Below are 53,071 nucleotides of genomic sequence, written 5' to 3' on the forward strand. Positions count from 1 at the left end.
GTCGTCAACTCGTGTTTGGTCCCTGACCCCCCGCGCGGCGCCGCCCACCCCGGGCCGCGGGTCGGCCGGGCCGCCCCCCCCGCCCCCCCCGCCACCCCGCCGCAACCAACCCGGCCCGCGCGGCCCCACCGTCAGGGCACCCGGCCCCGCGCCGGACGGGCACCCCTAGCCCGCACAGATCACCGGCCCGCACCGCGCCGGGGTCCAATCCACCACCCCACACCCGCTCGCGGCATCGCGTCTGTTCCGCATGCCCGCACACCACAACACCGCACATAGGCACACATCTGAAAGGGAATCTGTCATGGCTCACGAAATCGAAGTCTTCGCCAACGGTTCGGCCGGATTCGCCGCCGCCGGAAAGCCCGGCTGGCACGGGCTCGGCTACACCGCGCCCGGCCCGATGACCGCCGAGGAACTGCTGTCCCACGCCCAGCTCGCCGGGTGGAACGTCCGCAAGCTGCCGGTCGGTCAGGTGACCGACCCCGTCACCGGCCACACCGTCACCACCGACGAGGACTTCCTGGTCGTGCGCACCAACCCGGTCACCCGCCAGCCCGAACGCCTCGGCCGGGTCGGACGCGACTACCAGGTCCTCCAAAACGAAGACGTCACCGGATTCCTCCAGACCCTCGTCGACGAGTCGGGAGCGATCTTCGACACCGGCGGCTCCCTGAACAACGGACGGCGCGTATTCATCACCATGCGCCTTCCCGAACCCCTCATGGTCGGCGGGTTCGACCAGATCGACCTCTACCTCGCCGCGTTCTCCCGGCACGACGGATGGGGTTCGTTCACCACGGTCGCCACCCCGGTACGCGTGGTGTGCGCGAACACCGAACGCGCGGCGCTGGCCAACCACGCCTCCAGGTTCACCGTCCGGCATACCGGCAACGTCGCCGGGCGCATCGCCGAAGCGCGTGAGGCGCTGAAACTCACGTGGAAGCACGGTCAGGCGTTCGCGGCTGAGGCCGAGAAGCTGCTCGCCGTCCCGATGGACCGCAACGAATTCCGCCAGTTCGCGACCCGCCTGCACCCGCTACCGGCGGACGCCAAGGACCTGACCAAGCGCAACCACGACCTGACCATGCGGGAGCTGGAGTACCTGTTCAACGACGCGCCCACCCAGGAGCCGATTCGTAACACGCGGTGGGCGGCCTACAACGCGGTGACCGAACGGCTGGACCACAAGTCCCCGGTGTTCGGCAGCCGCGATGTCGCCACCGTCCGCGCCGAGCGCGCCCTGCTGGATGACCACGACAACGCCAAACTCAAAGCCAGAGCCTTCCGGCTACTCGCCACCGCCTAACGCGCCCCGCTGTCCGGTACGGCCCCGATGGAGGCCGTACCGGACACCGCCGCCGGGCGGCACAGCGTCACGCGGGCGTACGGCCCGCCACACGCCCCGGCCCGGCCCTACCGGACCCCGGCACCTACCCCGGCCCGGTGCCCCCGCCGTAGCGGCGCGGGCACGGCACGGGCCCCACCCCCGGCACGGCCCCACCCCCGGATACCGCGCCAGCGCCCCGGCCCATGCCGGGGCCGGACGCCCCGCCCACCACGCCCCACCACCTGACAGTGAAGGAGATCATCATCATGGGTCGACTCGAAGAGCGCGCCAGTCAGCACGTCCACGACGCCCGCCACGCGCTGGGCGAAGCTCTCGACCGTGTCTGCTCCCTCGATGACGAGGGGAACCTGGACGACGCCACCCTGGCCCGCATCGCCCACCTCTACCACCGGATGAGCTGGTGGCAGCAGGTCACCGACCTCACCCACGGCATCGAGGACACCGTGGACGGCGGGACCGCGATTCTGACCGTGCGGCAACACGCCCGGGAGTTCCTGATCAGCGCCCGCCCATCTCGCGGCGGCCTGTTCGCCCAGGCCATGGCCGAATCCCGCCGCAACGCCGCCCAAGGCTTCCTCGCCGCAACCCAGAGAATCGCCGACGCCCTCACCCCACCACCCGCACCACCCGCACCGGCCACACCGGCCGCCCACCCCGATGACACCTACGGCGGACACGCCGGGCCCCTGCCCGACCCATGGACCACGCCCCCCGTCTTCTAACCCCAGCCGGGATACGGCCATGACCTCACATCCCGTCCGCCCGGCAGCGCGGGGACCGCCCCGCGCCGCCGCCCGGACAGCCCCACCCACATACCCCTCACCCCTCGCTCGTCCATGTCACCAACCGTCCATGTCACCAACGAAAGGACCACCTCCATGAACGACCTCTACGGGCCCGGCCCCCTTCCCCCGTACGGCACAACCGCCAGCGCCGCGACCGGCTCGAACCTCACCAACGCCGAACCGGTCGAGGAGGCGGGGTGCTCGATCGATGAGCTCACCACTGAGAAGATCACCGAAGCCCGGCACGCCTACTACACGGCAGCGGCCGAAGCCGTCGCCGCCCTGCAGAACGGCGAGTTCCTCTCCGCCGAGCAGGTATTCGCCGCCGCCTACGCCCAGACCACCCGCGCCTGGTGGGACGTCGTCGACGGACAGATCACCCTCAAGCGGCTGGCCTGCGACCACGCGTTGCGACGCGTGCGCACCATGGCCCGCCACTTCCTGACCAACGAAGCCCCCGCCAGACGACCGGGAACCCTCTTCGACCACGCCCTCGCCCACGCCGCCCGCATGGCCGCCCGCGACTTCCTCAACGACAGCGGCGAACTCCTCACCCACCACCTCGCCGAGTCCGGCGACGCAACCGACCATCCCGGGCCGGACATGCCGGTGGACCCCCGCCACCCCAGCGACCCGCACGCGCACCCCGGACCCGTTCCGGCGCAGCACTCCACGCCGGACACGCCGTGAACGCCCAACCGACCCCGTCAACGTCGCCCGGCGCTGACGTCACCACCCCACGAAAGGACACCCCTGTGAGCGACCACCCGCAGCACCCCGACACCCCGAAACCCCCACCCGACAGCGAAGCCGCCGCCGCCATCCTCACCACCGCGCCCGCGCCGGGCGAGACGCTGTCGATGGAGGCCATCATCGAGCAGGCCCGCACCACGCGGCGGCGCAGCAGCGAGGACATCGCCCGCAGGCTCGGCCGGGGGGAACACCTTTCCGCCGAGCAGTTCCACGACACCCTGCGCGCCCAGACCCTCGCCACCTGGTGGCTGCTGGTCGACCGGCACATCCGGCACGCGGGACGCAGCCAGGGCCTGACCCAGAAGCAGACACTGGCCAAATTCGCGGCCTGGATCAGCTCCTACCTCGACCACGACGACCCCACACCGGATGTCGCCATGGTCGTAGGCGTCCTCGGACCGGAGGTCGAGCACGAATTCTCCATCATTCACCTCAACCGGGCCATGGCCCTGATCCGGCGAGACGCGGCCCGGACCTTCATCGCTCAAGCCGAGGCACTCGCGCCGGCCTCCGCGGAGCAAAGTCCTGCTGCTTCATCCGGTGAAGAGGGGATGGCATGAGCGGCAACATCGCCAGCGGTGAGCTTGCCACCGCCGCCTCGCACCAGCCGGGCATGACGGCCTCCGCATCTGGACGCGCCGACGGGGTGGAGTTCTTCCAGATGATGGCCTGGCGATGGGACATCACCAAAGCCAAGAAGCTCACCCAGGGCCGCGCGCCGCAGGGCCGGATCGAACCCCGGGAATGGGCAGGCATGCTCCAACTGATCTCCATCAACCACGAGCACGCCGCCCAGACGGATCTGTCCGAGCCGCTGATCGTGGCCACCGTGCCGAACGGCGGCATGCTGATCATCGACGGCTGGCACCGCCTGTACAAGGCGCTGACCACCGAAGCACCCGAGCTGTCGGCCATCGTGCTGACGGCCGAGGAAGAACTCGCCTGCCGGATGCACGGAGGCGACAAGGGCCAGGGCTACCTGAGGTAGCGCCTGAGCCGGTAGCGCAAGGGGTATGCCCCGCCCAGCACAGTAACAGTGCGCTGGCCGGGGCATACCTCCTGCACCACCGGCTCACACAGGCGAGCCCGGCGGCTTGGGCGTCGCCCGGGTTTGACGCCTACCCGCCCTGACCATGGCGCCCTTCTCCATGATGGCCTCAATAGATGGGTTTGTTCCGAGACCGAGCACGCTGACGAATGAGCGAGGCGGTTCCGGCGCAGGTGCAGGCTTGATCCTCTTAACGACAGGGCCGCCGCCGTCTGGAGCATGAGGGTCGCGGTGGTGAACGGCGTGACCGATGAGGTGGAACGTGGACTCGATGGGGATCATGTAGTCGCGCAAGCTGGCCTCGTCCTCAATGGACAGGGTGGCGTCTTGGGGCCGGTTGCGGTTGTGCAGGTCGACGTTTTCGGCACTGTCGAGGCAGTAGTAGATCTCGCCTTCCAACCATCCGGCCTCGGCACTGTTCAGCTTCTCGTCATCGTTGGACTCATAACGGATGACCAGCACCCGATACCAGTGGTCACGTACTTTGAGCTGCTGCAGGACGCGGTTTCGGAGTCCGGGGTTGGTGGCTTTGCCGACGTAGGCTCCCCACCGGCCCTCGGCATCGGGGCGGTCGAGCAGGATGTAGGCACCGGGCACGTTCCAGCTTGGGTCCAGGCTCTTGACCTGGTGGCGATAGAGCAGAAGCATGCCGGCCACCTTGTGCTTGGCCCGAATCTTGATCGGCTCATCGGGGTACTCGGAGAGGGTGACGACGAGCGGGAACGCGGCAAGCCGTACAGCGGACACGGGGGGCATGGGGAGCTCCTTCACTTGGATCTACTGGAGATGTCCCGGCCAGTATCGGTCACATCGCTCTGCGTGACCACAAGTTTCGAGAAACAGGAAAAGGCCCTTCACCTGCGGATTTATGTCTGCACCTACGGACTTTCGTCGATGCGGCACCGGGCTCATGGCGTCACCCGCCGCCGTGACGGTGTCGGGCGGGTAGGCATCATGGGCCGGGCGGCTGTGGGCCCGGTGCGGCCCTACGGGGGCCCGGTACGGCGTCCCCCGCCCCCATGGCCCCGCCCCCGGCCACGGTTGCCGTCCTGCCGCCACGGGGGCTGTGGGCGGGTTAGCGCGGGTCGGTCCGGCCGGTGGGTGCGTGGGCGGCCGGGCGTGAGAAGCCGATCAAGTCATGGCGTTGGTAGGTGTCGATTTTGACGACGGTTCGCTTGTTGGGGGCGTGGATCATCTGGCCGCCTCCGATGACGAGGCCGACGTGTCCGGGCCCGTCGGGTTCCATGCGGAAGAAGGCGAGGTCGCCGGGCTGCTCCTGCCCCCGTGAGATGGGCGGGCCGTGCCGCCATTGGTCGGCGGCGACGCGCGGGATGGAGATTCCGGCGGCTTGGAAGGCGCGCATGGTGAGTCCGGAGCAGTCGAAGGCGTTCGGTCCTTCGGCTCCCCACACATACGGTTTGCCGAGCTGAGCGTGGGCGTAGGCGATGACGGCGGCGACCTGCTCGCCCGGGATGACGGTCACACACGTTCCCGCCAGCGCGTCGACCACGCGCTGGGCGAGCGGCTCCCACTGGGCGTAGGCGTTGGGATATCCGGAACGCTGAACGGCTTGCGCGGCCTGGGTGAGCGGGAGCCGCTCCCACCGCTTCACCTTGACCAGATGGTCATAGAAGGTGCCCGTGGCGTAACGCGGATCGAGGATCTGCTCGCGCGTTCCCCAGCCCTGGGAAGGACGCTGCTGGAACAGCCCGAGGCTGTCGAGGTGCCCGTAGGCCAGGTTCCGCAGCTTGGACTCCTGCAAAGCGGTCGCAACGGCGATCACCGCCGCCCGCGCGGGCAGACCGCGCTCCATCGCGACCTGGACAATCAGCGCCGCATGGGCCTGCTGCTCACCGTCCAAGGTCAGCGTGGCGGCGGCGACGCCGGTGGGTGCCGGGGATGCCGCGACCGGTCCACCCTCCCTGCTGGTCATCGGTGCATCGGGTGTGATCGCGCAGGCCACACCGCCGGGCGTGCCCGAGCCGGTCAGGATGCTCGTAGCGGCTGCGAGAAACGCCAAGACGATGAGCAGCAGGAGGGCGGCGCCGGCCGCGGCGGTCTTCACCTCTCACTCCCCTCTTGGCCGAAGATGCGGTCGAGGAAGGCGTTCTCGTCCTGGCTGGTGTCAGGCGGGTCGGGGATGGTGCCGAGGGTCAGGTGGGGCCATCCCTGGTCGAGGTTGGCCAGCCGCATGCGCGGCTGCCCGGCCTCGGCGAAGGCGGGCAGCCAGATGGGTCCGGCCGGGCTGTCGCCGTTGTGGGTGTGGACGGCGGTGGCGACCGGGATCTCATCGTCGTTGAGGTGGGTGGCGAGGAGTTTGCGCAGGTTGGTTTCGCGGGTGCGGTTGGGCAGCCAGAACAGCACGGGCGTGGAGAAGCGGGTGGCGTCGGCGAGGTCGCGGTAGTGGTCGACTTTGGCGGCGACGCGTTTGAGGGGTTCGGTGCCGGTGTCGTGCTCGAGGAAGAAGTCAATCTGGCGGCTGCTCTCGGTCCAGCAGCCGTAGGCGTCGGGGCGAGCCAAGTCGCCCCACCGTCTGCCGCACTCCATTTCTGACAACCATGCCTTCAATGCGGCGGTGGGGGTGTGGCGGGCGTGGGCGTGCAGGCGGGAGAAGAAGTCGTTGACGCCGACTTGATGATGGAGCCGAGAGGAGGCGGAGACCTTGGTGTCGGGGTCGTAGCCGAGCTCTTTCACGGTGACCTCGCGGCGGGCGGCCAGAACGTGCGCTCCGGCCTTGCCCAGCGCCCAGTGGATCGGGGCCGAGCCTGCACCGTATCCGGCCCAGGGCCGAAAGCGGACGACGGCGTTGAGCGCGAGCAGGGTGGACATGCGGGCCCGGGTGGCTTGCACGATGCCGAAGAACATGCGCTGGATCTGGTGCGTGGTCAGGACCTGGTGCCGGTGCAGGTGGTCGAGAATCTGGAAGTCGCGTTCGGTCAGGCGGGCGGCGAGCGCGGGCAGGGCGGCAGGGTCGAGGCGGGGCTGGGACGCCGGGAGGGGCTGGATGGTGAGCCGGGCCAGCTTGCGGGCCGCCTTGCGGGCGGTGGGCGGATGGGTCGGCGTGCAAGAGCATGAGCAGCCGCAGGGCTTGTTGGGCATGGCGAACCTCCGTGTGCGGGCAGGGCGAGGACAACGGTCGATCAGGAAGGGCCGGATTCGAGAACGGCCGCGTTCGGGAATGGCCGCGTTCGGGGATGGCCGGGTTCAGGAAGGGCTGGGGTCTGAGGTGGCGGCCGGGCCGGTATCGGAGGAGGTTTGGCCGGACGCGTCGAGGGCGGTTCTTTCCGCTGTGTGGCCTGATCTCCTGGCCGCTGCCTGGTGGGTGAAGCGCTGGCGGGAGGCGTGCCGGATCTCCGCCTCACGCCCTTCGACGGCGGCGGGCAGGGGCCGGGTGCGCAGGGTGAATGCTGTCGTTTGCTGGCCGTCCACGATCAGGCGGGCGGCGGCTTGGTAGGCGCCCAGGTGGGTGAGGTCGTGCGGGGTGAGCAGCGGGGCGGTGTGGTGTTTGAGCTCGCCGGCGTCTTTGGGTGAGGCGTTGAAGTACACCTTGTTGCGGGCGTCCGCGGAGAGTGCTTCGCGCAGGTCGGCGGGGAGCTGGTCGAGGTGCTGGTGGGCCAGCACCAGAGAGAGCCGGTAACCACGCGCCTCGGCCAGCACATCGTTGATGTGACCAGGCAGGTTCAAGAAGTTATGACACTCATCGATCACCAGGGAGGCGTCCGGCCGGTCGACCTCGGCAAGGTTCGAGCGGCGGGTGGTGGCCTGCCAGGTGTGGGCCAGCAGGATGGAGCCGAACAGCCGGGCCGCGTCATCGCCGAGGATGCCCTTCGGCAAGCGCGCGAGCACCAAGCCGCCCCGGTCGAGTAGCTGGCCGATGGGGACGGTGGTGTCCGGGCTGGCCAGCGCCTGCCGCACGAACGGCCGCAGCAGCACGGCGCGCAGCTTGTTCATGACCGGGCCGATGACGGTGGCCTGCCCGGCCGGGGTGAGGGCTTCGTAGGAGTCCCAGAACCCGGCCAGCAGCTCATCACGTAGCTCGGCCGTGGTCCGGGTACGGAACGCCGAGTCGGTCAGCAACCTCGGCACATCCGCCAAGGTCGCCTTACGACCCAGGACCGAGGTGAGCGTGAGACAGGTGGAACGCAGCAGATCGTCCACGCGTGGTCCCCAGGCTGTGGAGAAGCACCGGTGGAAGATGGTCACCACGGAGTCGACCGCGAAGGCCGGGTCGTGCCCCGCGAGGATGTTGATCGACGGTGGCGGAGCCGGGTCCTGCGGATCGAACACCACCGTCCTGCCGACGGCCCGCGCTGGGAGCCGGTTGAGAATGTCGGTGATCAGGTCGCCCTTCGGGTCGATGACCAGGGCGCCTCGCCCTGCGGCTGCGTCGGCCAGGACCATGTTCGCGAGCAGGGTGGATTTGCCGACGCCGGTGCCGCCGAGCACGTGGGTGTGATGCCGCCCGTCCCGCACCGGGAGCGCTATGGGCCGTTGGGGGCCGCTGTCGGCGTCGCCCAGGACGCGGGCCGTGCCGCCCGTCGCGTTGCGCGGTACGGCCGGTGACGGGGCGACGGGGCGGGCCCCGGCGCGAGTGACGCCGGGGGCATCGATGTCCCACGGCAGGTGCGCGAGCGCGGCCAGCTCGGCGACGGACAGCAGGTAGCCGCGGTCGAGACGCCGCGAGCTGATCACGCGGGCGGGCCGGAAGAGGCGGGCTCGGCGCAGGTACTGGTGGCTGCCGGTGAACAAGGCGAAGACGCCGGCCAGAGTGTGGGCTTGACCTCGCAGCCACCCACGAACCAGATCACCAGAGCCCGAACCCGAGTCCGACTCCGCGTGGTCTGGCCGGAGACTCACGGCCGGTGGGGTGGAGGTGGGCTGGCGGCTGGTGGAGACGGCGTAGCGGATGGCCACCTCATAGCGCGGCTGACCGGCCTTCGCGAGGATCACCCGCACCTGTTCCGCGCGTTCGGGGAAGTCACGGGCCAGCTCGCCGGTCCGGTGGTGGTCATGCGAGTCGGCAGGCATGGGGAGGATGGCGTCGAAGAGGCGGCCGATGTGGTTGCGGCTGCCGCCGCCGCGTAGGTGGGCGGCGGCGCGGTAAGCGTGGCGGAGACGGCGGCCGGTGGTGGGGCGGGCGAGGATCTGCACGACCGCGTGTTCGCCTTCGCGCAGGCCGCTCATGGCTTCGAGCAGGGAGCGGGCGGGGTCGTGGTCGTGGTCGGTGGTGAGCGGGAAGTGCTCGGGCCCGGCCAGCACCAGGCGTCCGCCCGCGACCTGCGCGCCTTCGGGCAGGGGTGAGGTGGCGGGCGAGGTGGTGGTGGTTGCGCCGGGCCAGGCGGCTTGGATGGTTTTCTCCACGATGCCGGGCGGGATGGTGCCGGGTACCCAGAGGCGGATGCGGACTCCGGCGTCGCTGCCGTGGTACTCCCACACCAGGTGCGGCTGCCCGGTGAAGAACCGCGCCCACGCGGGCCGCAGCAGCCCGACGAGTTGCCGCCACAAGACGAGGGCGCCTTCGGGGTCGCTGCGCGGCGGGGAGGAGATCTCGATCAGCCGGGCCTGGGGGGTCATGTCGGCGTGGTGGGCCCAGCCGAGCAGGCAGCGCACCGCACGGACCGCCGTCCAGGTGACGGCCCAGGCGGCGGCCAGGTAGGGGCCGTAGGCGAGGGCGAACTCCGGAAGCCGGGCGGGTAGCTCGGCCAGGAAGTCGAGAGCCTTCCGGACGTCGTGCTCATCGATCCCGCACAGCAGACACGGGTTCTCGGGGTCGGTGCTGATCGAGTGGTTCAAAGCGGGTCGCCTTCCTCATCGTCGTGGTTGTTGGTGTTGGTGTTGGTCTTTGCGGTGAAGGTGGTCGGCATAGGCGGTGGCGCAGGTGGTTGGTTGACCTCGGCGTGCTGGTCGAGTTCGGCCAGGTGGGCGGGGTCGGTGGTGACCAGGGCCGCCTCGGCGGGTGAGGCGATGATGTGGAAGGCGGCTCGGCTCGCCGGCCCGGCCACCAGGAGCGCCTCGCCTCGCTCCGCGGTGAGCAGGAACTGGCGCTCGCCGTCGGTCAGGTCGAAGGCGTCCCCGACCGCACCGATAGCTTGCGGCGCCTGGCGAAGGAGAATCTGATTGGCCGCGTTGGCGACGATCGCCTGCCCCAACTCGCTACCGAGCAGGTCGGCGGCGTCCTGAGTGATGACCGCGAGCCCGGCCCAGTGCTTACGGGCCGCCTTCGCCATCCGAAACAGAAACTTCGCCCCTTCGGGCTCCTTCATCAGCAGCCACGCCTCATCCACCACGACCAGGCGTTTGCGCCGGTCGCGCGGATTGGCCACCCGCCGCCAGATGGCATCCAGCGCGAGCAGGGTGCCGACCGCTTTCATCTCTTCCGGCAGATCACGCAGGGAGAAGACGGTCAGGTGCCCGGCGGGTTGGGTGGTGGTGGGTCCGTCGAAGAGGGCGCGGTAGGAGCCGGAGACGTAGGGGGCGAGCTGCGCGGCCAGCTCGGCTCCCGCTGACCCGCCGCCTTCCCCGCTTTGAGTTTCGGTCAGGGTGGTGACCAGATCGGCGAGCAGGGGTGCGGGCCGGGTCCAGGTGGCCGGGTCGCGGGTGATTCCGGCGGCTTGGTAGGTGGCCAGGATCGCTGAGTCCAGCGTTGCCCGCGTCTGGGCGGTGGGCTGGCTGCCGAGCATGGTGGCGATCAGGGTCTGCAGGAACATCGCCCGCCGCGACAGCACGTCATCGCGGGGGCCGTGGCTGGCGGGCAGGTCGAACGGGTTCCATCGAACTCCGGCCGCGCCGAGGTGCAGGCAGGTGCCGCCGACCGCTCGCGCGAGGCGGGCGTACTCGTCTTCGGGGTCGACGACCGCGACCTCGACACCTTGGTAGAGCAGGCGCAGGGTTTCGAGTTTGGTGAAGTAGCTCTTGCCAGCGCCGCTTCTGGCGAGGACGACGGAGTTGTGGTTGTCCTGGCCGTAGCGATCCCACAGCACGACGCCGGAGCCGGTCGCGCTCAACCCATACAGCACGCTCGTCTGGCCGATCTCGGTGGCGAGGTCGGGCGAGGTGAACGGGAAGCTCGCCGCGAGCGCTGTCGTATCGAAAGTGCGCGTCATGCCCAGGGAGTCGACGCCGAGCGGCAGCGTGGTGGTCCATCCCTGCAAGGCGCGGAACGTTGCCGGTTGCGCATCCAGCAGGAGTGAGGAGGTGAGCGCGCGGACGCGGTCGACCTCGGCGGATAGTTCCGGCTCGTTGGGGGCGTGGACGGTGAGGTAGAGGCCGACCTTGAACAGGCGGCCGTGGCCTCGGGCGAGGCTGTCGGCCAGGTCGGTGGCGTCATCGGCGGCGGCCTCGGCAGCAAAATCCTGGAGGCGGCCGTGCTGGGCGTCGGTGCGGCTGGCTGATTCCAGGCGGGCGAGCTGGCGGCGCAGCCGCATCGCGGCGACCTGCTGCGGAATCGGTTCGATGTGCAGGGACACATCGAGATGGCCGGGGTAGGTGAGCAGCGGTTCCAGCCACCCTGCGCCGACCTCGCGCGGGTAGCCGGTCACCGCGAACGACGCGCAGACGGCGCTAGGCAGAGTGAGGGTCCGCACGCCCACACCGACAGCGGCGGGGTGGGTCAAGGCGCTCGGCTCCGGGGCGTGGGTACGGCGGCGCAGCTTCATATGGTGCTCCTGACCGAGGCGGAGGTGATGAGCTCGTCTGGCAGTGCCTGGCCGGCGGCATGGCGGGCGCCGGGGTCGAGGCACTCGGTGAGCGCCTGGGCGGCCTCGTCGGCGTCCAGCACGCGGGTGGTCACACCGAGCGAGGCCAGCGCGCGTTCGGCTTCAGCGGCTCGCCGCAAGACGACCGCGGCCGAGGCGTCGCGCCGTACCGAGCGCCGCCCCCGGCTGCTGGCGGAGTGGTCACGAAGCACGACGAGCACCTGCCTCTGCAGCAGTTCACGCGAGGTGTTCAGGTCGGCCAGGTAGGCGGCGTGCTCACGGGCGGCCTGGGCCAGCGCCGGGTGCGGCAGGGCCTCGGCTCGGGCGTCGATGGTCTCGGCCAGGTCGGTCAGATCCGCTGGCCGGGCTCGAGCCAGCAGCTGCACGGGGGCTTCCAGCGAGTTCAGCCATCGGCCGAACCCGCCGACGAGCGCGGCTTGCTCGCCGGTGGTGCGCAGGTGGAAGGACAGGGTGCCGGTCTCCACCAGCACGGCTACACCGCCATCTGCCAGTTCGAGCGCCCCGTCCGTACGGATCGCCCGCACCGGGAGCCGGAGCGGGGCGGGCAGCTTGCCGCGCAGGCGGCACCACCTCGGCGGTTGGGTCACTCCGTCCGGCGCGGCCACCAGCTTCTTGCTGGCCTGGCCGTGCAGCAGTGCGGCCAGCGCGAACCGATCGAGGCTCAGCCCGTCCCGCCGTCCGAGGGCGATGGCGATGCCGAGAGCGACGAGCGGAAGCAGGATCGCCGCCAGGATGACCACGGGCAGAAGCTCATGGAGCAGGTAGTAGACGGCGGCGGCGATCCCACCGGTCAGGGCGACGATGAGGAGTTGGCGGATGGTGAGTCCGTAGGCGATCTTGTCGGGTTGGTTGATGTCGGCCGGGATACGAGCCAGCAGCGGCGGCGGCTCAACCTCGGGCTTCATGACTTCCCTCCTCGTGGCTGGCGTTGGGTGCGCGGGATGCGGCGGGGCGGCGGATCAAGCCGCAGACGCAGCTGGCCGGGACGAGGCGCGCGGGTGGGCATGCCGGGCAGCCGGTCTTGCACCCACGGCGGCCGGGGCCGAATCCACGGGCCTGCCGGTGGCGTACGCGGCGGCGCGGTGCCGGGCGGTGTCGGTGGGCGCGGGACACGGGTGACGGGGAACGGCAGCGCAAGCTGGGTGCCCTGCCGGGCTCTCCGGGCCAATGCGGCGGCGGCTTCCGGTGTCGGCGGGGCTGGGCTATGGGCTGGCAGGTTGAGCGGGAGTTCAAGCTGCTGCCAGGCAGCCTTGCGGTTGGACATGGCGGCTCCCGTCGATGAGTTGGGTCCGGGTCGCTTGGGCTTGTTCGGGCCGCCCGGCTTGGGGCCAGCGCCGCCACGGCCCTTGCCTCGGCCTGGTCCGCCGTGCCGGTGCGTGGCTGTCTTGGCCCCTTTGCCGGCGGCGGCTGCGCGACGGCCTTGGCCGAGGGCGCGGGCGGCTCCGAGGGTCTTGTAGATGATCACGGCCTTGATCAGCCGTTTCAGCAGCTGAGGCTGGGCCTGCTGCCAGATGGTGCGAGCCACCCAACCGGGGATCTTGATCAGCACGAACAAGACACCGATCAAGATCAGAATGTCCAGGGCCCGGTTCGCGGTGGGCCGCAGCATCGCCCCGATCGCATCCCCGGTACTCGGGTTCGCGGGGGCGAGCGGATAAGCGGCAGCTGAATCTGTGAGCAGCAGTTTGAACGCGAGGATCAGGCCGATGGCTTGCAGGATCTGGATGGCCAGCAGCCCGCCGACGCACCGCCACCACAGCTTCGCGACGCCCTCGGTCTGCGGCAGCGCATGACACAGCAACGCCAAAGGTGCGGCGATGATGAGGAACAGCAGCAGGGTGATGCGGATGATGCCGATGAAGGCCAGCACGAACCCCATCACCACCGCGACCGCGATCAGCAGCACCAGAAACAGCACGATGCCTTTCGGGTCTTTGATCAGGCCGTCGACCTTGGCCGCGATGAAGTTCCCCGCCCGCGCGGGGTCCACACCGTCACCGAGCAGCGCGGCGACCATCGCGTTGGCCAGCTCGATGGCGTGCTGGCAGATCGTCAGCGAGGCGTTCACGGTGATGACGGCGATCACCAGGCGCGGGATGACCTCGCCGGGTGTGGTGGACAGGCCCGAGCTGCCGTAGGCCATCACGATCACCCCGGCCGCCAGCACCATCAACACCAGCAACGCGTTCGCGATCAACCGGACGTGGCCGTTCAGCTCCCGGACCCGCTCCAGCATCAGCGGCGGCGGCGCGGCCAGCAGGGCGCTGCCGGCCAGGACGAAGGCAGGTTTGATGGCGTCGGTGACCAGGCTGGTGAACCAGCCGTTCATCGCCTGGTTGAGCTTGCACCCGGCATCCATCCACCCGCACTCGGCCACCCCGCCCGGTGCCGACGGCGAGGTGGTGGATGGTGGGGCGGGTGGAATCCAGGTCACCTGCGACGGCTTCGGGCTGGCGCTCGTTGTGGGTGATGGCGTGGGTGTGGGGTCGGCGCTGGCCGGTGCAGGCGTCGCTATGGAGCTTGCAATGGCCGTCATCGTGAGCAGCGCCCAGACGAGAAACGCGCGGTGCAGCCAGCTTGCCCGGATGCGCGGTCGTCGCCTCTGATGGAGGCGGTTCACTCCGCGCCCACGATGCCTTTGAGAATGGTCACCAGGAGCGGGGCCAGGGCGGCGATCCCATACCCGAGCCCGGCGTAACGCAGGCCCTTCTTGGCGGACTCGACCTCGCCGGGGTCGCCACCGGCCAGGATGTAGCGAACTCCGGCCACGGTCAGGAACAGGGTGGCGAGGGCGACGAGGAGACCGACGATGACGTTGCGCAGGTTGTCGATCACCGTGTTCAGCGAGTCCGGCGGCGCGGCCAGCACCCGGCCGGGCGCGTAGACGGTGGCGGCGGTAGCGGTCGTGGTGGCGTGGGCGAGGGCGTAGCTGAGCAATGCCCCCAGGGCGATCGTGACGAGGACAAACAAAGCGGCCAGGGCGATCTTGAGGCTGTGGGCTTGTGAGGTGGTGGTGCGGCGTGGGCGGGTCATGGGCTGTCCCCCGGAAGTTCTGGTGCTGGTCGAGCTGGCGGGTGGTGCGATGGCGGAGGCGGCGCGGAGGGGGCCGGGCCCGGCGGCGGGGCCGGGTGGGCGTCCTCCTTCGAGGGCGTGGAGTGGTGGGCTGGGCCGGGTGACAGGGACCGGCGACCAGGTAGGTCCCGCTGCCGGGCTCGGCGCCCCTTAAATCCGCGCTGCCTTCACTTGTCCAAAGACCTGGTCGAAGAGCCGAGATCGGACAGGGCGGCCAGCGGACTTTGCGCGCTCTTTGCTGGCGGGTCCCCGCTGGCGCGCGGTCCGATCGCTACAGGCGGCGGGCGAGAATCGCCTGGTAGAGGGCGTTCTCGGCCCGCTGACGGCGCTTGAGGACGGTGCAGTAGAGCAGGCCGCGGCGACGGCAATATGCGGAGAGCGGGATGCCCTCCAGCCGGGTAAGCCCGATCAGCTCCGCCGACGCCTGGGTGATAACCCCTTCGGCGGCTGCCTGGGCGAGCAGCAGGTCGGGGTGGCCGGCCGGGTAGGAGAGCGCCTGCTGCCCGTTCTCGGCATGGTCGAGCAGGTCGGGGTCGTCCAGCAGGCGCGGCGGCTCGACCGCGGATGCCCGCAGGACGGCGTACTGGGTCAGCCGGGACAGCCGCAGCAGCGGGTGCGACCAGGCCAGGTTGACCCGGATGAGGGCTTCCATGAAGGCGGTCAGGATCTCGGCTTCGAGGTCTTCCTGGTCCATGCGGGCGAGCCGGTCCGGATGGTCGGTGTGCTCGGTAGGGAGCTTGGTGGTGAGGGCGGTGACCAGGCGGCCCAGCATCGGGCGGGCCAGCGCGACGGCGGCCACCATCCACGCACCCCGGTGGGCGCGGGCCTGGGTGATGAGGTGGCGCCAGACGTGGTCGCGGGTGGTGCGCGTGCAGGACCGGCGCAGCAGAAGCTGCCGCAGCTCATCCAGCGGGATCAGCCGAGCCGGAAGCCCCTCACCGAGGGCGGCCCCGTCAACCGACAGCGGCTCGGGGCCGCGCATGAGCAGGTCGAAGGCGTGCCCGGCCACATCCAGCGGCAGCGAACTCGCGAGGGATGCGGGTGTGGTGGCCGAGGCCGTCAAGGTCGCGGCGGTGGTGGTGGTGGCCGGGGTGGTGTCCGTGGAGAGGCGGACCGAGGTGTGGAACATGGGCGACGCTCCCGATGCGGAGAGGCGGTTGAGACGTCGCCATCCGGTCAGAGCGCCCGTACAAGAAACCCACAGAAAATGATCAGACATCGGGCACGGCAAAGACCACACCAGCATTCACTGATGCTCCGGAACCATGTATGACCTGCGAAAACGTAGAATCTGGCCGTGTGGGCCCATCGGGCGGCGGGTTGCGGCCTGCCGTGGAACTGGGCGCGGAAACCTGTGCTGACCTGCGAGAACAAGGCTCGTCCGAGATTCTCGGGTCAAGCTTGCATCAAAGGGGTAGACGCCCTGAACTGGGGGCGGCTCGCTTCACGCGCGGTCGACGATCACCTGCGGCACCGTCATCGCGCTCGACGGCCGTCGGACAGGCGTTCAGAGGCCCTGGCCGGGCTCGTCATCCGGCCGGCCGGGGAAGGTGAGGCCGGCTGGTGCACGGGCGGCTTTAGGGACCTCGGCCAGCTCACCCAGCTCCGCGACCGCGTCCGGGGCGAGCAGAAGCTGGCCGTAGAAGCCGCCGTACTCCGGCTTCAGATTGGCGGCCATCATCGCCTTCACCTGAACGACCAGCTTGACCAAACGGCGCTCGGCCAGCTCATCCATACGGCTCGGCAACCCGTCCACCTTCCACAGCCTCATCCGTGCAGAGGCTTGTTCTCTGACCTGTCGCAGTGAAGGTTGAGCGTTCCCACCGAAGGTTGAGGGCACAGCCGCGCAAGCACGATGGGTGAAGCCGCATGGCGGCCCTCGCATCGCACGCAGTGGAGGACGAATGGCAATTGAGGCAGTAGTGAAGGTCATTTGATGGCATCTTGGAGGCATGAGGCCTACCTCTGTCTTAGTGCCCCGGCGACTGGCTCACCTGGCCACTGATTCCAGGGGCTATCCCGTGATCGCGACAGTGGAACGTGATGCCGATGAAGCAGTGCACTTCGGCAGTGTCAATGAGAAACGCAAGCTGGCCCTTGCTACGTTCGACTGGTGTGCAGTGTGCGGCCTGCCGTTCGGCGAGGAACTGCGCTGGCAGGTCATCTCCTTTGCGGAAGCCGGCGGCGGAGATCTAGATGATGGTGTTGTGTGCGGTGAGGCACCTGTGCACGAGATCTGCGCCGTCTATTCGGCGCAAGTCTGCCCGCATCTGAGTTCTCCTCGTCATCGGCTCGGTGACGAATGGCGTCGTGGTACGCGGCGACAGCAGGTCATCAGAATGGCGGGCTTCCGCAAGACCGAGGGTCTCGTGGCCGCCAGATCAGGGTTGCAGAACAGCGCCTTCGTCCTCCACTTCGTCCAGAGCGGCTATGGAGCAGAGTTCTCGTACGAGACGCCGGACGAGCTCACCGACCGCTATGAGAAGCTGCTCGCCGTCGAAAACGTTCCCCCGGTTCATGGCGCGGAGGCCGAGCTGATTGCCATGTTCAACCAGGTCGATGACAAGGGCGGAAGTGTGGCCCTCGCCGCGTTGGTGGCGGGCGCGGCATTTCTGCCCAATGTAGCCCGCGTGCAGGGGATGAGCCGACTCACCGGCTATCGCAGGACGGCCCTCCAGTGCATGGATCTTAGCTCCATTGACCCTGGTAAATGGGTGAGTGGAGGCTCCCTTAACGCCGTCAGTCGTTGGCTGCTGGAGCAGCCGCATCTGCCTCCCCTCCTGGAGAGATGGCGAATGCTGGGGCGACGCAAGGCACGATCGAATGGGATCGCCACCGGAAACGATGGTGCGGCTGGCCCTGGACGGGAGGTGGCGAAGAACGCCCCATGCCCGTGTGGCTCTGGTCGCAAAGCACGACGTTGCCACCCAGCCGGGATCGCTAACGCGTGACTTTTCGGGCCAGTAACGCGAACGCGCGGAAATACCCTCAAAGCCTCAGTCTCAAGTCAACTTCGGTCCTCGTGTCACACACAGCACCGGCTGAACCTGCACTGACCGGTCCCATCACACTTCGATGAGAAGACCGCCGCCCACCTGCCTTTGGTGACAACGCCCAACATTCGCTGCAACGGAACATTCTCAGCGTCTGCCGCCCCCGCCAGGCGTTGCCCGGAACTTGTACGAAAACGCTGTGACCTGCGAAAACAGTGTCAGCAGTGGGGTGGGGCTGGCTGCCGGGCCGCGATGAGGTGAGGCGCTGGCCCGGCGCGAACGGCGGCCGGGGGCAGGACGCCCCCGAACGGGCCGGACCCCCTCCAGCGTCCGACCCGTTTGCCGCACCAGTATGGGCGTAGTCGAGCGGACACGTTGGGTGAATAGCGTAGGTGAGGTGCGGTAATGCGCCCGACCGGATGCCGGGATGGCCTCGATGATCTGGCAGATACCACCGCCTCCCGACAGGCTGTCCACAGCCTGTGCATTACCGAGGAAGGAGCCTTCCTGCGGGGAGCATGGTGAGCGTGACACGGACCGGCATGACGCGATCTTTGCTTGACGGCCCGTCCCAACTCGACCCTGGCGGCAGGTATTTGGATAAGTGACAGGGATCAGTGACCCGGTGCTCGGGCCACACCCACATGACCAAGCCCATCAACCACCGCATCACCCTCGACTACGACTTCCACAACGAGTACGGCGCACCCGCCGTACTGACCGCTGATCCGCGCGGACACCTCACGGTGAACCGTGAGGTGTCGGACCCGGCGCGGGGGCATCTGCCGCTGACGGTGTGGCTGGCCGCCGCCGACTGCGAAACGGACGCCGCCTGCCAGGCGGGCTGCTGCCACCCGGTCAGCGGCCCGCTGGCCCGCCACCTCATCGCTGCCTGCACCCGCATAGGCGAGAGAGTCATCCACCTGACCGCCAGCGACCACCAGGTGGCCTCGGCCGCGCTGACGGCTGGCCGCCTGCCGGTCGCCATCTACACCTACGCGCGCCAGGCGGGCGTCACCTGGACGCGGCTGGCCCGCCTGCACCCGGACTACGACCTGCACAGGGTCGACGCACGCATCACCAACGCGCCGGGCGCGGACACCCCACCGCTGCTGGCCGACCTGACCGGCAGCGCCGGGCTGGTGGTGTCGGAGCAACTGTGCAACCAGCCCAGCCCCGAGTACCCATGTTCGGCCGAAGACGCCCTGCTCTACGACATCTCCACGGCTGCCGGGCTGGTCAAGCCGGGCGGGCACCTGGCCGTGATCACCGGCCACCACCGCGCCGACGGCGCGCCCGACCCGCTGCCGCAGATCATCACCCAGGCACACGCGGCTGGGCTGGTGTATCTGCAGCACATCATCGCCCTGCGCCGGCCCGCCTCCAGCAGCCGTCGCTTCTGCGAACGCGGCAAGTTGGACACCTGGCAGGAACGGCCGGAGCGCTCCGGGTCGACGGCGAGCGCACCCGCGCACAGCGACGTGCTGCTCTTCCGCAAACTGACCATGCCTTCGAGCTCACGTGCGCACGCAGCGACCTCCGTGGCGAAGGCCGGAGGTGCTCACTGATGACCGAGCAGACGCACGCCACGATGACGGAGTCCGTGTGGGCGACCGGTCAGCAGCCCTCGCGGGTGCAGCGGCGGGGCCGGTATCTGCCGGAGTCGATGCGGCATCCGGGCAAGATGCTGCCGTCCATCGCGGCCCGCGTGATCGGCACCTATACCGCTCCGGGGGACCTGGTGGTCGATCCCATGTGCGGGATCGGCACCACCCTGGTCGAAGCCGCACACCTCGGCAGGCACGCCGCGGGTGTGGAGTATGAGGAGAAATGGGCGCGCCTGGCGGTCGCCAACCTCGCCCACGCCCGCAAACAGGGCGCGGAAGGGTTCGGGCGGGTGGTGGCCGGAGACGCCCGCAACATCGCCCACCTGCTGCCCGACCTGGCCAGGCAGGCAGCCTTGGTGCTGACCTCGCCGCCATACGGCACCTACACCCACGGCCACATCCGCTCCACCCGCGACACCGGCCAACCGGGCGTGCGCAAGTGGAACCAGCACTACTCGGCCGATCGCGGCAACCTCGCCCACCAGCAACTCCCGGCGCTGCTGCATGGGTTCGGCCGCATTCTGGCCGGGTGCGCGAGTCTGCTGCGGCCCGGCGGGGTGGTGGCGGTCACCGTGCGGCCGTACCGGGTGCGGGGTGAGCTGGTCGACCTGCCCGGCCACGTCCACCAGCTCGCCGAGGAAGCGGGGCTGGAGTTCGCCGACCGGATCGCCTGCCTGCTGTGCGGGCTCGGCGACGGCGTCCTGCTGAACCGAGCGAGCTTCTTTCAGCTCCACGAGGCCCGCAAAGCATGGGCGCGCGGCATACCGATCCACGCAGTCGCGCACGAGGACCTGCTCATCTACCGCACGAGAGCAACGCCTCATCCGGGGCTGGCCGCGCCCGACCCCCACCTCCCAGAGGGCCACGAGCTGGAGTAGCGCCCCATGGGCCCCTGTTCCCGGCCCGGATGCGGGCCGCGAACAGGGATTCGAGCCCTGACCTGCGGACTTCGCTTGACACGGGCCAACAAGGTGGGCGTCGATACCGCCGCCACCAACCCCGACCCCGCACCGAACCCCGGCACGCCGGGGGCTGTGACCGGCCCGTCGCCAACGGGACGGCCACACCCCGGCCCGGTGACGGGGCGGGGGTGGGTTGGTGACGTAGCGCCCACCACAGCCCGCCCGGCCGCACCGGGCCGCGCATCCCGCGCGGCCCGACCTGCCCCTATTCATCCACGCGCATGGAGGTGATGCATGACCGGCACAACCCCGAACCAGCCCCTCGACGCCGAGACAGCCGGACGCCCGGAAGTGGTGAGCCTGCTGGCGGCCGGGCGGCTGCTCGGCATGGGCCGCACCAAGACATACCGCCTAGCCAAGGCAGGCGCGTTCCCGTGCCGGGTGCTGCGCATCGGCGGCCGATACGCCGTACCGGTGCGCGGGCTGCGGGCGCTCCTCGACCAGCCAGAAGAACACGGCGGCGATGGCCGCCAGACACGAGAGGAAGGATGATCACGATGGCGAATGACCCGTGCACGACGAAGGCGGTAGGTAGGGAGGTGTCCGTCGCCAAGGGCACCACGCACAAGATCTGCGCCTGCATCGATCCCGACACCGGCAAGAACATCGGCAAGACATGTCCGAAGCTGCGCACCACGCACGCCAACGGCGGGAAACGGTGGAGCTCGACGCACGGCACCTGGGCCTACCAGCTCGAACTCCCCGCGCACGCCGACGGCAAGCGCCGCACCCCGCTGCGGCGGCGCGGCTTCCTCACCTTGGAGGACGCGGAGGCGGAGCTGGATCACGCCCGCGGCCTGCTCGCCCTGGACCCCGACCCGGCCGTACGCAGGCAGGTCACCGCACTGATGCTGTCGGTGCTCAAGACCACCATGCAGCTTCCCGACACCGAAGAAGTACGGCGCAAGGTCCGCACCCATCAAGATCTGAACCGGCACATCACCGTCGGCGAATGGCTGGAGGAGTTCCTCAAGCGCAAGCGAGCCATCGAGCCCACCACCCGGCGCTCGTATGAGTCGCACATCCGGCTGTATCTGATCCCGTACCTGGGTGACATCCGGCTGGACCGGCTCCGCGTGTCGGACGTCGCGGGCATGTTCGACGCGATCGAGGAGTTCAACGACATCATCGCCACCGAACGCACCAGCGGAGACCCGGCCCGTGTGCGGGCGGTGCGGTATCGGCGTCCGGTGGGCCCGAGCACGATGCACCGCATCCGGGCGACGCTCCGGCACGCGTTGAACATCGCCATTCGGCAGGACCGGTTGCTGGACTTCAACCCCGCCGCCGTCGTCGAACTCGCTACCGCCTCCCGGCCCAAGCCGCTGGTCTGGACTGAGGAGCGGGTCGCCCAGTGGCGCCTCGACCACGCCACCCACCTGGGCCTGCTCAAGCGGGCCCGCGAAGCCAAGGGAGGCAAGGAGGGTAAGCGGGTCGACCCGGTAGTCGCCTACATCGGTGCGCCGCGTCCCTCGCCGGTGATGGTGTGGACCCCGCAGCAGACCCAGCAGTTCCTCGCCCACGCCCGCAGGGATCGCCTGTTCGCCCTGTACCGGCTGTATGCGATCAACGGCCTGCGCCGGGGTGAAGGCGTAGGTATCCGCAAGCCGGATGTCGATTACAAGGCGTCGCGGATCGGGATTCACTGGCAGATCACTCAGCTCGGCTGGGACGCGATCCAGGGCACCCCGAAGACCGATGCCAGCGATCGGGAGATCGCCGTCGACGCCGAGTCGATGACCTGGTTGAAGGAGCATCAACGGCGGCAGGCGCGGGAGCGGCTGGCCGCGGGGGCGGAGTGGGTGGAGTCCGGGTTCGTCTTCACCGACGAGATCGGCCGGCCTCTGCATCCGCAGTATGTGACGGATCGCTTCTACGCGATCTGTTACCAGGCCGGACTGCCACCGATCAGGTTGCATGACCTGCGCCATCTGGCGGCCACAGCGATGCTCGCGGCCGGGGCGGATGCCGTCCTGGTGCAAAAGGCGCTCGGGCACCGCACGGCGTCGTTCACCCGCGACACCTACATCAGCGTCTACCCCGAAGCCGCTGCTGCAGCGGCCGAGGCGACGGCCGCGTTCTTGACCGGAACACCCGCACCCGCACCCCGGCCACTACCACCCATTCGCCGGGGCACCCGTGCCGGAGCGAAGGGTACGGTATCCGGTGAAGCCGGTGGGACGGTGATCCACCTGCCCACCAGCTAGAGAGCCGCGATCAGGTGGCAGAAGGGGGAGGTAGGTCAGCCGCACGCTGACCTACCTCCCCTTTCCCGTTCTCTCCTTTCCCCCGCAGCGGGAACGGAGAGGGCTTCGGGACGGGATGAGCGGCCGATAGGGGGAGGGTGACTCCCCGCCTTGCGCTACGTCCCGAAGGCCCCGGGAGGGTCCGGCAGCAGGGCGCGAGGGAGGTAGCGCCACCGCTGCCGGACGTTCAAGGGTTTGAGGGGGTGGCGGCTCCAGTGCCGTGTCGTGGACCCCGGATGCCACGCACGTGTGACGCTGCTGGAGCCGCCCGCGATGGTCTGGTGAGTCAGCGGCTGCACCAGACCATCAGCGTTGGCCGACCGGGCTTCAAGGACGGTCAGCCAAGGGGTGTGGCTGCTCTCCGCACAGCGGAGGCCCGAGCAGCCACCTCCCCTCCCCCTTGACGGGCACGGTCGCCTGCGCGCAACCGTTCCCGCCAGAGGGGGCCTGGGTCCGGTAGCGGCACCCGCGATGACTGGGAGCGTGCCACTACCGGACGATCATGAAGATCTCGGGGGTGGGCGGCCCCCTTCTACGCCTCACGGCCTGTGCAGCCGCGCTCCGCACCAGCGCAAAACAGGGGCCGCCCACCGGTTGGCCGGGCGGAGGGAACCACCCGGCCTATCCCGGAGGGTGGCTGACCGGACCTCCTCGGCTATCCGGCCAGCCACCCCAAGGGGTGACCGCGTCCGCGGTTGCCTGAGGCGCTCGCGGTCACCCGATTCTCGGGAATACGGCCAGGCGGGCCTACGCATCCGCCCGCTGGCTGCTGTCCCGAGAAGCCTTCGGAAATCTCGCTGGTTCACTTTCGGTTGACGAGGGGCGGCCCCTCCCATCGCGGCGTCGGCGTTCGCGATGGTTCCCTCAGCAGACAAGGGACCGCCCCTCAGGCGACGATCGACGCGAGCGGGGGACCCGCGTGTGATCGCCGCACAAGTGGGTGGCAGACTGCCGGACGCAGTCAGCCACCACAGGTGACCACGCGCTGCACATCACACGGTCACCTCGGACTCGGACAGGACGCCGGTCACGGTCGCCCACCACCCGGCACCCATCCGAGAAGCCACTACGGGTTGCCGTCACCCGCCCCGGCCCCGGCCGGGATGTCACCGCCAGAGACACCCCGATCGGAGCGGTGCGAGTGAGGGCGCTGCCATCCACGGCCCCGCCGAACGGGCGGTGATCGTGGTGACAGGGCCGATCGCCGCCGACCCCCCGGCCGCTGACAGCCACGACAGGGCCGCGACACGGGGCCCACAGCACCCGGCCCCGGTCGGCGTGGTCCCGTGCCGGTCAGACGGTGTCCGGGGCCGCCACCGCCAGCACCCGACCCACACGATCGGCCGCCCGGTCCGGGTAGGCCACCTCAACGATCGGCTTCGCCCACGACCACCAGAACAACCACTCACCCTCCCGCGGCACAGCCGACACGACCTCGGCCAGCGTGGTGGCCTCCGGGTTGATCACCCGCAGACGCGGCAACCGCCCCGCATCGGTCAGCACCCGCGCGAGTAAACCCCGCGCCTGCAACACCCGCTGCAGATCGGTCAGATAGACGGCGGCCTGGGCAGCAGTCGCCGAAGGAACGGGATCGGACATGGTCGACTCCGAAGACGGTCGAGGGGGAAGGGGTTGGCAGGCGCGTACGGCGGCTGTAGCGGGGCGCGGGGATGACGGCTTCAGGCGGACGGCTGGTTCTGCCTGCGACGCCGCCACACGACGTAGCCAGCCCACACCACCACCCCGACGACCCAGGCCACGATGAGGACGAGCACCGCCAGCGCCACCGGCCGGACTACCCCGGCGGGAGCTATCACGGAGAAGATCGCGAAAGCGGCGGTGAAGGCCAGCAGCAGCCCATTGATCAGATGGCGTCGGTGCATGACAATTCCGTTCACGAAACGAATGAGGGAAGACGCGGAAGGGAAGAAGGGCGGGGTCAGGGGCCGAACAGCGAACGGCCGTTGAGCGCCTTGCGGCGCAGCCGCCAGCGGCGCCCGAGCACGACCCCCGCGAACAGGCTCGGCCCGCCGATGAGCACCACCACCGTTACCGGCATGGGGATGCTGCCGGGCGCGGCGGTGATCCAGCCGAGGAACGCGGCCGTGACCAGTACCGGGATGAGCATGAGCAGGTGATGACGGCGCACGACGGTTCTCCGCCCTTTCTCGATCGGCCAGCACGAGTCTGAAGGTGATGTGAGGTCTGGCCGGCTACACCGGGGCGAGAAACAACTCCTCGATCTGGGCCGGGGTCGGGTTGAGGTCGAGATGGCACCACACCACGCGCCCACCGGTGACCGGCAGCCGGAAGCTGCCCCACCGGTTACGCGACAGCGCCTGCACAATCGCCAACCCCCGACCGCGCTCGGCGTTCAGGCTCGGCACCTGCAGCGGGATGGCCGATGGCTTGGAGCAGGACGAGCCGGGATCGGTGACGCCCAGCCGCAGGCAGTCGGCACCTTGACACAGCTTGAGCGTGATCGAGCCTTGACTGCCGTCACCCTCGCCGTTCCCGCTGCTGTTCCCGGTGCGGCTGGTGTCGGCGTACCGGACAGCGTTGGTGACCAGTTCCGAGGCGGCCAGCACCGTGATCTCCGTGACGGGATGCGCGCGCCCCAGCCATGCGCTGACAGCTTCCCGGGCCAGATACGGGGCCCGGTCGCTGCGCGCCAGGTGCAGGATGCCGACCGGCTGAAGTAGTTGGGTGGGTGGAAAGGAGTAGATCGCCATCATCGCCTCGCTAACTCTCGAACATCAGCTGTGTCCTCCTCGGTTGATCGGCCAGCACCCCGAGCTGGCCGAGCCGTACCAGATGTCGCGCCGCGGATGACGGAGGCTCGGCTAGCTCCCAGTTCCGCACGAGGCGACACGGCCCCGAACCGCTGGCCCGAAGAATCCAGGAGATGTCCTGACTCCCGGACCGGATTCCGGCCACCCACCGCGTCTTGGTCACGCCGGGTGACGGTCACCAATGGAACCCGCTGCCGGACGTCCTGCGGAAGAGCGTCACCTGGGCGTTGACCGCGCCCAGGTGACGCCCGGTAGGCGGGTAGGGCGTTTGCAGGGCGTTTCCCGGTCAGGCTGGAGACGGGGGTTGGAGGCGGCGCATGCTGTGTGGTCCCCTAAATGCTGAGGGAGCGTGGCGTGGTGACCCACCAACCAGAACAGCAAAACCCTTCCCCCGAGGGCGGGCCAGTCAAGCCGTCCCGCCCCGGCCTGATCCGGGCACGGCTGCAGCGCGGCCTGACCCAGGAACGGGCCGCCGAACAGATCGGCGTCTCCCTCAGCACCTGGGCCCGCTGGGAACGCGGCACCCAGAACGTCCGGCCGTACTACCGCACGGTGGTGGCCGAACAGTGGGGCGCCGAGCAGGGTGAGGTCGATGCCTGGTTCCAGGTCACCGCATGTCCCTCCCTCACGCCATGCGCCGACATGGCCATGGCCCAGGCGGGATTGGCCGAGCCCATGCTTCACGCACCCAGCGTGGAGACAGCCAGGCAGTTGTGGAGGTTTGAAATGGACCCATCACGCAGACACCTGCTCGTCGCGCTGCCCTTCGTCCCGGCAGCGCTGGGAGAATGGCTACTGGCCTGGCAATTCGACCAAGCCCCAGCCACCGCCCAACACGCAACAGGAAAGAGCATCACGGTCGGCATGGCCGACGTGCAACGCGTGCGCGAAGCACACCACGCCTTCGTACGCATGGATCACCAATTCGGGGCCGGGCTCGTACGTCCCGCCGTCACCGACTTCATGAACACCACCTTGGCCCCGCTGCTGCAGGGCTCAGCTTCAGAACAGGTACGTGCCGAACTGCTGAGCGCAGCGGCGGTCATCACCCAGACGGCCGGATGGATGGCCTTCGACCTCGGCCACCAAGGCCAAGCCCAAGCCCACTTCGGGCAAGCCTTGAACCTGGCCAAACAGGCCGGCGACAACCTCACCGCCGCCTGGATCCTGGCCACCATGGCCCAGCAGGCATGCGAACTGGGCCACGGCCGATGGGCGATCAGGCTGGCCAGCGCCGCCGTCGACGCCGGGGTACGAGCCGACGCGCCAGCCCGAGCCCAAGCCCGGCTGAACCTGCGACTGGCCTTTGCCCACTCCGCCCGCCCCGCCGAAACAACCGCAGCCACTTCAGACGCCAAACGACTGGTTGCCGCACACCTCAGCCAGGCCGAGCATCACTTCAGCAAGGGCACCACCGACCGCGACCCCGTCTGGGTCGCCCACTTCGGCGAAGCGGAACTAGCCGGAGAAGGGGGACGCTGCTGGCGCGGCGCAGATGAATTCCAGCGTGGTGTGACCCGCCAGCAGGAAGCCATCGCCGCCTTCGGCACCCGATACCCACGCTCCATCCTGCTCACGCAGATCAGCGTCGCCGAAGGCTACCTCGGCATGAGCGAAATCGAGGCAGCCCTGGAACACGCCCGCGCCGCCGTCACCTCCGCCAAAGACCTCACCTCCACCCGCGCCACCGCCCACCTGCACGACTTCGCCACCCGCCTGCAGCCCTACGGCGACAACCGCCACGTGCAGGACTTCACCGACTACCTGCGCACCGAACTGGCCAGCTAACCCACCTACCGCCGCTTGATCCAGACGGAGCCCTCACACTGCCGGAACCCGTTGCGGGTGACGCAGAGCTTGAAGACATCGATGCGGGAGATGAATGTGCGGTCGCTGCCGCACCCGAACCGGGCCCCATTGTCGTCGGCCACGGTGTAGATGCCGAGCATCGAAGTAGCGTACTCGGCCTCAACCTTGTAGCTGTCGTCCGCCAGGTCGCACACGGTGATGTGGTTGCGATCGGCCGAAACGCGGACGCTGCCCTCGGAGGTCCGGCTACTCCAGCCAGAGCCAGGGGCGGCAGCCGCCGCCGGGGCGGCGAACAGGGCCAAGACCGTACATCCCACAAGAGTAAAGCGAACGATCATGCGCAGATCCCGTTCCGCAGAGGAGGTCAGAACGGCAGCCACTATGAAAGCCGCCCTGCCCGACCCCAAGCGGCTTTGCCGTTCCTTGGACGGGCCTGCGGTCAAGCCGGGCACAAGCTGCCCGCCACCCCTTCCGCGACGCCCTTCCTTTGCCCTTCTGGCGGGTCGGGCTTGACCTGCCAGGTTTCGAGGCGGCTCGCAAGGCCAGTCAGCGCGACCGGCCCACCGCGCCTCGTTCCGCGCGCCCGCTGCCACCCAAGGGAACAGATGGGTGCAGAACGGGGCAACTGCGACGACGATGCTCCGCCTGACCGGAGGCGGTTTTACACGCGGTTGGGCGGGCCTGGGATCAAGTTGGACATATGTCGCCCCCGACCCCGTCTGTCATGACCTTCTCTTGCGCTTCCGGCGGGTCTGGCTTGACCTGAGGGGGTCCGGGGGACGCACGCACGCCTACCGTGGGTTCGCCCGCGTGCCGGACCCGTGCCGAAGAGCACTGTGCGAGCACTGACTCGGCCATTTTCGGCCGCCAGAAGAAGATCCAGAATCGAGAAACCCCAGGTCAGATGCGGTTTTTGAGGGTAGGGCGCCCGGGGCTCGAACCCGGAACCTACGGATTAAAAGTCCGCAGCTCTGCCAATTGAGCTAACGCCCCTTGCAACATGCAGCGTACCGAGGTTACCCGTCAGTACGCGACCGGCTTCCCGCCGGTCACGATAACGTACGCGGCCCGCACCGGCCCACGAACGTCCGGTGCGGGGCAGGCAGGTCAGCGGTAGGCGGACAGGCCGGTCAGGGCTTCGCCCAGGACCAGGGTGTGGATTTCCTGCGTCCCCTCGTACGTCAGGACGCTTTCGAGGTTGTTCATGTGGCGGATCACCGGGTATTCGAGGGTGATGCCGTTTCCGCCCAGGATCGAGCGGGCCTGGCGGGCGATGTCCAGGGCGGCGCGGACGTTGGCCAGTTTGCCGAAGCTGACCTGGCGGGGGTTCAGGTTGCCGGCGTCTTTCAGGGCTCCCAGGTGGAAGGCGGTCAGGGAGGCCTGGGCGGTGCCGACGTACATCCAGGCGAGCTTTTCCTGGGTCAGCTGGAACGCGCCGATCGGCTTGCCGAACTGGACTCGGGTCTTGGAGTAGTCGACGGCGGATTCCAGGCAGGCGCGGGCGGCGCCCACGACGCCCCAGAGGATGCCGAAGCGGGCTTCGGACAGGCAGGACAGGGGGCCCTTCAGGCCGGAGACTTCGGGGAGGACGGCGCTCGACGGCAGGCGGACATCGTCGAAGTAGAGGGACGAGGTCACCGATGCCCTCAGGGACAATTTCTTGTGGATCTCAGGGGCGGAGAAGCCGGGCGTGTCGGTCGGGACGACGAAACCCCTGATGCCCTCGTCGGTCTGCGCCCACACCACCGCCACGTCCGCGATCGACCCGTTGGTGATCCACATCTTGGCGCCGTTGAGTATCCAGTCGGAGCCGTCGCGCTTGGCGAAGGTGCGCATGTTGGAGGGGTCGGAGCCGTGGTCGGGCTCGGTCAGGCCGAAGCAGCCGATCGCCTCGCCGGCCGCCATGCGCGGGAGCCATTCCTCCTTCTGCTCGGCGGAGCCGTACTTCCAGATGGGGAACATCGCCAGGGAACCCTGAACCGAGACGAACGACCGCAATCCGGAGTCGCCCGCCTCCAGCTCACGGCAGGCCACGCCGTAGGAGGTGGCGTCGGTGCCGGCGCAGCCGTACCCCTCCAGATGCATGCCGAGCAGGCCCAGTTCGCCCAGAACGGGGGCGAGCTCGCGGGCGGGGAAGGTGCCCTGTTCGAACCAGTCGGCCACGTCGGGGAGGATGCGGTCGGTGACGAAAGACGTGACGGTGTCACGGATCAGGCGCTGGTCAGGGTTGAGCCGATCGTCTATGCGCAGCAGGTCTTCCATGACGGTCCTCTCCTCGCGTAGGGGGCTACCAGGGTTCTACCAGGGGGAATCCCGATGTGCGAACGCCGGGTCCCAGGGCAGTGTTGAGGCATGAGCGAATCGAACATTAAGCAGCTGCGTCGGACCAACAAGGGCAAGATCGCCGGTGGTGTTTGCGCCGGTGTCGGCGAGTACGTGGGGATCGACGCCAACCTCATCCGGATCGGCCTCGCGGTCGCGACCCTGTTCGGCGGCCTGGGCGTCGGCCTCTACGCCATCGGCTGGCTCCTCATCCCCGAAGAGGGCAGGAACGAGTCGATCGTCCAGGACCTGATCGGCAAGCAGCAGGCCAAGAAGAACGACGACGTCTGGCAGCAGTGATCAGGCGGTGGCCCGGGCGCGCACCCGGGCGGCGATGTCACCGCGGGACTCGGTCCAGACCATGGCGAGCACGGCCGCGGAGGTCACTCCCATGACCCCGGCCAGCGCGACCACCGGCTCCGGACCGAGTCTCTCCGCGGCGAATCCGCCGATCAGGATGCCGATGCCCTGCACGGCCATCAGCCCCGACTGCACCAGGCCGAACGCCTGACCCCGGCGTTCGGCCGGGACACACTGTACGAACGCGGCATTGGCCGCGAGCTGATAGGCGCCTCCGATGCCGGACAGGATCCACAGCGCCAGCACGACGGCCAGCGGCGGCCGCATCGCCGACAGGATGAGCGGGGCGCAGCTCAGCATCGCCATCCACCCCATCATGCGCAGGCGCCCCGATGGCGTGACGAACCTGCTGAAAAGGAACCCGCCCAGCACCGTGCCCGTCGGCATCGCCGCCATCAGCAGGCCGGTGACGACGGCGACAGGCAGCTCCGAGTTCAAAGTCGCCGCATACGGTACGGCGATGCCCTCAGGAAGCACGTAGAAGCCGCAGAGCCACGCGAACAGCACCAGCGTCCGCAACTTCTTGTCGCCGAACACGAGCCCGGCTCCAGCCCGGGTCATGGTCCACATGGATGGTTTCGCACCTTCGCGGGTCGCGGCCGCGCGCCGCCGTACCCCGGAGACGAGGATCAGCGCGGAGGCGAGGAAGGTCGCCGCGTCGAGAGCGAGCGCGCGGTACGGCCCGAGCGTCGCGATCAGCGCGCCACCCGCGGCGAACCCGAGCATCTGGACAGCCTGGTTGGTCATGTTCTGCAGCGCCGAGCCGGCGACATAGCGGTCACCGACCAGGATCTCGGGCAGCAGCGCCGCCCGCGCGGCCGAGAACGGCGCGCTGAGCAGCACGACGAAGAACACCAGCCCGCACAGGACCGGGAACGGCATGCCCGGCACGGCCATGCCCGCGACCAGCAGCGCCCGCAGGACGTCGCACGTGATCATGACGCCGCGTCTGGCGAACCGGTCGGCGAGTCCGGCGAGCAGCGGCCCGCCGAGGATCGACGGCAGGTAGGTGAGCGCGTAGACGGCCGCGGTGGCGGCCGCGGACTTCGTCCGGTCATATACCAGTACGGCCAGCGCCACCTGGGCAAGCTGGTCCCCGAGCAGGGACAGACCTTGCGCGTACCAGAGCGCGCGGAATTCGCGTATGGCGATGACCTCGCCATACGTCGCCTGTCGCTCGGCGGCACGTCTGTGCCGCCCCGGAAGCCTGGCCCCCATCGGACTCCGCTGCGCCTGACTCAGTGTGTTCGGTATGTCACCTAAGGTGCCCGATCACCTGGCACGCCGCAACCGAAAGCTTCCAAGCACTTGCAAACTGTAATCGCCGAGGAGGGCTTACCAGCCGAGCTCGTGAAGTCTGGCGTCATCAATCCCGAAATGATGAGCGATCTCGTGCACAACGGTGATCTGGACTTCTTCCACCACGTCGTCTTCGGTGTCGCACATCTGGCAGATCGGATTGCGGTAGATCTCGATGCGGTCGGGCAAGACTCCTGCGTACCAGTCGCCACGCTCGGTCAGGGGGATACCGGTGTACAGCCCGAGGAGGTCGGGCTCCGGCGGGTCATCGACCACCACAACCACGACGTTGTCCATGAGCCTGGTCAGCTCCGACGGAATCGTGTCCAATGCCTCGGCCACGAGTTCCTCGAACTTCTCCCGCGGAACCTCGATCACAGTTTCCATTCTGCCCTGTCCGTCAGGTAAGCAAGAAAGCGTATGAAGTACCTGAAGTCCAGATGGGTCACCTCCGTCGCGGTCCTGTTCGTCGCGGCGGTGGGCGCATGGCTGGGCATCGTCCTCAGCGGTACGGTCCCCGCCCAGATCGGCCCGGTAGAAACAGGAATGTCCCTTCGACCTGCCTGGAAGGGCGAGACGATCGTCGACGCGAGCCCGCTCGGCACGCTCACCTTCCGCACCCACGACGCGCCGCTGCGCCTGCGCATCACGCTCGAGAACATCGACCAGGAGCAGGCCAGAGCGCTCATCGAGGACCCGCGCCTGGCCGACCGGCTGCCCGGCATCCTCGAACGCGACCTGCGCGAGGGCGTGACCCTGCTGATCATCCGCTCACTGCTGTGCGCGGGTGCGGGCGCCCTGGTGACCACCGTTCTGGTCTTCCGGCGCCCCAGAGTGGCCCTGATGGGGCTTCTGGTGGCCTCCGTGGCTTTGGCGGGCACCGGCACGCTCGCGGCCGCCACGTTCAAGCCCAACTCCGTCCTCGAACCCCGCTACTCCGGGATCATCGCCGCCGCGCCCTCGCTGGTGGGCAGCGCCGAGTCGATCGTGACCAAGTTCGAGTCGTACCGCGCCCAGCTCACCAAGTTGGTCACCAACGTCTCCAAGTTGTACGACACCGTGCGCGACCTGCCCGTTTACGACGCCGACCCCACCTCGATCCGGGTCCTGCACGTCTCCGACATCCACCTCAACCCCATCGCCTGGAACGTCATCCGCTCCATGACCGACCAGTTCAAGGTGGACCTCATCGTGGACACCGGGGACATCTCCGACCATGGCAGCAAGCCGGAGAACAAGTTCGTCGAGGAGATCGGCAAGCTCGGCGTGCCGTACGTCTTCGTGCGCGGCAATCACGACTCGGCCATCACGCAGAAGGCCGTCGCCCAGCAGAAGAACGCCATCGTCCTCGACGACAAGACCGCCGAGGTGAACGGCCTGCGCATCTACGGCCTCGGTGACCCCCGCTTCACGCCCGACAAATCCGTACCCGTCGACCCGGACCTGTCCCGCCTGGAGCAGTTCGGCCGCTCCCACGCGGTACGGCAGGCCGCCGCCCCACCCGACCTCGTCGCGGTCCACGACCCGACCATCGCCAAGGGATTCTCCGGATACGCGCCGATGATCCTGACCGGCCACTCCCACCAGAGATCGACCACCGTCCTGCCCTCCGGCAGTCGCGTCCTGGTCCAGGGCTCCACCGGCGGAGCCGGCCTGCGCGCCCTCGAACACGCCGAACCGACCCCCGTCCAAGCCTCTGTTCTGTACTTCGACAAGAAGACCAGACGCCTCCAGGCCTGGGACGATGTCACGCTCGGCGGCCTCGGGGAGCAGTCGGTGCACATCCAGCGTCACGTGGAGCAGAACCCTCGACGTATGATTTCTCCAGAGCCAACGAACGCCCCGTCGCCAGCGGGATCGGTCACAGGCACGACGACGCCGGCCGCCGGTCCGCCACTTTGGCATGAGGGGCAATCGTCCCCTATGCTTCAGAGGTCTCCGACGGAAGACGTCAGGAACAGGATGCGAATCCTGAGCCCCCATCGTCTAGCGGCCTAGGACACCGCCCTTTCAAGGCGGCGGCACGGGTTCGAATCCCGTTGGGGGCACGGCTTCACCGGAAACCGGCTGGTCGAAGACCACCGAAACACTGGTAAGCTAAGCGAGGCCGCGAGGCCGAGCGAACAAGGTCCTGTAGAGCAGTTTGGAGTGCTCGCCACCCTGTCAAGGTGGAGGTCGCGGGTTCAAGTCCCGTCAGGACCGCTCTGGGTCAGGTAGCTCAGTTGGTACGAGCGTCCGCCTGAAAAGCGGAAGGTCGGCAGTTCGACCCTGCCCCTGACCACCTTTATTGAACAACCAGAACACCCCGAAGCGAAGATCGCTACGGGGTGTTTTTTGTTGATCGCCCAACGTTGGATGCCAGCCCTCCCCCACTGCGGGCGCCGGGAGAATAGTCTGAGCTAATGGATCGTCGCATCCTCGGCCTGGAGAACGAGTACGGCACCACGTTCACATTCCGGGGGCAGCGCCGGCTATCCCCCGACGAGGTGGCCAGATACCTGTTCCGGCGAGTCGTGTCCTGGGGCCGGTCAAGCAACGTGTTCCTCCGCAACGGCGCGCGTCTGTACCTGGACGTGGGCAGCCATCCCGAGTACGCCACCCCCGAGTGTGACAACGTCGTCGAACTGGTCACGCACGACAAGGCGGGCGAGCGGATCCTGGAGGGCCTTCTCGTCGACGCCGAGAGGCGGCTGCGCGAGGAGGGCATCGCCGGCGACATCTATCTCTTCAAGAACAACACCGACTCGGCCGGGAACTCCTACGGCTGCCACGAGAACTATTCGGTGGAACGGGACGGCGAGTTCGGCCGGCTGACCGACGTGCTGATCCCGTTCCTGGTCACCCGGCAGATCATCTGCGGCGCGGGCAAGGTGCTGCAGACGCCGCGCGGGGCGGTCTACTGCGTGTCGCAGCGGGCCGAGCACATCTGGGAGAGCATCTCGTCGGCGACCACGCGTTCCAGGCCGATCATCAACACGCGCGACGAGCCGCTCGCCGACGCCGAGCGGTACCGCCGCCTGCACATCATCGTCGGCGACTCCAACATGGGCGAGACCACGACGCTGCTCAAGGTCGGCGCGACCGACCTGGTTCTGCGCATGATCGAGGCGGGCACGGTGCTGCGCGACCTGTCGCTGGAGAACCCGATCAGGGCCATCCGCGAGATCTCCCACGACTTCACCGGGCGGCGGCGGGTACGGCTGGCCAACGGGCGCGAGGCGTCCGCTCTGGAGATCCAGCAGGAGTACCTGTCCAAGGCCAGGGACTTCGTCGACCGGCGGGGCGGCGACCCGATCGCCCACCGGGTGCTGGAGTTGTGGGAGCGCACGCTGCGCGCGGTCGAGACCGGCAACCTCGACCTGGTCTCGCGCGAGATCGACTGGGTCACGAAATATCAGCTGATCGAGCGGTACCGCAAGAAGTACGACCTGCCGCTGTCCTCGCCGCGCGTGGCCCAGCTCGACCTGGCCTACCACGACGTGCACCGCAAACGCGGCCTGTACTACCTGCTGCAGAAGCGCGGCGCGGTGGAGCGCGTGACTTCCGACCTGAAGATCTTCGAGGCCAAGTCGGTGCCGCCGCAGACGACCAGGGCGCGGCTGCGCGGCGAGTTCATCCGCAGGGCGCAGGAGAAGCGCCGCGACTACACCGTCGACTGGGTGCACCTCAAGCTGAACGACCAGGCCCAGCGCACGGTGCTGTGCAAGGACCCGTTCCGCAGCGTGGACGAGCGGGTGGACAAGCTCATCGCCGACATGTGAGCCCCGGGGCCCGGCGGGGGTGTAGGGACAGCCCTACTGGGAGCTTGGGTGGTGCCGTGACTGTGGCGCGGGTGGGTGCCGCGGGAAGGTCGAGGTACCTCTTCGACCCCCAAGGAGCACCGAATGTCGCGCCGCCTGCTGGCCCTTGTGATCGCCGTTCCCGTCGCCCTGGCGCCCGTGGCGCCCGCGTTCGCCGTTGCCGCGCCCTCTTTGCAGACCCGTCTGGATCAGCTGACCGCCGCGCCGGAGTTCCCTGGCGCGGTGGCGTACGTGCGGGATCGGGATGGCAAGGCTCGTACCGTCAAGGCAGGTACGGCGGAGCGTGGCACCCGCAAGCCGATGCCCGGTGCGGACGGGCGGTTCAGGGTCGCCAGTGTCAGCAAGCCGATCATCGCGGCCACGGTGCTGAAGCTGGCCGATCAGGGGAAGGTGGAGCTGGACGAACCGGTCGAGCGTTATCTGCCCGGTGTCGTTCATGGCAAGGGGATCGACGGGCGGGAGATCACCGTCCGGATGCTTCTGCGGCAGACCAGCGGGCTGGCCGACTTCTCCGCCGCCGCCGACTGGTCGAAGATCGGGAAGCAGGATCTGCTCAAGCTGGCGCTGACCCTCGATCCCACGCCTCGGGGGAGGTTCGCCTACTCCAACACCAACTACCTGGTTCTCGGGATGGTCATCCAGGCGGCCACCGGGCGGGACTTCCGGGCGGTCAGCCGGGAGCTGGTGTTCGAGCCGCTCGGCATGCGCGACACCTACTGGCCCGCCAAGGGCGAGACCAAGATCCGGGGGCCGCACGCGCACGCTTACGGCGTGCATCCGCTCCGGCCCAAGGACGGGGTTGTCGACGTGACCCGGTTGCCCGGCTATGAGTTCGGTCCCAGCGGCGGGCTGGTGTCCACGCCGCGCGACCTCGACCGGTTCTGGCGGGCCAGGTCGGTGAAGGCGGAGCGGTTCGTGCCGGTGGCGGATCCGGGCTGGCCCAAGGGTTCGCGCTACGGCCACGGCGTGATGGAGATCCCGCTCAGCTGCGGCCCGATGTGGGGGCACGCCGGTGACCTCCCGGGCACCTCCACCTTCAGCGGGCGGGACCGCTCGGGGCGCACGGCGACCGTGTACGTGACGGGGACGGCCGACGGCAAGCCGCGTGCCCGCCTCATCGCCGCCTTCGACACCGCCCTCTGCGGCGTCGAAGGCGGCGGCAAAAGCTGATCTCGGGTAAAGCGGCCGCGTGCACGCGGAGGTCCAGGGAATAGCGGCCGCGTGCAGGGTCGCTGATCTCGGGGAACGGTGGCCCGCCGTACAGTGAAACGCCCTGTGAGAGGGTCGGGGGACAAGGGGGGCACGTGGAGGAGCGGGCGTCACTCGGGCGGCTCGCCCGGCAGCTCGAAGAGATCGTCGGTGAGTTGCGCGGCCTGCCCGTCGAGGTCGAGCGGCTTGAGGACAGCGAGCAGGTCAGGCTGCGCATCACGGAGCTGGCGCGGACCTCGCGTGAGCTGCGGGCCATGCAGCCCATCGGCGCCACGGACACCGGGCGGGCCGAGCAGCGCAACCGGCGCGAGGTGCTCGACTCGCTGGAGCGCGGCATGACGATGCGGACGGTCGTGCACGCCAGTGTCCTGGACGATCCGCGCAAGGCGGCCCGGCTCCGGGAACTGCACGCGGCCGGGGACCAGCACCGTGTCATCGACGAGCCGATCCAGCAGATGCTCGTGTTTGATCGTGCGGTGGCTTTTGTAAGGATCACGCCGGTCGACGGATCGCCCGGCGCGCTGCTGATCAGGCAGCAGAGCATGATCAGCATTCTGATCGCGCTGTTCGAGCAGACCTGGGCCAGGGCCAGGGAGGTCACCGATCCGGTGCCCAAGCTGAGCCCGCGTGAGCGCGAGGTGCTCGCGCTGATCGCGGAGGGGCGCTCCAACAGTGCCGTGGCCCGTGCGTTGTCGATCTCCGAGGCGGCCGTCGGCAAGCACGTGGCCGGGGTGTTCGCCAAGCTCGGCCTGCCTGCCACCGACGACGTCAACCGGCGCGTACTGGCGGTGCTCGCCTTTGTCCGGGGAGCGGTGAGGTAGGGCGAGCACTACCTCGCCCTCGGTCCAGCCCCCGCGCGCGGACCTCGCGGCGAAGCCTTCAATGAAGGGCATGCAGCGTATGTCTGGATTGCTGGTGGGCGCCGTCTTCGGCGCGGTGTTCGTCGTCGTCAACGCGCAGGAGCCGCTCGGCGGGGCGGTGGCGGCCGTTCTGCGGGTTCTCGCCGGCCTCGCCGCCGCGAGCGTCGTGGCGATGTGGTTCGTGGCGGTCAGGAGGGAGCGGCCCGTACGGGAGCAGGGGCCGGGCATGTTCGGGAAGGGTTACCTCGTCGTCGTGGCGGCGGAGGCGGTGCTGCTCTTCGGCGGCCTGCGGGTGCTGGCCGCGTGGGGAGTGCCGACCCAGGCCAACGTGGCCTGGGTGGCGTTCGTCGTCGGTGTGCACTTCGTCGCGCTGGCGCCGATCTGGAAGGACTGGGCCATCGCGGTGCCCGGCGCGGTGCTGACCGTGCTCGGCGTGGCCGGGCTGGTCATGGCCGCCACGGCGGGCCTGGCCTGGGTGCCGTTCGTCAGCGGGGTGCTGTCGGGGGCGGTACTGCTGGCCGGGAGCGTCACGTTCGGGTGGAGGGCGATCCGGTCCGCACCGGCAGGCGTTCCAGTCCGTGCATGAGCATGCCGGGGCGCCACGTGACCTCGGCCGAGGCGAGTTCCAGGTCGGGGAAGCGCTCCAGCAGATGCCTGAAGGCGATCTCGCCCTCGACGCGGGCCAGCGGGGCGCCCAGGCAGTAGTGGATGCCGTGGCCGAAGGCCAGGTGCTGGCCGGGATCGCGGGTGACGTCGAGTTCGTCGGCCCGCTCGTACTGCCCGGCGTCGCGGTTGGCCGACAGCAGGGAGACCAGGACGAGCGCTCCGGCCGGGATGTCGGTGCCGCCGATCGTCACCGGTTCGGTGGTGAAGCGGTAGGTGGAGGTGCTGAGGGGGCCGTCGAAGCGTAAGAACTCCTCGACTGCCTGCGGCACCAGGGCCGGGTCGGCGCGCAGGGCGGCGAACTGGTCGGGACGGCTCAGCAGCGCGAGCATGCCGTTGGCGATCAGGTGCACGGTCGTCTCGTGCCCGGCGACGAGCAGCAGCCACGACGTGCTGACCAGCTCGGACTCCGTCATCCGGGTCTGGACCATGGCGCTGATCAGGTCGTCGCCCGGGTTGTCGCGCTTGGCGGCGCACAACTCGCCCAGGTAGGCGATGGTGGCCTGGGCGGCGGCCACCACCTCGCCGGGGTCGAGCGCGGAGCCCTCGATCGTGGTGTTGGACCAGCGGATCACCTGGGGCCAGTCGGGCTCGGGGATGCCGAGCAGTTCGCCGACGACCATGGCGGGCAGCTGGACCGCGTACTCCTTGATCAGGTCGAACTCGCCGCCCAGCCCGTCGAGGAGGCCGGAGCTGAGCTCCTCGATCCTGGGGCGCATCGCACGGACGCGACCGGCGGTGAAGGCCTTGACGACCAGGCGGCGCAGGCGTTCGTGGTCGGGCGGGTCGGAGAAGAGCATGTTGTCGGGGACCACGGCGGCGGCGCCGCTGCTGTCGCCGCCCTCGATCTCGTTGGCCTTCATGATGTGGGGATTGCGGGGGAAGTCCTTGCTCAGGCGCGGGTCGTTGAGCGCGGCCCTGACGTCCTCGTACCTGGTCACCAGCCATACCCGGACGCCCTGGGAGGTGACGGTGTGGGCCACGGGCTGCTCTCGCCTGAGCTTGGCGTAGACGCCGTGCGGGTCGCGCAGATACTCCTGATCGAACACTTTGTTGATCACGGTTGCCCCTCCGCGGTAGGGATCTCAGACTATGCCGGGTATGCGGCGGCGCGGTGTTCGCTCGGGGTGACGCCGCGCAGGCGTTTGAAGGCGACGCTGAGCGTGAAGGCGTCGGAGTAGCCGACCCTCCTGGCGATGGAGGTGAGCGTGGCGTCGGAGCCGCGCAGCAGGTCGGCGGCCACCTCGACGCGGCGGTCGGCGAGGTAGGCCATCGGCGGGCTGCCGACCCTGGCTGCGAAGCGGCGGGCCAGGGCGGCGCGGGAGACACCGGTCTCGGCGGCCAGGTCCGCCACCGTCCACGGGCGGTCGAGCTTGTCGTGCAGCAGGCGCAGGGCCCGGTCCACCACCGGGTCCGCCTCCACGGCCGCGCCGGGGCGGTCGAACCACGCGCGCAGCGCCGCCACGAGGGCCAGGTCGAGAAGGCGGTCGAGGACGGCCTGCTGGCCGGGCCGTACCGCGGCGATCTCCTCGGAGAGGAGGTCGAGGGCCGGGTGGCGGCCGGCGGGCAGCACCAGGGCGGGCGGCAGCGCGCGCAGCAGGCGCTCGCCGATCGGGCCCTCGTAGGCGCCGCTGAGCATCAGGGCGTCGGCGTCGAGGCGCGGGCCGCAGGTGCGCGGGCCCAGGGTGAGCGCGTCGCCGAGTTCGGTGCCGTCCGCGAGCAGGCAGTAGGAGCCGGGTGTCACCATGAACCGCGGCGCGGTGCCCGGCGGGTCGGCGATCGTGTGGGTGCCGCGGACGACGGCCACGTCGCCCTGGCCGAGGCGCAGCGGTTCGCCCTCCTCCGGTACGACCCACGCCTGCCCGCGGATCATCGTGGTCAGCGTCAGCGGTGCGCCGGAGGCGAAGCCCACGGCCCACGGCGTGTCCATGACCGACCGGCCGAACGTGGCGCCGCGCGCCCGTACCCCTTCCAGCAGATCAGCAAGCGCGTCCATGCCCTTGACTCTAGACGCTGAGACATTCAGATGAGTGTCACGGCCATGGAGCGTCTGACAACGGCCGGATTGACTGGTCGGCATGAACGAACAGAATCCGATCCTGGTAGTGGGCGGCACGGGTACGACCGGCCGCCGGGTGGTGTCACTCCTGCGCGAGCGCGGGATCGCGGTGCGGGCGGGCTCCCGCTCAGGGGAGACACGTTTCGACTGGAGCGACCGGGCGACGTGGGACGCGGCGCTGGCGGGCGTGCGGGCCGTGTACGTCGTTCCGCTGGACGGGGAGCTTCTCACCCGGCCGTTCGTGGAGCGCGCGGTGGAACTGGGCGTGCCGCGGATCGTGCTGCTGTCGGGGCGCGGCATCGACGTTCCCGGGTACGGCGACGTGACCAGCGGCGTAGGGGCCACGCACGCCGAAGGCGAGAAGGCGGTGCGCGCGTCCGGCGCCGAGTGGACGATCGTGCGGCCCGGCTGGTTCGCGCAGAACTTCAGCGAGGGCTTCTTCCACGAGGCGGTGGCCACCGGCGAGCTCAGGCTCCCGGCCGGTGACGGCGCCGTCTCCTTCGTGGACGCCGCCGACATCGCCGCGGTCGTGGTCGCCGCGCTGACCGGTGAGGGACATGCCGGGCAGGTGTACGAGCTGTCGGGGCCACGCGCGCTGACCATGGCCGAGGCGGCCGCCGCCTACTCCGCGGCGAACGGCCTGCCGCTGAGCTATGTGGATGTGGACCCGGAGGCGTTCGTGGCCGAACTGGTGAAGGAGGGCTGGCCGGTGGCCGACGCCGAGGGGTACGCCGCCGCGATCGCCCCTGCCCGCCTGGGGATGGACGCCTACCTGTCCGACGGCGTCCAGCGGGCGCTCGGCCGCCCGCCGACGGACTTCGCCGACATCGCATGGAAGTAACGGTGTCAATAACGCGTATGCGTTGCGAGGGGAAGGCGTATAGATAGCGGACATCGGCTGACCTGCGGTGTTACCTGGATGTATGCGTACCTTGCCGCTCGGTGGGTTGGTCGTCGGCGCTTTCGTCACGGCCGTGTTGTCCTGCGCGGTGGCCGCGCCGCTGTTCCCGGAGGCCGCGGCCCGGACGGCGGTGGTGGCGTTGCTGGTCGGCGCCTACTCCCTGTGGGGGCGGAGCCTGCTCGTGGCGCTGGCCGCCGCCGGAATGGCCTGGTTGTTCGTGACCGGGTTCCTGGTCAACGGCCTGGGAGTGCTGACGTTCGCCGAAGGGGACCTGGGCAGGCTCGGCGTGCTGGTGGCGGCCGGGATCGGCGGGTACGTCGTCGGGGCGGCCCCGGCGGTGCGGCGGCTCGTCGTTCAGTCGTGGAGGGGCAGGCCGGCCAGCTCGGCGCGCGAGGCGACACCCAGCTTGGGGAAGGCCTTGTAGAGGTGGTGACCCACCGTGCGCGGGCTGATGAACAGCTGGGCGGCGATGTCCCGGTTGGACAGGCCCTGCGCGGCCAGCCGTACGATCTGTAGCTCTTGCGGGGTCAGCCCGGCGAGCACGCCGGGGGCCGCGCGGCGGATGGTGAGACCGGTGGCGTGCAGTTCGGCGTCGGCGCGTTCGGCCCACGGCCGGGCGCCGACGCGGTCGAAGCGCTCCAGCGCCGCGGTCAGGTGCGTGCGCGCCTCCGCCTTGCGTCGGGCGCGCCGCAGCCACTCGCCGTAGAGCAGTTCGGTGCGCGCGTGCTCGAACGTCCTGCTGTCCTGCTCGTGCAGGTGAAGCGCGGCGCGATAGTGCTCCTCGGCGCCGGGCTCCAGCAGCGCGGCGCACCGCTCGGCGAGCGCGCCGACCGCGGCCCGCCGCAGCCGCCGCGCGAGCTCCGCGAATCGCCGGTACGGCTCCGCCGCCCGCTCCGGGCTGCCCAGCCGCACCGCCGCCTCCACCAGGTCGGGAGCGCACCGCTGACCGGGTAGCTGGTGACGGGCGGGGCCTTCGGCCACCCGTTCCAGGTGCTCCAGCGCCCGTTCGGCCCGTCCGTGGGCGAGGTCGAGCAGCCCGAGCGCCCAGCCGGCCCGTGGCGCGCCCGGCGAGAAGATCTTCCCGTCGGAGGACGACCTGGTCCGCGCGGCCAGGGCGCGGCAGCGCTCCTCGTCCCCCTCGATGGCCGCGAGATAGGCGAGCACGCCGGCGGACAGGCTGCTCCACTGCCACTGGCCGGTGTCCTCCGCGATCGTGAGCGCCTCGGTGGCGCTGCCCGCGGCGTCGCGGTGCCGGCCGAGCGTGCTCTCCGCGACCGCCAGGTGGTACAGGGCCGGTGGCAGCAGGCCGATCGTCCCCGCCGCCCTGCTCTCGGCGGTGACCTCGGCCATCAGGTCGTACGCCTGGTAGTCGAGGCCCGCGATGAGGCCGAGCCCGGCGATGTGCATGAGGTGGAGCGGCCGGGCGTGCCCGCGGCGGGCGGCGGCCACGACCTCGCCCATGGGCGGCAGTCCCTCCGTGGAGCGCTCCATGGCCAGCGAGACGATCCAGTCCTGGACCAGCCGGAGCGGCCCCGCTCCCCCGCCGATGGCGTCGAGCTGGTCGGCGGTGCGCGCGACCATGTCCCGGTCCCCGGCGAACCAGGCGTTGCCGACCGCGTCCATGAGCGTGCCGAGCGCGGCGTCGGGGTCGTCGTCCCTGCCCGCCGCGACCTGCTCGATGAGCACGAGGTTGGCCTGCCGGAAGGCGCCCTGCCCGGACAGGGCGGCGGCGAGCGCGCGGGCGAGCCTCCGGCTCAACGGCGTGTCGCGCGCCTCAGGGCTCGGCGGGGTGTCGTGGAGTTCGGGGCGGGCGCGTTCGGCCAGGCTGCGCGCCCGGTCCAGCTCGCCGGCGGCCAGCGCCGCCTCGGCCGCCTGGACGAACAGCCGGCCGCGGGCGGGCGGGCTGAGTTCGGCGGCGCGCTCGTAGGCGGCGGCCGCGGCGGCGTGGCCGTTGCGCTCGGCGGCCTGGGCGGCGGCGCGCTCCAGTTCTGCCGCGGCCCGCTCGTCCGTGCCGGTGGCGGCGGCGGCCAGGTGCCAGGCGCGCAGGTCGGCGCGTTCGGTCCCGGCCAGCGCGTCGGCCAGGGCGCGGTGGGCGGCGAGGCGCTGGTCGAGGGTGGCGCCCTGGTAGACGGCGGCGCGGACCAGGGGGTGGCGGAAGGCGAGCCGCCGGTCGGCCTCGTCGAGGCGGATCAGGCCGGCCTCGATCGCGGGCGGCAGGTGCCGTACATCATGGGGCGCGGCGCGCAGGATCACGGCGAGTTCGCCGCTGTCGTCGGCGGCGGCGAGCAGGAGCAGTGCGCGCGTCGGCGCGGGCAGGCGGGCGACCTGACCGTGGAAGGCGGCCTGGAGCCGGTCGGTCAGGGGCAGGGGTCCGCAGGCGCCCACGTCGAGCACGAGGGGCAGTTCGATTAGGGCGAGCGGGTTGCCGGCGGCCTCGGCCAGTACGCGGGCGCGCACGTCCGGCGCCAGCGTGGCGTCGCGCTCGTCGACCAGGGCGGCGGCGTCCTGCGGCGCGAGCCCGGTCAGGGAGAGCGAGGGCAGGCCGGGCGCGGCGAAGGCGGGCTTCCCGTCGCGGGCCGCGAAGATGATGGCGGTGGACTCGGCGCCCAGCCGCCTGGCCGCGAACAGCAGCGCCTCCGCGGAGGGCCGGTCGAGCCACTGCGCGTCGTCGACCAGGCAGAGCAGCGGCACCTCGGCGGCCAGCTCCGACAGCAGCGACAGGACGGCCAGCCCGACGAGCATCCGGTCGGCGGGTACGGCAGGCCCCAGCCCGAACGCGCTCTCCAGCGCCCGCCGCTGCGGCGCCGGCAGGCCTGCCACCCCGTCGAGCACCGGCCGGAGCAGCAGGTGGAGCCCGGCGAAGGGCAGTTCGGCCTCGAACTCGATCCCGCAGCCGCGCAGCACCCGCATGCCCGAAGCGGTGGCGGCGGCGCTGTCGAGCAGCGCGGACTTACCGATGCCCGGCTCGCCGCGCAGGACCAGGACGCCGCTGCCGCCGGCTCGCGCGGCCCGGACGAGCCGGTCGACGGCGGCCAGTTCAGAGGAGCGTCCGTGCAGCACGGGTCACGCCCCTGCCTGCGTCTGCGCGGCGGCCACGATGCGCTGGAGGGCGGCGGCGTGGCGCTGGAAGGCCTGACGGCCCTGTGGCGTGAGCCGTATGTGGGTGCGCCTGGCTCGGCTCTCCTGGCCCTTGCGGACCTCGACGTATCCGGCTCCGGCCAGCGCGGACACCTGCTTGGACAGGGCCGAGTCGCTGGTGCCGACCGTGTCGCGGAGGAAGGCGAAGTCCACCCATTCGGCCGGGGCGAGCAGCGCCAGGACCGAGAGCCTCGCGGGCACGTGCAGGAAGTCGTCGAACTCCGGGTCCATCAGCCGTTCCTCCTCATGATCGCAAGGATGGCACGGCGGAGCAGGGGCGTGGTGGCCAGGTAGACCACGGCGACGACGGCGGCGCCCACGGTGGCCTGCGACAACAGCCCTTCGGCCGGGATCCCGAACAGGAAGAACGCGGCGATGCGCCCGATGGCGAAGAGCACGAAGAGGGCGGCGATCCACCCGGCGTGCAGCAGGTAGTCGAGGCCGGTCGGCTTCCTGCGCGCGGTGGCCCGGTGCTCCCGCACGATGCCCGTCGCCGCGTAGAGCCCCAGGCCGAGGGCGAGGGCGACGAGGTGCCAGGGCCCGGGGAGGTCGGTGCCGGCCAGGGCGGCGAAGAGGCCGAGCGCGGCGAGGAAGACGTAGGGCCGGGCGGTGGCCTGGCGGGCGATCTCCCGGCGCGTGGAGTCCTCGCCGCGCCGGATGTCGTCGAGGGCGGATCGGGCGTCGTACTCGTTCATGGCATCCCCGTTCGTCGGACTACTTTCCTGACAGGAAAGTACCATCTACTTTCCTCCGAGGAAAGTCGTCGAGGTTCCGGATGATCCTCGTCGTAGACATCGCGGTGATTTATCTCGATAATTCGGGTTAACCCGGCGCGAGCCCCCAGCCTCGCAACCCTGTTTTTCCGTCATGTCCTGTGACCTGCCGCGCACAGAAGCGGCAGAAGGGTTGTCCGCCAATGAAGCGAACGTCAATGAGGCGAGCATCGTCGCGCCTCCTCGTGCTGGCCGCATCCTTACTCCTGGCGCTGGCCGGCGTCCTGGTCGTCCAGACCTCGGCCCAAGCAGCCAACCTCCTCGTGAACCCGGGCTTCGAGTCAGGAGCCGTGTCCCCCTGGTCGTGTACCGGCGGCCTCGGGTCGGCGGTCACGACCCCCGTGCACTCCGGCTCGCAGGCGCTGGCGGGCGCCGCGAGCGGATCCGACAACGCCAAGTGCACCCAGTCGGTGAGCGTACGGCCGAGCACCGCGTACACGCTGACCGCCTGGGTACGCGGCAGCTACGTCTACCTCGGCGTGACCGGAGGCAGCGCCCGCTGGGCCTCCTCCACCACCTACACGCAGTTGTCGGTCTCCTTCACGACCGGCGCGAACCAGAACACGGCCGAGGTCTACCTGCACGGCTGGTACGGCCAGGGCACCTACTACGCCGACGACGTCAGCTTCGACGGCCCCGGCGGCCCGACCCCGACCCCGACCATCACCCCGACGCCCACGATCAGCCCCACCCCGACCGTCTCCCCGACCCCGACCATCTCCCCCACCGTGACGCCCACGCCGACGCCCACCGACACCACCTGCCCGGTGAAGTCGCGGCCCACCGGCAAGGTCCTGCAGGGCTACTGGGAGAACTGGGACGGCGCGATCAACGGCGTGCACCCGCCCTTCGGCTGGACCCCGATCACCGACCCGCGCATGAAGGCGCACGGCTACAACGTGATCAACGCCGCCTTCCCCGTCATCCGCTCCGACGGCACCGTGCTGTGGGAGGACGGCATGGACGTGACCGTCAAGGTCTCCACCCCGGCCGAGATGTGCCAGGCCAAGGCGGCGGGCGCGACCATCCTGATGTCCATCGGCGGCGCCGCCGCCGGCATCGACCTCAGCTCCAGCACCGTCGCCGACCGGTTCGTCGCGACCGTCGTGCCGATCCTCAAGCGCTACAACTTCGACGGCATCGACATCGACATCGAGACCGGCCTGACCGGCAGCGGCAACATCAACACGCTGTCGGCCTCGCAGTCGAACCTCATCCGCATCATCGACGGCGTGCTCGCCCAGATGCCGTCGAACTTCGGCCTGACCATGGCGCCGGAGACCGCGTACGTGACCGGCGGCAGCGTCACCTACGGCTCGATCTGGGGCGCCTACCTGCCGATCATCAAGAAGTACGCCGACAACGGCCGCCTGTGGTGGCTGAACATGCAGTACTACAACGGCAGCATGTACGGCTGCGCCGGCGACTCCTACTCGGCCGGGACCGTCCAGGGCTTCGTCGCCCAGACGACGTGCCTGAACAACGGCCTGGTCATCCAGGGGACGACGATCCGCGTGCCGTACGACAAGCAGGTTCCGGGACTGCCCGCGCAGCCCGGCGCCGGTGGCGGCTACATGTCGCCCTCGCTCGTCTCCCAGAGCTGGAACAGCTTCAGCGGTCAGCTCAAGGGCCTGATGACCTGGTCCATCAACTGGGACGGCTCCAAGAACTGGACGTTCGGCGACAACGTCAAGGCCTTGCAAGGGAGATAATCAACAGAGACGGACCGTCTCGTCTCTGATAACGTCGATCTCGTGACCCGCCGCAACGAGGCCTCCAGGCAGGCCATTCTCACGGCTGCCTTCGACCTCGTGGGCGAGATCGGCTATAGCAAGCTGAGCGTCGAGGGCATCGCTTCCCGGGCCGGGGTGGGCAAGCAGACCATCTACCGCTGGTGGCCGTCCAAGGGAGCGGTGCTCCTCGACGCTTTGCTGATGACCATGGGCGGGCCGGCCGGCGACCTGCCCGACACCGGCGACCTGGAAGCCGACCTGCGCACGATCCTGTTCGCGACCGTCGAGGAGTTCCGCGACCCCCGGCTCGACGGCGTCATGCGGGCGCTCATCGGCGAGATCGCGCACGACGCCGGTCTCGCCGCGATCTACGCCGAGCGCGTCGACGGGCCGGTGCGCGAGCTCAAGCGCCGCCGCCTGCGCGCGGCCCAGGACGCCGGCCGGCTCGACCGCGAGCTCGACCTCGACGCCGCCGTCGACCTGCTGTGGGGGCCGCTGCTCAGCCGATGGCTGCAGCGCACCGGCCCCCTGGACCACGACTTCGCGGCCAGGACGATCACCATGGCCCTGTCCGGCATGAGCAGAAAGATGTAGTCCGGAATCGTCAGCCCGCAGGAAGATGCACGGTGTCCTGGTCACTACCGTTCTGTCCAGACAGTCGTTTGCTGGGAACAGAAGAGGTTGACATGACATCCGCCCGCAAGACCCTCATCACCGGCCTGGTCACGTTCGCCGCCGGACTGGCGCTGTGGTTGTGGGGGCTGGACGTCGAGATCGTGGTCTTCACCCCGTCGAAGGTCGGCGTCGTCCTCATGGTGGTCGGCGGCCTCGAGGTCCTCTACGGCGTGTTCAAGGCCGTCCGCTCGACCGCGTAGGTCGTCTGGACCATCCCCGCGTTCCACGTCCTCGTCGACAGGTGCCGCAGCGAGATGTCGGCCTCCAGCGGCCCGAACAGCGGGATGCCGGTGCCGATCAGCACCGGCACCGTGCTGATCGTCAGCTCGTCGATGAGCCCCGCGCGCAGGAACGACTGGATGACCTGGCCGCCGTCGATGTACGCGGACTTGACGCCCCGCGCGTTGAGACCCTCGACCACCTCGTCCAGGCTCCGGTAGATCGTGATCCGCGGATCGTCGCTCTGCAGACCGGTGCTGAGCACCGCGACGTTCAGCCCGGTGTACGGCCAGTTCTCCTCGCCGAACCCGAGACCAGCCTCGTAGGTGCCGCGGCCCATCACGATCGTGTCGATGTCGGCGATGAAGTCGTCGTAGCCGTACTCGCCGGTCGCCTCACCCCTGCTGAGCAGCCATTGGAGGTCGCCGTCGAGCCGGGCGATGAAGCCGTCGACGCTGACGCCGATGAAGACAGAAGACTTGAAACCCATGCCTCCGACCCTACGGACGGCGACCCGGGCGGGAATCAGTCGCGGTATAGGTATCTGGGCTGGACCGGCATCACGTAGCCGATGCCGCGCAGCGTGCGGATGTAGGTGGTGTTCAGGTCGGCCTGGCTCAGCCGGGAGCGCAGGCGGTAGACGGCCGACTTCACCATGTCCCGGCCGCCGGGCACGTCGCCGGTGCCCCATCCGGCCATCAGCAGCCGTCCCATCGACTGGGGCACGCCCTGGTGGGCGGCGAGCTGGGCGAGGAGCTTGAACTCGACGAACGGCAGGTCGAGGCGGTGTCCGGTGACGTAGGCGGCGTGCTCGCCCATGTCGAGGACGAGCTTGCCGGCCCGGATGACCTGGGTGGCGGGGCGGGGCCGTACCGGGGGCTGGGGCTGCGGCGGCTGGGGAGCGGCCGCCGGCTCGGGCGGGGCCGAGCGGCTGCGGATCTTCTGAAACATCGTCAGCCCGTCCATGGTCGGCATGAGCACGTCGATTGTGTCAGTTACCAGGCTATTTCGGAAAGCCGCCTCCCGCCCAGGAGCCCTAGGGTGATCCTCATGAGCTCACCCACTGCCCAGCGCCTGGGCGTCGTGCCGTCCGTGTTCGCGGTGGAGCACCTGCCCCACGCGACCTTCCCCGAGGACGACGAGTGGATCGCGCTGGTGCGCGCTCCCGAGGGCCTGACCGTGGTGCGCGAAACCTGGCCGACCGGTTCCGGCGAGCGCTGGATCGGCCTGTACGGCGGCGCCACCGCCCACGGCCTGGACACCCCCGGCATGCTGGCGGCGGTCGTGAGCCCGCTGGCCGAGGCGTCGATCCCGGTGTTCGTGGCCTCGACCTTCCACGCGGACCTGGTCCTGGTGCCCGAGCACCGCGTCCGGGAGGCCGTGGACGTCCTGGAGCGGGCCGGGCACCGGGTGGACGCCAAGAACCTCGGCTAGATCTGGGGCCGCAGGTCGGTGCGGGCCTGGCCGGTCTCCAGATCCTGCGGGTAGGACAGGTGCTGGTGGACCATCAGCCAGCGGCCGTCCCTGCGCCGGAAGATCCGCGTCGCGCGTGACCAGGTCTCGAAGCCCGCGCCGCGTACGACGTTGACGCACCAGGCCACCGCGAGGTCGTCCCCGGTCAGCACCGTCAGGCCGGGGTTGTCCAGGGTGACGCCCGGGGTCTCCAGGCCGCGCGCGCAGACCTCCCGCACGGCCTCGACGCCTCGGTACTCCAGCGGCGTCTCGTGCTCGTAGGAGACCACGTCGCCGGCGATGGTCGCCATCATGCCGTCGAGGTCGCCGGCGGCGGTCTGGCGCGACCAGGTCTCGTGCAGTTCGCGGATCTCCCGCTCGGCGTCGGCGGGCACGGTGAGCGGGAAGGAGTGGTGCTCGTGGGTGACGACCCAGCGGCCGTCCTCCTTGCGCAGGCCGATCGTGAGCCGCAGCCGGTTGTCCGGGTCCGCGGCGAACTCCCGCTCGGTGCCGCAGCGCAGCAGCGCGTGGGCGAAGGCCACGTCGTCGCCCGCCGTGACCTCCAGCGACTCGATCTCGAACACCGCCCCCGACGCCTGCCACTCGAAGAAGGGCGGCCAGGTCTCGCGGTAGGCGTCGATGCCGCGTACGCCCTGGTGGGGCGGCGGCACGTCGTACATCACGATGTCCTTGGCGTGGTCGGCGAGCACGCCTTCCAGGTCGCCGCGGTGCACCGCCTCGGCCCAGTTCTCGATCAGGGTGCGGATCCGCCGCTCGTCGGTCTTCATGGTCGGTCCCTTCGGTTGGTGCCTTCGGGACTACAACCCGGGTGGTGGCGAGAACTCATCGCGGGGCAGCGAGGTCGGCAGGCCGTACTCGGAGAAGTCGGCCTGAAGGAAGGAGACGACCTCGGCGATCCGCGCGCCGCGCAGGCGGAGCAGGTCGAGGCCGGTGGGGACGTAGGCGTCGCGTCCGGTGTCCCACATGTAGGTGGCGAAGGTGATCTGGCCGTTGGCGTGGGCGGGCAGGATGCGCCAGCGGTAGGTCAGCGGGCCGTCCTCCAGGAAGCCGCGGATGCCGGCGTGACCCTGGTACCAGACGGTCAGCGGCGGCATGGAGTACTTGGCGTCGTCGGTGAGCATGGCCACGATCGAGGCGACGTCGCGGGCCTCCCAGGCGGCCATGTAGCGCTGGGCCAGCTCCCGCTGCGTGGCCTCGCCCAGCGTGTCGAGCGTCTGGCGCTGGCTGGTCTCGGGCAGGAGCCCGGCCAGGACCTTCCTGGCCCGCTGCAGGGCGCTGTTGACCGCCGCGACCGTGGTGCCGAGCTGGTCGGCGGCCTCGCGCGCGGCGTAGCCGAGCACGTCGCGCAGCAGGAGCACCGCCCGCTGCAGGGGCGACAGGTGCTGCAGGGCCGCCACGAACGCCAGCTCCACGCTCTCGCGGGCCAGCGCCCTGGCCTCGGGCCCGAGCTCGGCGGTCCAGGTCATCAGCCGGTCGGGGTACGGCTCCAGCCACGCCTTCTCCGCCAGCGGCGCGCCGTCCGGGCTCAGATCGGTCGGCAGCTCGCGGCGCCCGCGGCGCTCGATCAGCGTGAGCGACCGGTTCGTGGCGATCTTGTACAGCCAGGGCCGGACGCCGCCCCGGTCCTCGAAGCGGGGCAGGGCCCGCCAGGCCCGGTCGAGCGCCTCCTGCACCGCGTCCTCGGCGTCGTGGAGCGAGCCCAGCATGCGGTAGCAGTGGGCGCGCAGCTCGTCGCGCAGCGGGCCGACCAGCTTGCCGAAGGCGTCGTCGTCACCGGCGCGCGCGGCGGCCAGGAGCTCTTCGGCCGTGGTGTCGTCCATGTCCCCATCTTCACCTGCGGGCGCGCCGTACCGCCTGCTTGAATTCCGGGCACTCCACGAGCGGGTCGTGGTCGCAGACGGCGGCGTGGCGCAGGCTGTCGCGCAGGCGGGTGAGCTGCTCGACGCGCTCGTCCACCTCGCGCTCCTTGGCGGCGAGGTGGGCGCGCAGGGCCTCGTCGCCGGGGCGGGCGCTCAGGAAGCGGGCGATCTCGGCGAGCGTGAATCCGGCGTCGCGGGCGCAGGTGATGAGCGCGAGCCGGTCAAGGATGCCGGGGTGATAGGAGCGGCGCAGGCCGTTGCGGCCGTCGGCGGCGATGAGGCCCTTGCGCTCGTAGAAGCGCAGCGCCGACGGGGCCAGCCCGGAGCGGCGCGCCACTTCGCCGATGTCGAGTTCCATCTGACTCCTTGACTTGAAGCGCGGTTCAAGTAGGAGCCTATCCGGCATGAGAGTTCATCACCTCAATCTCGCTTCCATGCGGACCATCGACGCCACCGACGACTCCCTGCCGGCCGCCGCGGCCGTCTGCCACGCCCTGCTGGTGGAGACCCCTGCCTCCGGGCTCGTGCTGGTCGAGGCCGGGCTCGGGCAGGACGACGTGGCCAGTCCCGGCGAACTGCTCGACCCCGAATGGACCCAGGCCGTCGAGCCCGCCCTTCGACCGGCGGAGACGGCCGTGCGGCAGGTCGCCGCGCTGGGGTACGACCCGGCCGACGTGCGGCACATCGTGCTCACCCACCTGGACGTGGACCACAGCGGCGGCCTGCCCGACTTCCCGCGGGCACGGGTCCACGTGATGGCGGCCGAACTGGAGGCGGCGCTTGCCGAGGCGCCCAGCCGCCGCTACCGGCCCGGCCACTGGGCGCACGGCCCGCTCTGGGAGACCTACCACCCCTCCGGAGAGAGCTGGTACGGCATGGCGGGCGCCGTGCCCCTGACCGGGCTGCCGCCCGAGTTTCTGCTGGTCCCGCTGGGCGGGCACACGCGCGGGCACGCGGGGGTCGCGGTGCGGAACGGCACCGCCTGGCTGCTGCACGCCGGCGACGCCTACTTCTACCACCGCGAGCTGGATGAGAAGGAGCCCGAGGTCCACCCGCTCATGGACATCCTGCAGAACTCCTCGCAGGTGGACGCCGACCTGCGCCTGGCCAACCGGGAACGGCTGCGCGTACTGCGGCACCAGCACGGCGTGGAGGTGATCTCCGCGCACGACCCGTGGGAGTTCGCGAGGCACGCGGCCCGGACATGAGCGTGCCCGGCGCGAATCGCGCCGGGCACGCCGTGGGACCCGGGTCAGGCGGGGGAATCCACCCGGGTCTGGGTTCAGCCGACTACGAGCCTCAAGCTGTAGGCCCCGAGGATCTCGTTGACCGGCTGGTGATAGGTCGTTCCTCCGCTGGAGCAGTTGCCAGAACCGCCGGAGGTGACGCCCTGGGCCTGGCTGCCGGAGATGAACGAGCCACCGGAGTCACCGGGCTGCGCGCACGCGCTGGTGCGGGTCAGGCCGTTGACGGTGCCCTGTGGGTAGCGCACCGTGGCGTTGTGCTGCTGGATGGTGCCGCAGCGCCAACCGGTGGTGGAACCGGAGCGGCAGATCGAGGCTCCGACGGAGGCCTGGGTCGAGCCGCGGACGATGACGTTCTGGCCACCGGAGCCGCGCACCCACGGACGGACCGTGTTGCCGGGAGCCGCGACCCACGCGTAGTCGTTGCCGGGGAAGGACGAGCCGCGGAACGTGCCCGTCGGGTTGGTGGTGCGCGAACCGACGCGGCCGCAGTGACCGGCGGTCACGAAGCCGGGGGTCGTGCCCTGGGTGACGGAGAAGCCCACGCTGCACCGGCTGGAGCCGATGTAGTAGGGGGCGCCGCCGATGATGTCGATGAACGGCTGGGGGTTCTCGGTCGTGACCGAGATCTGCACGGCGGTCCTGTCCACGCCCGCGGCGGCCACGAGGGCCTCCCCGGCTTCCTGCGTGGCGGCCTGGACGGCGACGGTGTTGGTGGTCACGTCGACGTACCACAGCGCGCCCGAGCCCTTGTCGGCGGCCGCGTCAAGCTGGTCCTTGACGGCGGTGAGCTGGGCAAGCGTACGTGAGACGACGACGGGCTGAGCGCCCTGCGCTTCGATCGACGCGGTGGCGGCCTTGTCGGTCGTGGCGACGTTGAGCTTGGAGGCGTCGGCGTTCAGCCAGGAGCCGGCGTAGGAGGCGCCGAGCTGGGTGGAGAGCTTCGCTTCCGCGGCGGCGGCGCGCTGCTCGTTGGCGAGGCGGGTGTGCACCTGCTGTTCGGTGAGACCGAGGTCTCGCTCCATGGCGTCGACCATGGCCGGGGGTGCCTGCTCGGGGGCGGCGGACGGGGGATCTGCGTGGGCGGCGGTAACCGGGCCCGCTAAGCAGAGAGCCACGATCGTGGCGGTGACGAGTGCGGAGCGTTGACTCGACATATGCACTCCTTTTCGGGGGGTGCTGTCAAATTAACGTTTGCTGTACCGGCCTTTCCATCCCAAAGGGGTCCTTATAAGGACGTTATGCAAGCGCGTTCCACGGCCTCTACCACGGGCGCGGCACCGTCCTCGGCCGCGATCCGGCCCGCGATTTCCTCCGCCCGGGTACGGCCGGCCACCGCCTCGGCCACCGC

General features: G+C 69.8%; 55 protein-coding genes and 4 tRNA genes (1 of these 59 running past the window's edge). 28 read left to right on the top strand and 31 right to left on the bottom strand.

From position 1 onward, the window contains the following. Positions 1-304 precede the first annotated feature (304 nt). The 5 genes from ACFWYW_RS24980 to ACFWYW_RS25000 all read left to right on the top strand — a co-directional run bounded on the left by ACFWYW_RS24980 (position 305) and on the right by ACFWYW_RS25000 (position 3,877). Entirely contained in the window at positions 305-1,309 is a 1,005-nt protein-coding gene (locus ACFWYW_RS24980) for a DUF932 domain-containing protein (protein WP_379609344.1), read from the top strand. A 287-nt stretch (positions 1,310-1,596) separates the two neighbouring features. Further along, positions 1,597-2,073 (top strand): hypothetical protein, encoded by a 477-nt coding sequence (locus ACFWYW_RS24985; RefSeq protein WP_379609343.1) that lies wholly within the window; start codon positions 1,597-1,599, stop codon positions 2,071-2,073. Positions 2,074-2,229: 156 nt separating this feature from the next. Continuing rightward, complete coding sequence (locus tag ACFWYW_RS24990) at positions 2,230-2,826, top strand: hypothetical protein (RefSeq protein ID WP_379609342.1); 597 nt, start codon at positions 2,230-2,232, stop codon at positions 2,824-2,826. Between the two features lie 65 nt (positions 2,827-2,891). Continuing rightward, the gene (locus tag ACFWYW_RS24995; protein WP_379609340.1) at positions 2,892-3,449 is read left to right on the top strand and encodes a hypothetical protein; all 558 of its coding nucleotides are present in this window, start codon (positions 2,892-2,894) and stop codon (positions 3,447-3,449) included. Then, complete coding sequence (locus tag ACFWYW_RS25000) at positions 3,446-3,877, top strand: hypothetical protein (protein WP_379609339.1); 432 nt, start codon at positions 3,446-3,448, stop codon at positions 3,875-3,877. The genes ACFWYW_RS24995 and ACFWYW_RS25000 overlap by 4 nt, the downstream gene beginning before the upstream one ends. Positions 3,878-3,961: 84 nt before the next feature. Here the strand turns inward: ACFWYW_RS25000 and ACFWYW_RS25005 are convergent, their stop codons facing one another. From ACFWYW_RS25005 to ACFWYW_RS25035, 7 genes are all read right to left on the bottom strand, one after another. Then, positions 3,962-4,693, bottom strand: a complete 732-nt coding sequence (locus ACFWYW_RS25005) for a hypothetical protein (protein WP_379609337.1) — start codon at positions 4,691-4,693, stop codon at positions 3,962-3,964. 319 nt (positions 4,694-5,012) lie between these two features. Further along, entirely contained in the window at positions 5,013-6,002 is a 990-nt protein-coding gene (locus tag ACFWYW_RS25010) for a C40 family peptidase (RefSeq protein WP_379609336.1), read from the bottom strand. Further along, positions 5,999-7,036: a replication-relaxation family protein gene (locus ACFWYW_RS25015; RefSeq protein WP_379609335.1), complete on the bottom strand. Its 1,038-nt coding sequence runs from the start codon at positions 7,034-7,036 to the stop codon at positions 5,999-6,001. The genes ACFWYW_RS25010 and ACFWYW_RS25015 overlap by 4 nt, the downstream gene beginning before the upstream one ends. A gap of 105 nt (positions 7,037-7,141) precedes the next feature. Next, entirely contained in the window at positions 7,142-9,730 is a 2,589-nt protein-coding gene (locus ACFWYW_RS25020; protein WP_379609334.1) for a type IV secretory system conjugative DNA transfer family protein, read from the bottom strand. Continuing rightward, the gene (locus ACFWYW_RS25025; RefSeq protein ID WP_379609332.1) at positions 9,727-11,592 is read right to left on the bottom strand and encodes a VirB4 family type IV secretion system protein; all 1,866 of its coding nucleotides are present in this window, start codon (positions 11,590-11,592) and stop codon (positions 9,727-9,729) included. Before ACFWYW_RS25025 ends, ACFWYW_RS25020 begins: the two co-directional genes overlap by 4 nt. Then, positions 11,589-12,557, bottom strand: coding sequence for a PrgI family protein (locus ACFWYW_RS25030; RefSeq protein ID WP_379609331.1), 969 nt, complete (start codon positions 12,555-12,557; stop codon positions 11,589-11,591). The genes ACFWYW_RS25025 and ACFWYW_RS25030 overlap by 4 nt, the downstream gene beginning before the upstream one ends. Further along, positions 12,554-13,981 (bottom strand): hypothetical protein, encoded by a 1,428-nt coding sequence (locus ACFWYW_RS25035; RefSeq protein WP_379609330.1) that lies wholly within the window; start codon positions 13,979-13,981, stop codon positions 12,554-12,556. Before ACFWYW_RS25035 ends, ACFWYW_RS25030 begins: the two co-directional genes overlap by 4 nt. On the opposite strand from ACFWYW_RS25035, the gene ACFWYW_RS25040 reads away from it, so the two are divergent. Beyond that, on the top strand, positions 13,953-14,258 hold the full coding sequence (locus ACFWYW_RS25040) for a hypothetical protein (RefSeq protein ID WP_379609329.1): 306 nt from the start codon (positions 13,953-13,955) through the stop codon (positions 14,256-14,258). The genes ACFWYW_RS25035 and ACFWYW_RS25040 overlap by 29 nt on opposite strands. A gap of 10 nt (positions 14,259-14,268) precedes the next feature. On the opposite strand, the gene ACFWYW_RS25045 is transcribed toward ACFWYW_RS25040, so the two are convergent. From ACFWYW_RS25045 to ACFWYW_RS25055, 3 genes are all read right to left on the bottom strand, one after another. Then, positions 14,269-14,685 carry a pilin gene (locus ACFWYW_RS25045; RefSeq protein ID WP_379609327.1) on the bottom strand — a complete coding sequence of 139 codons (417 nt, stop codon included), beginning with the start codon at positions 14,683-14,685 and terminating at the stop codon, positions 14,269-14,271. A gap of 310 nt (positions 14,686-14,995) precedes the next feature. Further along, entirely contained in the window at positions 14,996-15,853 is an 858-nt protein-coding gene (locus ACFWYW_RS25050) for a hypothetical protein (protein WP_379609326.1), read from the bottom strand. A gap of 378 nt (positions 15,854-16,231) precedes the next feature. Continuing rightward, positions 16,232-16,495 (bottom strand): hypothetical protein, encoded by a 264-nt coding sequence (locus ACFWYW_RS25055; RefSeq protein WP_379609324.1) that lies wholly within the window; start codon positions 16,493-16,495, stop codon positions 16,232-16,234. A gap of 250 nt (positions 16,496-16,745) precedes the next feature. On the opposite strand from ACFWYW_RS25055, the gene ACFWYW_RS25060 reads away from it, so the two are divergent. From ACFWYW_RS25060 to xerC, 5 genes are all read left to right on the top strand, one after another. Further along, a complete protein-coding gene (locus ACFWYW_RS25060; protein WP_379609322.1) occupies positions 16,746-17,675 on the top strand; it encodes an SEC-C metal-binding domain-containing protein in 930 nt (309 codons plus the stop codon). Positions 17,676-18,361: 686 nt separating this feature from the next. Beyond that, on the top strand, positions 18,362-19,285 hold the full coding sequence (locus ACFWYW_RS25065; protein ID WP_379609321.1) for a hypothetical protein: 924 nt from the start codon (positions 18,362-18,364) through the stop codon (positions 19,283-19,285). Beyond that, entirely contained in the window at positions 19,285-20,202 is a 918-nt protein-coding gene (locus ACFWYW_RS25070) for a TRM11 family SAM-dependent methyltransferase (RefSeq protein ID WP_379609320.1), read from the top strand. Before ACFWYW_RS25065 ends, ACFWYW_RS25070 begins: the two co-directional genes overlap by 1 nt. A 318-nt stretch (positions 20,203-20,520) precedes the next feature. Continuing rightward, on the top strand, positions 20,521-20,778 hold the full coding sequence (locus ACFWYW_RS25075) for a helix-turn-helix domain-containing protein (RefSeq protein ID WP_379609318.1): 258 nt from the start codon (positions 20,521-20,523) through the stop codon (positions 20,776-20,778). 5 nt (positions 20,779-20,783) lie between these two features. Next, complete coding sequence (xerC, locus tag ACFWYW_RS25080; protein ID WP_379609316.1) at positions 20,784-22,493, top strand: tyrosine recombinase XerC; 1,710 nt, start codon at positions 20,784-20,786, stop codon at positions 22,491-22,493. A 1,332-nt stretch (positions 22,494-23,825) separates the two neighbouring features. Here xerC and ACFWYW_RS25085 read toward each other — a convergent pair. From ACFWYW_RS25085 to ACFWYW_RS25100, 4 genes are all read right to left on the bottom strand, one after another. Beyond that, a complete protein-coding gene (locus tag ACFWYW_RS25085) occupies positions 23,826-24,131 on the bottom strand; it encodes a hypothetical protein (protein WP_379609314.1) in 306 nt (101 codons plus the stop codon). Between the two features lie 80 nt (positions 24,132-24,211). Next, positions 24,212-24,415, bottom strand: a complete 204-nt coding sequence (locus ACFWYW_RS25090; protein ID WP_379609312.1) for a hypothetical protein — start codon at positions 24,413-24,415, stop codon at positions 24,212-24,214. Between the two features lie 56 nt (positions 24,416-24,471). After that, on the bottom strand, positions 24,472-24,681 hold the full coding sequence (locus ACFWYW_RS25095; RefSeq protein WP_379609311.1) for a hypothetical protein: 210 nt from the start codon (positions 24,679-24,681) through the stop codon (positions 24,472-24,474). Positions 24,682-24,745: 64 nt separating this feature from the next. Beyond that, on the bottom strand, positions 24,746-25,267 hold the full coding sequence (locus tag ACFWYW_RS25100; RefSeq protein WP_379609310.1) for an ATP-binding protein: 522 nt from the start codon (positions 25,265-25,267) through the stop codon (positions 24,746-24,748). A gap of 411 nt (positions 25,268-25,678) precedes the next feature. Here ACFWYW_RS25100 and ACFWYW_RS25105 point away from each other — a divergent pair, with 411 nt between their 5' ends. Beyond that, positions 25,679-27,112, top strand: coding sequence for a helix-turn-helix domain-containing protein (locus ACFWYW_RS25105; RefSeq protein WP_379609309.1), 1,434 nt, complete (start codon positions 25,679-25,681; stop codon positions 27,110-27,112). A 5-nt stretch (positions 27,113-27,117) separates the two neighbouring features. On the opposite strand, the gene ACFWYW_RS25110 is transcribed toward ACFWYW_RS25105, so the two are convergent. From ACFWYW_RS25110 to ACFWYW_RS25120, 3 genes are all read right to left on the bottom strand, one after another. Next, entirely contained in the window at positions 27,118-27,471 is a 354-nt protein-coding gene (locus tag ACFWYW_RS25110) for a hypothetical protein (protein ID WP_379609308.1), read from the bottom strand. 582 nt (positions 27,472-28,053) lie between these two features. Then, a tRNA-Lys gene (locus ACFWYW_RS25115) sits at positions 28,054-28,126 on the bottom strand. Positions 28,127-28,240: 114 nt separating this feature from the next. Next, the gene (locus ACFWYW_RS25120) at positions 28,241-29,395 is read right to left on the bottom strand and encodes an acyl-CoA dehydrogenase family protein (RefSeq protein WP_379609307.1); all 1,155 of its coding nucleotides are present in this window, start codon (positions 29,393-29,395) and stop codon (positions 28,241-28,243) included. A gap of 90 nt (positions 29,396-29,485) precedes the next feature. Between ACFWYW_RS25120 and ACFWYW_RS25125 the strand changes: the two genes are divergently transcribed. After that, complete coding sequence (locus ACFWYW_RS25125; protein ID WP_379609306.1) at positions 29,486-29,755, top strand: PspC domain-containing protein; 270 nt, start codon at positions 29,486-29,488, stop codon at positions 29,753-29,755. On the opposite strand, the gene ACFWYW_RS25130 is transcribed toward ACFWYW_RS25125, so the two are convergent. Together ACFWYW_RS25130 and ACFWYW_RS25135 are read right to left on the bottom strand one after the other, a co-directional pair. Next, positions 29,756-31,033, bottom strand: a complete 1,278-nt coding sequence (locus ACFWYW_RS25130; RefSeq protein WP_379609305.1) for an MFS transporter — start codon at positions 31,031-31,033, stop codon at positions 29,756-29,758. It lies immediately after the preceding gene. A 117-nt stretch (positions 31,034-31,150) separates the two neighbouring features. Further along, complete coding sequence (locus ACFWYW_RS25135) at positions 31,151-31,501, bottom strand: metallopeptidase family protein (protein WP_379609304.1); 351 nt, start codon at positions 31,499-31,501, stop codon at positions 31,151-31,153. A 33-nt stretch (positions 31,502-31,534) separates the two neighbouring features. Here ACFWYW_RS25135 and ACFWYW_RS25140 point away from each other — a divergent pair, with 33 nt between their 5' ends. The 8 genes from ACFWYW_RS25140 (at position 31,535) to ACFWYW_RS25175 (ending at position 37,569) form a co-directional block, all read left to right on the top strand. After that, positions 31,535-33,112, top strand: coding sequence for a metallophosphoesterase (locus ACFWYW_RS25140; RefSeq protein WP_379609302.1), 1,578 nt, complete (start codon positions 31,535-31,537; stop codon positions 33,110-33,112). Next, positions 33,090-33,162, top strand: a tRNA-Glu gene (locus ACFWYW_RS25145). Before ACFWYW_RS25140 ends, ACFWYW_RS25145 begins: the two co-directional genes overlap by 23 nt. 79 nt (positions 33,163-33,241) lie before the next feature. Further along, a tRNA-Asp gene (locus tag ACFWYW_RS25150) sits at positions 33,242-33,316 on the top strand. A 5-nt stretch (positions 33,317-33,321) separates the two neighbouring features. Next, positions 33,322-33,395, top strand: a tRNA-Phe gene (locus ACFWYW_RS25155). Between the two features lie 121 nt (positions 33,396-33,516). Continuing rightward, positions 33,517-34,875, top strand: coding sequence for a Pup--protein ligase (gene pafA, locus ACFWYW_RS25160; protein WP_379609300.1), 1,359 nt, complete (start codon positions 33,517-33,519; stop codon positions 34,873-34,875). A 123-nt stretch (positions 34,876-34,998) separates the two neighbouring features. After that, positions 34,999-36,084 (top strand): serine hydrolase domain-containing protein, encoded by a 1,086-nt coding sequence (locus ACFWYW_RS25165; RefSeq protein ID WP_379641080.1) that lies wholly within the window; start codon positions 34,999-35,001, stop codon positions 36,082-36,084. Between the two features lie 134 nt (positions 36,085-36,218). Then, positions 36,219-36,944: a LuxR C-terminal-related transcriptional regulator gene (locus tag ACFWYW_RS25170; RefSeq protein ID WP_379611735.1), complete on the top strand. Its 726-nt coding sequence runs from the start codon at positions 36,219-36,221 to the stop codon at positions 36,942-36,944. Positions 36,945-37,014: 70 nt separating this feature from the next. Continuing rightward, complete coding sequence (locus ACFWYW_RS25175; protein ID WP_379611736.1) at positions 37,015-37,569, top strand: hypothetical protein; 555 nt, start codon at positions 37,015-37,017, stop codon at positions 37,567-37,569. On the opposite strand, the gene ACFWYW_RS25180 is transcribed toward ACFWYW_RS25175, so the two are convergent. Both ACFWYW_RS25180 and ACFWYW_RS25185 read right to left on the bottom strand, forming a co-directional pair. Further along, the gene (locus tag ACFWYW_RS25180) at positions 37,511-38,707 is read right to left on the bottom strand and encodes a cytochrome P450 (protein ID WP_379611737.1); all 1,197 of its coding nucleotides are present in this window, start codon (positions 38,705-38,707) and stop codon (positions 37,511-37,513) included. The two genes, ACFWYW_RS25175 and ACFWYW_RS25180, sit on opposite strands and share 59 nt — an antisense overlap. A 29-nt stretch (positions 38,708-38,736) precedes the next feature. Next, the gene (locus tag ACFWYW_RS25185) at positions 38,737-39,642 is read right to left on the bottom strand and encodes an AraC family transcriptional regulator (RefSeq protein WP_379611738.1); all 906 of its coding nucleotides are present in this window, start codon (positions 39,640-39,642) and stop codon (positions 38,737-38,739) included. Positions 39,643-39,724: 82 nt separating this feature from the next. On the opposite strand from ACFWYW_RS25185, the gene ACFWYW_RS25190 reads away from it, so the two are divergent. Continuing rightward, complete coding sequence (locus ACFWYW_RS25190; protein WP_379611739.1) at positions 39,725-40,546, top strand: NAD(P)H-binding protein; 822 nt, start codon at positions 39,725-39,727, stop codon at positions 40,544-40,546. An 82-nt stretch (positions 40,547-40,628) separates the two neighbouring features. Beyond that, positions 40,629-41,030, top strand: coding sequence for a hypothetical protein (locus tag ACFWYW_RS25195; protein ID WP_379611740.1), 402 nt, complete (start codon positions 40,629-40,631; stop codon positions 41,028-41,030). Here the strand turns inward: ACFWYW_RS25195 and ACFWYW_RS25200 are convergent. From ACFWYW_RS25200 to ACFWYW_RS25210, 3 genes are read right to left on the bottom strand one after another with little or no spacing between them, the layout of a single operon-like run. Beyond that, on the bottom strand, positions 40,961-43,666 hold the full coding sequence (locus ACFWYW_RS25200) for an AAA family ATPase (RefSeq protein ID WP_379611741.1): 2,706 nt from the start codon (positions 43,664-43,666) through the stop codon (positions 40,961-40,963). The genes ACFWYW_RS25195 and ACFWYW_RS25200 overlap by 70 nt on opposite strands. Positions 43,667-43,669: 3 nt before the next feature. After that, entirely contained in the window at positions 43,670-43,975 is a 306-nt protein-coding gene (locus tag ACFWYW_RS25205) for a winged helix-turn-helix domain-containing protein (protein WP_379611742.1), read from the bottom strand. After that, entirely contained in the window at positions 43,975-44,439 is a 465-nt protein-coding gene (locus ACFWYW_RS25210) for a hypothetical protein (RefSeq protein WP_379611744.1), read from the bottom strand. The genes ACFWYW_RS25205 and ACFWYW_RS25210 overlap by 1 nt, the downstream gene beginning before the upstream one ends. A gap of 236 nt (positions 44,440-44,675) precedes the next feature. Here ACFWYW_RS25210 and ACFWYW_RS25215 point away from each other — a divergent pair, with 236 nt between their 5' ends. The 3 genes from ACFWYW_RS25215 (at position 44,676) to ACFWYW_RS25225 (ending at position 47,125) form a co-directional block, all read left to right on the top strand. After that, complete coding sequence (locus ACFWYW_RS25215; RefSeq protein WP_379611745.1) at positions 44,676-46,229, top strand: glycosyl hydrolase family 18 protein; 1,554 nt, start codon at positions 44,676-44,678, stop codon at positions 46,227-46,229. A 42-nt stretch (positions 46,230-46,271) separates the two neighbouring features. Next, the gene (locus tag ACFWYW_RS25220) at positions 46,272-46,844 is read left to right on the top strand and encodes a TetR/AcrR family transcriptional regulator (RefSeq protein ID WP_379611746.1); all 573 of its coding nucleotides are present in this window, start codon (positions 46,272-46,274) and stop codon (positions 46,842-46,844) included. Positions 46,845-46,936: 92 nt separating this feature from the next. After that, complete coding sequence (locus tag ACFWYW_RS25225) at positions 46,937-47,125, top strand: DUF5708 family protein (protein ID WP_379611747.1); 189 nt, start codon at positions 46,937-46,939, stop codon at positions 47,123-47,125. Here ACFWYW_RS25225 and ACFWYW_RS25230 read toward each other — a convergent pair. Both ACFWYW_RS25230 and ACFWYW_RS25235 read right to left on the bottom strand, forming a co-directional pair. After that, a complete protein-coding gene (locus ACFWYW_RS25230; RefSeq protein ID WP_379611748.1) occupies positions 47,089-47,634 on the bottom strand; it encodes a dihydrofolate reductase family protein in 546 nt (181 codons plus the stop codon). The genes ACFWYW_RS25225 and ACFWYW_RS25230 overlap by 37 nt on opposite strands. Before the next feature lie 35 nt (positions 47,635-47,669). Continuing rightward, the gene (locus ACFWYW_RS25235; RefSeq protein ID WP_379611750.1) at positions 47,670-48,119 is read right to left on the bottom strand and encodes a winged helix-turn-helix domain-containing protein; all 450 of its coding nucleotides are present in this window, start codon (positions 48,117-48,119) and stop codon (positions 47,670-47,672) included. Positions 48,120-48,194: 75 nt separating this feature from the next. On the opposite strand from ACFWYW_RS25235, the gene ACFWYW_RS25240 reads away from it, so the two are divergent. Then, on the top strand, positions 48,195-48,578 hold the full coding sequence (locus tag ACFWYW_RS25240; protein ID WP_379611751.1) for an ACT domain-containing protein: 384 nt from the start codon (positions 48,195-48,197) through the stop codon (positions 48,576-48,578). Here ACFWYW_RS25240 and ACFWYW_RS25245 read toward each other — a convergent pair. Genes ACFWYW_RS25245 through ACFWYW_RS25255 form a run of 3 tightly spaced genes read right to left on the bottom strand, consistent with a single transcriptional unit; the run spans position 48,575 to position 50,834 of the window. Beyond that, on the bottom strand, positions 48,575-49,384 hold the full coding sequence (locus ACFWYW_RS25245; protein WP_379611752.1) for a YybH family protein: 810 nt from the start codon (positions 49,382-49,384) through the stop codon (positions 48,575-48,577). The genes ACFWYW_RS25240 and ACFWYW_RS25245 overlap by 4 nt on opposite strands. A 30-nt stretch (positions 49,385-49,414) precedes the next feature. After that, positions 49,415-50,437, bottom strand: coding sequence for a sigma-70 family RNA polymerase sigma factor (locus ACFWYW_RS25250; RefSeq protein WP_379611754.1), 1,023 nt, complete (start codon positions 50,435-50,437; stop codon positions 49,415-49,417). A 10-nt stretch (positions 50,438-50,447) separates the two neighbouring features. Then, positions 50,448-50,834, bottom strand: a complete 387-nt coding sequence (locus ACFWYW_RS25255) for a MerR family transcriptional regulator (protein WP_379611755.1) — start codon at positions 50,832-50,834, stop codon at positions 50,448-50,450. Positions 50,835-50,910: 76 nt separating this feature from the next. Here ACFWYW_RS25255 and ACFWYW_RS25260 point away from each other — a divergent pair, with 76 nt between their 5' ends. Continuing rightward, positions 50,911-51,684: an MBL fold metallo-hydrolase gene (locus ACFWYW_RS25260; protein ID WP_379611756.1), complete on the top strand. Its 774-nt coding sequence runs from the start codon at positions 50,911-50,913 to the stop codon at positions 51,682-51,684. Positions 51,685-51,758: 74 nt separating this feature from the next. Here the strand turns inward: ACFWYW_RS25260 and ACFWYW_RS25265 are convergent, their stop codons facing one another. Both ACFWYW_RS25265 and ACFWYW_RS25270 read right to left on the bottom strand, forming a co-directional pair. Further along, positions 51,759-52,877, bottom strand: a complete 1,119-nt coding sequence (locus tag ACFWYW_RS25265; RefSeq protein ID WP_379611757.1) for a S1 family peptidase — start codon at positions 52,875-52,877, stop codon at positions 51,759-51,761. Between the two features lie 71 nt (positions 52,878-52,948). Then, on the bottom strand, positions 52,949-53,071 hold the final stretch of the coding sequence (locus tag ACFWYW_RS25270; RefSeq protein ID WP_379611758.1) for a glycosyltransferase. It continues 1,068 nt past the right edge of the window; 123 of the gene's 1,191 nt are visible here — the last part of the coding sequence; its start codon lies beyond the right edge, outside the window — the gene reads right to left on this strand; its stop codon occupies positions 52,949-52,951.

Source organism: Nonomuraea sp. NPDC059023 (assembly GCF_042740095.1).
Taxonomy (GTDB): domain Bacteria; phylum Actinomycetota; class Actinomycetes; order Streptosporangiales; family Streptosporangiaceae; genus Nonomuraea.

What these genes read in the sequence shown, in the direction of transcription:
- ACFWYW_RS25185 (WP_379611738.1), bottom strand. Translation starts at nt 39,642, where the DNA reads ATGGACGCGCTTGCTGATCTGCTGGAAGGGGTACGGGCGCGCGGCGCC.
- ACFWYW_RS25015 (WP_379609335.1), bottom strand. Translation starts at nt 7,036, where the DNA reads ATGCCCAACAAGCCCTGCGGCTGCTCATGCTCTTGCACGCCGACCCAT.
- ACFWYW_RS25055 (WP_379609324.1), bottom strand. Translation starts at nt 16,495, where the DNA reads ATGAGGCTGTGGAAGGTGGACGGGTTGCCGAGCCGTATGGATGAGCTG.
- ACFWYW_RS25210 (WP_379611744.1), bottom strand. Translation starts at nt 44,439, where the DNA reads ATGAACGAGTACGACGCCCGATCCGCCCTCGACGACATCCGGCGCGGC.
- ACFWYW_RS25215 (WP_379611745.1), top strand. Translation starts at nt 44,676, where the DNA reads ATGAGGCGAGCATCGTCGCGCCTCCTCGTGCTGGCCGCATCCTTACTC.
- ACFWYW_RS25195 (WP_379611740.1), top strand. Translation starts at nt 40,629, where the DNA reads ATGCGTACCTTGCCGCTCGGTGGGTTGGTCGTCGGCGCTTTCGTCACG.
- ACFWYW_RS25140 (WP_379609302.1), top strand. Translation starts at nt 31,535, where the DNA reads ATGAAGTACCTGAAGTCCAGATGGGTCACCTCCGTCGCGGTCCTGTTC.
- ACFWYW_RS25250 (WP_379611754.1), bottom strand. Translation starts at nt 50,437, where the DNA reads ATGGACGACACCACGGCCGAAGAGCTCCTGGCCGCCGCGCGCGCCGGT.
- ACFWYW_RS25190 (WP_379611739.1), top strand. Translation starts at nt 39,725, where the DNA reads ATGAACGAACAGAATCCGATCCTGGTAGTGGGCGGCACGGGTACGACC.
- ACFWYW_RS25110 (WP_379609308.1), bottom strand. Translation starts at nt 27,471, where the DNA reads ATGATCGTTCGCTTTACTCTTGTGGGATGTACGGTCTTGGCCCTGTTC.
- ACFWYW_RS24985 (WP_379609343.1), top strand. Translation starts at nt 1,597, where the DNA reads ATGGGTCGACTCGAAGAGCGCGCCAGTCAGCACGTCCACGACGCCCGC.
- ACFWYW_RS25100 (WP_379609310.1), bottom strand. Translation starts at nt 25,267, where the DNA reads ATGATGGCGATCTACTCCTTTCCACCCACCCAACTACTTCAGCCGGTC.
- ACFWYW_RS25070 (WP_379609320.1), top strand. Translation starts at nt 19,285, where the DNA reads ATGACCGAGCAGACGCACGCCACGATGACGGAGTCCGTGTGGGCGACC.
- ACFWYW_RS25205 (WP_379611742.1), bottom strand. Translation starts at nt 43,975, where the DNA reads ATGGACCCGGAGTTCGACGACTTCCTGCACGTGCCCGCGAGGCTCTCG.
- ACFWYW_RS25090 (WP_379609312.1), bottom strand. Translation starts at nt 24,415, where the DNA reads ATGCACCGACGCCATCTGATCAATGGGCTGCTGCTGGCCTTCACCGCC.
- xerC (WP_379609316.1), top strand. Translation starts at nt 20,784, where the DNA reads ATGGCGAATGACCCGTGCACGACGAAGGCGGTAGGTAGGGAGGTGTCC.
- ACFWYW_RS25000 (WP_379609339.1), top strand. Translation starts at nt 3,446, where the DNA reads ATGAGCGGCAACATCGCCAGCGGTGAGCTTGCCACCGCCGCCTCGCAC.
- ACFWYW_RS25225 (WP_379611747.1), top strand. Translation starts at nt 46,937, where the DNA reads ATGACATCCGCCCGCAAGACCCTCATCACCGGCCTGGTCACGTTCGCC.
- ACFWYW_RS25025 (WP_379609332.1), bottom strand. Translation starts at nt 11,592, where the DNA reads ATGAAGCTGCGCCGCCGTACCCACGCCCCGGAGCCGAGCGCCTTGACC.
- ACFWYW_RS25175 (WP_379611736.1), top strand. Translation starts at nt 37,015, where the DNA reads ATGCAGCGTATGTCTGGATTGCTGGTGGGCGCCGTCTTCGGCGCGGTG.
- ACFWYW_RS25050 (WP_379609326.1), bottom strand. Translation starts at nt 15,853, where the DNA reads ATGTTCCACACCTCGGTCCGCCTCTCCACGGACACCACCCCGGCCACC.
- ACFWYW_RS25030 (WP_379609331.1), bottom strand. Translation starts at nt 12,557, where the DNA reads ATGAAGCCCGAGGTTGAGCCGCCGCCGCTGCTGGCTCGTATCCCGGCC.
- ACFWYW_RS25245 (WP_379611752.1), bottom strand. Translation starts at nt 49,384, where the DNA reads ATGAAGACCGACGAGCGGCGGATCCGCACCCTGATCGAGAACTGGGCC.
- ACFWYW_RS25085 (WP_379609314.1), bottom strand. Translation starts at nt 24,131, where the DNA reads ATGTCCGATCCCGTTCCTTCGGCGACTGCTGCCCAGGCCGCCGTCTAT.
- ACFWYW_RS25045 (WP_379609327.1), bottom strand. Translation starts at nt 14,685, where the DNA reads ATGACCCGCCCACGCCGCACCACCACCTCACAAGCCCACAGCCTCAAG.
- ACFWYW_RS25260 (WP_379611756.1), top strand. Translation starts at nt 50,911, where the DNA reads ATGCGGACCATCGACGCCACCGACGACTCCCTGCCGGCCGCCGCGGCC.
- ACFWYW_RS25240 (WP_379611751.1), top strand. Translation starts at nt 48,195, where the DNA reads ATGAGCTCACCCACTGCCCAGCGCCTGGGCGTCGTGCCGTCCGTGTTC.
- ACFWYW_RS25165 (WP_379641080.1), top strand. Translation starts at nt 34,999, where the DNA reads ATGTCGCGCCGCCTGCTGGCCCTTGTGATCGCCGTTCCCGTCGCCCTG.
- ACFWYW_RS25130 (WP_379609305.1), bottom strand. Translation starts at nt 31,033, where the DNA reads ATGGGGGCCAGGCTTCCGGGGCGGCACAGACGTGCCGCCGAGCGACAG.
- ACFWYW_RS25065 (WP_379609321.1), top strand. Translation starts at nt 18,362, where the DNA reads ATGACCAAGCCCATCAACCACCGCATCACCCTCGACTACGACTTCCAC.
- ACFWYW_RS25230 (WP_379611748.1), bottom strand. Translation starts at nt 47,634, where the DNA reads ATGGGTTTCAAGTCTTCTGTCTTCATCGGCGTCAGCGTCGACGGCTTC.
- ACFWYW_RS24980 (WP_379609344.1), top strand. Translation starts at nt 305, where the DNA reads ATGGCTCACGAAATCGAAGTCTTCGCCAACGGTTCGGCCGGATTCGCC.
- ACFWYW_RS25120 (WP_379609307.1), bottom strand. Translation starts at nt 29,395, where the DNA reads ATGGAAGACCTGCTGCGCATAGACGATCGGCTCAACCCTGACCAGCGC.
- ACFWYW_RS25075 (WP_379609318.1), top strand. Translation starts at nt 20,521, where the DNA reads ATGACCGGCACAACCCCGAACCAGCCCCTCGACGCCGAGACAGCCGGA.
- pafA (WP_379609300.1), top strand. Translation starts at nt 33,517, where the DNA reads ATGGATCGTCGCATCCTCGGCCTGGAGAACGAGTACGGCACCACGTTC.
- ACFWYW_RS25125 (WP_379609306.1), top strand. Translation starts at nt 29,486, where the DNA reads ATGAGCGAATCGAACATTAAGCAGCTGCGTCGGACCAACAAGGGCAAG.
- ACFWYW_RS25135 (WP_379609304.1), bottom strand. Translation starts at nt 31,501, where the DNA reads ATGGAAACTGTGATCGAGGTTCCGCGGGAGAAGTTCGAGGAACTCGTG.
- ACFWYW_RS25005 (WP_379609337.1), bottom strand. Translation starts at nt 4,693, where the DNA reads ATGCCCCCCGTGTCCGCTGTACGGCTTGCCGCGTTCCCGCTCGTCGTC.
- ACFWYW_RS25265 (WP_379611757.1), bottom strand. Translation starts at nt 52,877, where the DNA reads ATGTCGAGTCAACGCTCCGCACTCGTCACCGCCACGATCGTGGCTCTC.
- ACFWYW_RS25035 (WP_379609330.1), bottom strand. Translation starts at nt 13,981, where the DNA reads ATGAACGGCTGGTTCACCAGCCTGGTCACCGACGCCATCAAACCTGCC.
- ACFWYW_RS25255 (WP_379611755.1), bottom strand. Translation starts at nt 50,834, where the DNA reads ATGGAACTCGACATCGGCGAAGTGGCGCGCCGCTCCGGGCTGGCCCCG.
- ACFWYW_RS24990 (WP_379609342.1), top strand. Translation starts at nt 2,230, where the DNA reads ATGAACGACCTCTACGGGCCCGGCCCCCTTCCCCCGTACGGCACAACC.
- ACFWYW_RS25235 (WP_379611750.1), bottom strand. Translation starts at nt 48,119, where the DNA reads ATGCCGACCATGGACGGGCTGACGATGTTTCAGAAGATCCGCAGCCGC.